The organism is Rhizobium sp. SG570 (assembly GCF_012275345.1).
Taxonomy (GTDB): domain Bacteria; phylum Pseudomonadota; class Alphaproteobacteria; order Rhizobiales; family Rhizobiaceae; genus Rhizobium; species Rhizobium lusitanum.
Window position 1 is genome coordinate 1 of record NZ_JAAZQI010000006.1, and the last position, 55289, is coordinate 55289.

General features: G+C 60.7%; 56 protein-coding genes, 1 tRNA gene and 1 pseudogene (1 of these 58 running past the window's edge). 22 read left to right on the forward strand and 36 right to left on the reverse strand.

The window, feature by feature from the left end; genetic code table 11:
• Positions 1–190 precede the first annotated feature (190 nt).
• The 3 genes from FHT28_RS13765 to FHT28_RS13775 all read right to left on the reverse strand — a co-directional run bounded on the left by FHT28_RS13765 (position 191) and on the right by FHT28_RS13775 (position 2678).
• A complete protein-coding gene (locus tag FHT28_RS13765; protein ID WP_037203086.1) occupies positions 191–1117 on the reverse strand; it encodes a carbohydrate kinase in 927 nt (308 codons plus the stop codon).
• Between the two features lie 77 nt (positions 1118–1194).
• Positions 1195–1893, reverse strand: a complete 699-nt coding sequence (locus FHT28_RS13770) for an orotate phosphoribosyltransferase (protein WP_047556146.1) — start codon at positions 1891–1893, stop codon at positions 1195–1197.
• Positions 1894–2027: 134 nt separating this feature from the next.
• Complete coding sequence (locus FHT28_RS13775; RefSeq protein ID WP_168596526.1) at positions 2028–2678, reverse strand: TetR/AcrR family transcriptional regulator; 651 nt, start codon at positions 2676–2678, stop codon at positions 2028–2030.
• Between the two features lie 367 nt (positions 2679–3045).
• Between FHT28_RS13775 and FHT28_RS13780 the strand changes: the two genes are divergently transcribed.
• Positions 3046–3525, forward strand: coding sequence for an anthrone oxygenase family protein (locus tag FHT28_RS13780; RefSeq protein ID WP_168596527.1), 480 nt, complete (start codon positions 3046–3048; stop codon positions 3523–3525).
• 40 nt (positions 3526–3565) lie between these two features.
• On the opposite strand, the gene FHT28_RS13785 is transcribed toward FHT28_RS13780, so the two are convergent.
• The 6 genes from FHT28_RS13785 to FHT28_RS13810 all read right to left on the reverse strand — a co-directional run bounded on the left by FHT28_RS13785 (position 3566) and on the right by FHT28_RS13810 (position 9787).
• Complete coding sequence (locus FHT28_RS13785) at positions 3566–4717, reverse strand: GGDEF domain-containing protein (protein WP_168596528.1); 1152 nt, start codon at positions 4715–4717, stop codon at positions 3566–3568.
• A 203-nt stretch (positions 4718–4920) separates the two neighbouring features.
• Positions 4921–5961, reverse strand: a complete 1041-nt coding sequence (gene pyrC / locus FHT28_RS13790; RefSeq protein WP_037203331.1) for a dihydroorotase — start codon at positions 5959–5961, stop codon at positions 4921–4923.
• A gap of 143 nt (positions 5962–6104) precedes the next feature.
• Positions 6105–6737: a nucleoside triphosphate hydrolase gene (locus FHT28_RS13795; protein WP_168596529.1), complete on the reverse strand. Its 633-nt coding sequence runs from the start codon at positions 6735–6737 to the stop codon at positions 6105–6107.
• The gene (locus FHT28_RS13800) at positions 6734–7543 is read right to left on the reverse strand and encodes an ATP-binding cassette domain-containing protein (protein WP_173410348.1); all 810 of its coding nucleotides are present in this window, start codon (positions 7541–7543) and stop codon (positions 6734–6736) included. The genes FHT28_RS13795 and FHT28_RS13800 overlap by 4 nt, the downstream gene beginning before the upstream one ends.
• Positions 7519–8583 (reverse strand): ABC transporter permease, encoded by a 1065-nt coding sequence (locus FHT28_RS13805; protein ID WP_037203076.1) that lies wholly within the window; start codon positions 8581–8583, stop codon positions 7519–7521. The genes FHT28_RS13800 and FHT28_RS13805 overlap by 25 nt, the downstream gene beginning before the upstream one ends.
• Before the next feature lie 178 nt (positions 8584–8761).
• Positions 8762–9787 (reverse strand): sugar ABC transporter substrate-binding protein, encoded by a 1026-nt coding sequence (locus FHT28_RS13810; protein WP_037203075.1) that lies wholly within the window; start codon positions 9785–9787, stop codon positions 8762–8764.
• Between the two features lie 252 nt (positions 9788–10039).
• Here FHT28_RS13810 and FHT28_RS13815 point away from each other — a divergent pair, with 252 nt between their 5' ends.
• Both FHT28_RS13815 and FHT28_RS13820 read left to right on the forward strand, forming a co-directional pair.
• Positions 10040–11287 (forward strand): ROK family transcriptional regulator, encoded by a 1248-nt coding sequence (locus FHT28_RS13815; protein ID WP_037203074.1) that lies wholly within the window; start codon positions 10040–10042, stop codon positions 11285–11287.
• Positions 11271–11705 (forward strand): RbsD/FucU family protein, encoded by a 435-nt coding sequence (locus FHT28_RS13820; protein WP_047556392.1) that lies wholly within the window; start codon positions 11271–11273, stop codon positions 11703–11705. Before FHT28_RS13815 ends, FHT28_RS13820 begins: the two co-directional genes overlap by 17 nt.
• 314 nt (positions 11706–12019) lie before the next feature.
• On the opposite strand, the gene FHT28_RS13825 is transcribed toward FHT28_RS13820, so the two are convergent.
• From FHT28_RS13825 to FHT28_RS13850, 6 genes are all read right to left on the reverse strand, one after another.
• Entirely contained in the window at positions 12020–13057 is a 1038-nt protein-coding gene (locus FHT28_RS13825) for a 4-hydroxyproline epimerase (RefSeq protein WP_037203072.1), read from the reverse strand.
• A gap of 33 nt (positions 13058–13090) precedes the next feature.
• Positions 13091–14338, reverse strand: a complete 1248-nt coding sequence (locus tag FHT28_RS13830) for an FAD-dependent oxidoreductase (protein ID WP_037203071.1) — start codon at positions 14336–14338, stop codon at positions 13091–13093.
• Positions 14339–14463: 125 nt separating this feature from the next.
• A complete protein-coding gene (locus FHT28_RS13835) occupies positions 14464–15768 on the reverse strand; it encodes an alpha/beta hydrolase (RefSeq protein WP_052212113.1) in 1305 nt (434 codons plus the stop codon).
• A gap of 584 nt (positions 15769–16352) precedes the next feature.
• Positions 16353–17234 carry an aldo/keto reductase gene (locus tag FHT28_RS13840; protein ID WP_037203070.1) on the reverse strand — a complete coding sequence of 294 codons (882 nt, stop codon included), beginning with the start codon at positions 17232–17234 and terminating at the stop codon, positions 16353–16355.
• Between the two features lie 245 nt (positions 17235–17479).
• On the reverse strand, positions 17480–18127 hold the full coding sequence (locus tag FHT28_RS13845) for a TetR family transcriptional regulator (protein WP_092574396.1): 648 nt from the start codon (positions 18125–18127) through the stop codon (positions 17480–17482).
• Positions 18128–18138: 11 nt separating this feature from the next.
• Complete coding sequence (locus FHT28_RS13850; protein ID WP_168596530.1) at positions 18139–18798, reverse strand: methyltransferase domain-containing protein; 660 nt, start codon at positions 18796–18798, stop codon at positions 18139–18141.
• 170 nt (positions 18799–18968) lie between these two features.
• Between FHT28_RS13850 and FHT28_RS36165 the strand changes: the two are divergent.
• Both FHT28_RS36165 and FHT28_RS36170 read left to right on the forward strand, forming a co-directional pair.
• Positions 18969–19175 (forward strand): annotated as a pseudogene (locus FHT28_RS36165) (hypothetical protein); the annotation flags it as partial.
• 203 nt (positions 19176–19378) lie between these two features.
• Positions 19379–19558 carry a hypothetical protein gene (locus FHT28_RS36170; protein WP_246704866.1) on the forward strand — a complete coding sequence of 60 codons (180 nt, stop codon included), beginning with the start codon at positions 19379–19381 and terminating at the stop codon, positions 19556–19558.
• A 58-nt stretch (positions 19559–19616) separates the two neighbouring features.
• Here the strand turns inward: FHT28_RS36170 and FHT28_RS13860 are convergent, their stop codons facing one another.
• Positions 19617–20081, reverse strand: coding sequence for a BA14K family protein (locus tag FHT28_RS13860; RefSeq protein ID WP_051964462.1), 465 nt, complete (start codon positions 20079–20081; stop codon positions 19617–19619).
• A 145-nt stretch (positions 20082–20226) separates the two neighbouring features.
• Here FHT28_RS13860 and FHT28_RS13865 point away from each other — a divergent pair, with 145 nt between their 5' ends.
• The gene (locus FHT28_RS13865; protein WP_047556162.1) at positions 20227–20676 is read left to right on the forward strand and encodes a MarR family transcriptional regulator; all 450 of its coding nucleotides are present in this window, start codon (positions 20227–20229) and stop codon (positions 20674–20676) included.
• Positions 20673–22229: an MDR family MFS transporter gene (locus FHT28_RS13870; RefSeq protein WP_168596531.1), complete on the forward strand. Its 1557-nt coding sequence runs from the start codon at positions 20673–20675 to the stop codon at positions 22227–22229. Before FHT28_RS13865 ends, FHT28_RS13870 begins: the two co-directional genes overlap by 4 nt.
• Before the next feature lie 125 nt (positions 22230–22354).
• Here FHT28_RS13870 and FHT28_RS13875 read toward each other — a convergent pair.
• The 3 genes from FHT28_RS13875 to FHT28_RS13885 all read right to left on the reverse strand — a co-directional run bounded on the left by FHT28_RS13875 (position 22355) and on the right by FHT28_RS13885 (position 26257).
• A tRNA-Arg gene (locus tag FHT28_RS13875) sits at positions 22355–22431 on the reverse strand.
• 125 nt (positions 22432–22556) lie between these two features.
• Positions 22557–24077, reverse strand: a complete 1521-nt coding sequence (locus FHT28_RS13880) for a HAMP domain-containing sensor histidine kinase (protein ID WP_092574404.1) — start codon at positions 24075–24077, stop codon at positions 22557–22559.
• A 170-nt stretch (positions 24078–24247) separates the two neighbouring features.
• The gene (locus FHT28_RS13885) at positions 24248–26257 is read right to left on the reverse strand and encodes a methyl-accepting chemotaxis protein (protein ID WP_168596532.1); all 2010 of its coding nucleotides are present in this window, start codon (positions 26255–26257) and stop codon (positions 24248–24250) included.
• A 414-nt stretch (positions 26258–26671) separates the two neighbouring features.
• Between FHT28_RS13885 and rpmH the strand changes: the two genes are divergently transcribed.
• Genes rpmH through yidC form a run of 3 tightly spaced genes read left to right on the forward strand, consistent with a single transcriptional unit; the run spans position 26672 to position 29041 of the window.
• The gene (gene rpmH, locus FHT28_RS13890; protein WP_034488840.1) at positions 26672–26806 is read left to right on the forward strand and encodes a 50S ribosomal protein L34; all 135 of its coding nucleotides are present in this window, start codon (positions 26672–26674) and stop codon (positions 26804–26806) included.
• A gap of 25 nt (positions 26807–26831) precedes the next feature.
• Positions 26832–27233 carry a ribonuclease P protein component gene (gene rnpA, locus FHT28_RS13895; RefSeq protein ID WP_113118236.1) on the forward strand — a complete coding sequence of 134 codons (402 nt, stop codon included), beginning with the start codon at positions 26832–26834 and terminating at the stop codon, positions 27231–27233.
• A complete protein-coding gene (yidC, locus tag FHT28_RS13900) occupies positions 27233–29041 on the forward strand; it encodes a membrane protein insertase YidC (protein ID WP_037203065.1) in 1809 nt (602 codons plus the stop codon). The genes rnpA and yidC overlap by 1 nt, the downstream gene beginning before the upstream one ends.
• Positions 29042–29148: 107 nt before the next feature.
• On the opposite strand, the gene FHT28_RS13905 is transcribed toward yidC, so the two are convergent.
• Both FHT28_RS13905 and FHT28_RS13910 read right to left on the reverse strand, forming a co-directional pair.
• The gene (locus FHT28_RS13905) at positions 29149–30123 is read right to left on the reverse strand and encodes a dienelactone hydrolase (protein WP_168596533.1); all 975 of its coding nucleotides are present in this window, start codon (positions 30121–30123) and stop codon (positions 29149–29151) included.
• Between the two features lie 44 nt (positions 30124–30167).
• Entirely contained in the window at positions 30168–30995 is an 828-nt protein-coding gene (locus FHT28_RS13910; protein WP_168596534.1) for an AraC family transcriptional regulator, read from the reverse strand.
• A 177-nt stretch (positions 30996–31172) separates the two neighbouring features.
• Here FHT28_RS13910 and yihA point away from each other — a divergent pair, with 177 nt between their 5' ends.
• Complete coding sequence (gene yihA / locus FHT28_RS13915) at positions 31173–31832, forward strand: ribosome biogenesis GTP-binding protein YihA/YsxC (protein ID WP_037203063.1); 660 nt, start codon at positions 31173–31175, stop codon at positions 31830–31832.
• A gap of 71 nt (positions 31833–31903) precedes the next feature.
• On the opposite strand, the gene FHT28_RS13920 is transcribed toward yihA, so the two are convergent.
• The 3 genes from FHT28_RS13920 to FHT28_RS13930 form a co-directional block, all read right to left on the reverse strand.
• A complete protein-coding gene (locus tag FHT28_RS13920) occupies positions 31904–32461 on the reverse strand; it encodes a fasciclin domain-containing protein (RefSeq protein ID WP_168596535.1) in 558 nt (185 codons plus the stop codon).
• A gap of 108 nt (positions 32462–32569) precedes the next feature.
• Entirely contained in the window at positions 32570–33283 is a 714-nt protein-coding gene (locus FHT28_RS13925) for an anti-sigma factor (protein WP_037203060.1), read from the reverse strand.
• Positions 33280–33819, reverse strand: a complete 540-nt coding sequence (locus FHT28_RS13930; RefSeq protein ID WP_168596657.1) for a sigma-70 family RNA polymerase sigma factor — start codon at positions 33817–33819, stop codon at positions 33280–33282. The genes FHT28_RS13925 and FHT28_RS13930 overlap by 4 nt, the downstream gene beginning before the upstream one ends.
• Before the next feature lie 180 nt (positions 33820–33999).
• On the opposite strand from FHT28_RS13930, the gene argB reads away from it, so the two are divergent.
• Positions 34000–34887 carry an acetylglutamate kinase gene (argB, locus tag FHT28_RS13935; protein ID WP_037203058.1) on the forward strand — a complete coding sequence of 296 codons (888 nt, stop codon included), beginning with the start codon at positions 34000–34002 and terminating at the stop codon, positions 34885–34887.
• A gap of 34 nt (positions 34888–34921) precedes the next feature.
• Here the strand turns inward: argB and FHT28_RS13940 are convergent, their stop codons facing one another.
• Positions 34922–35692, reverse strand: coding sequence for an isocitrate lyase/phosphoenolpyruvate mutase family protein (locus tag FHT28_RS13940; protein ID WP_047556173.1), 771 nt, complete (start codon positions 35690–35692; stop codon positions 34922–34924).
• A gap of 219 nt (positions 35693–35911) precedes the next feature.
• Between FHT28_RS13940 and FHT28_RS13945 the strand changes: the two genes are divergently transcribed.
• Entirely contained in the window at positions 35912–36616 is a 705-nt protein-coding gene (locus FHT28_RS13945; protein ID WP_047556175.1) for a pyrimidine 5'-nucleotidase, read from the forward strand.
• A 113-nt stretch (positions 36617–36729) separates the two neighbouring features.
• Positions 36730–37362, forward strand: coding sequence for a calcium-binding protein (locus FHT28_RS13950; RefSeq protein ID WP_168596536.1), 633 nt, complete (start codon positions 36730–36732; stop codon positions 37360–37362).
• A 117-nt stretch (positions 37363–37479) separates the two neighbouring features.
• Here FHT28_RS13950 and FHT28_RS13955 read toward each other — a convergent pair whose 3' ends face one another.
• Positions 37480–38352, reverse strand: a complete 873-nt coding sequence (locus tag FHT28_RS13955) for an LOG family protein (RefSeq protein ID WP_037203054.1) — start codon at positions 38350–38352, stop codon at positions 37480–37482.
• 212 nt (positions 38353–38564) lie between these two features.
• On the opposite strand from FHT28_RS13955, the gene dapD reads away from it, so the two are divergent.
• The 3 genes from dapD (at position 38565) to FHT28_RS13970 (ending at position 41357) form a co-directional block, all read left to right on the forward strand.
• Positions 38565–39422, forward strand: coding sequence for a 2,3,4,5-tetrahydropyridine-2,6-dicarboxylate N-succinyltransferase (gene dapD, locus FHT28_RS13960; RefSeq protein ID WP_037203053.1), 858 nt, complete (start codon positions 38565–38567; stop codon positions 39420–39422).
• A gap of 155 nt (positions 39423–39577) precedes the next feature.
• Complete coding sequence (gene dapE / locus FHT28_RS13965) at positions 39578–40771, forward strand: succinyl-diaminopimelate desuccinylase (protein ID WP_047556179.1); 1194 nt, start codon at positions 39578–39580, stop codon at positions 40769–40771.
• Positions 40758–41357, forward strand: coding sequence for a hypothetical protein (locus FHT28_RS13970; RefSeq protein WP_047556181.1), 600 nt, complete (start codon positions 40758–40760; stop codon positions 41355–41357). Before dapE ends, FHT28_RS13970 begins: the two co-directional genes overlap by 14 nt.
• Before the next feature lie 29 nt (positions 41358–41386).
• Here the strand turns inward: FHT28_RS13970 and truA are convergent, their stop codons facing one another.
• The 5 genes from truA to def form a co-directional block, all read right to left on the reverse strand.
• The gene (truA, locus tag FHT28_RS13975; protein ID WP_047556186.1) at positions 41387–42175 is read right to left on the reverse strand and encodes a tRNA pseudouridine(38-40) synthase TruA; all 789 of its coding nucleotides are present in this window, start codon (positions 42173–42175) and stop codon (positions 41387–41389) included.
• Positions 42175–43122, reverse strand: a complete 948-nt coding sequence (fmt, locus tag FHT28_RS13980; protein WP_168596537.1) for a methionyl-tRNA formyltransferase — start codon at positions 43120–43122, stop codon at positions 42175–42177. The genes truA and fmt overlap by 1 nt, the downstream gene beginning before the upstream one ends.
• A 76-nt stretch (positions 43123–43198) precedes the next feature.
• Positions 43199–43618 (reverse strand): type II toxin-antitoxin system VapC family toxin, encoded by a 420-nt coding sequence (locus FHT28_RS13985; protein ID WP_047556188.1) that lies wholly within the window; start codon positions 43616–43618, stop codon positions 43199–43201.
• Between the two features lie 21 nt (positions 43619–43639).
• Positions 43640–43900, reverse strand: coding sequence for a plasmid stabilization protein (locus FHT28_RS13990; protein ID WP_080760509.1), 261 nt, complete (start codon positions 43898–43900; stop codon positions 43640–43642).
• Positions 43901–43965: 65 nt separating this feature from the next.
• Entirely contained in the window at positions 43966–44481 is a 516-nt protein-coding gene (gene def / locus FHT28_RS13995; RefSeq protein ID WP_037203047.1) for a peptide deformylase, read from the reverse strand.
• A 186-nt stretch (positions 44482–44667) separates the two neighbouring features.
• Between def and FHT28_RS14000 the strand changes: the two genes are divergently transcribed.
• The 3 genes from FHT28_RS14000 to FHT28_RS14010 all read left to right on the forward strand — a co-directional run bounded on the left by FHT28_RS14000 (position 44668) and on the right by FHT28_RS14010 (position 49385).
• Complete coding sequence (locus FHT28_RS14000; RefSeq protein ID WP_092574416.1) at positions 44668–45846, forward strand: DNA recombination protein RmuC; 1179 nt, start codon at positions 44668–44670, stop codon at positions 45844–45846.
• Between the two features lie 103 nt (positions 45847–45949).
• Positions 45950–46849, forward strand: coding sequence for a ribokinase (locus FHT28_RS14005; RefSeq protein ID WP_092574418.1), 900 nt, complete (start codon positions 45950–45952; stop codon positions 46847–46849).
• Positions 46850–47042: 193 nt separating this feature from the next.
• Complete coding sequence (locus tag FHT28_RS14010; protein ID WP_168596538.1) at positions 47043–49385, forward strand: methyl-accepting chemotaxis protein; 2343 nt, start codon at positions 47043–47045, stop codon at positions 49383–49385.
• A gap of 68 nt (positions 49386–49453) precedes the next feature.
• Here FHT28_RS14010 and FHT28_RS14015 read toward each other — a convergent pair whose 3' ends face one another.
• Positions 49454–50398, reverse strand: a complete 945-nt coding sequence (locus FHT28_RS14015) for a nucleoside hydrolase (protein ID WP_037203044.1) — start codon at positions 50396–50398, stop codon at positions 49454–49456.
• Positions 50399–50627: 229 nt separating this feature from the next.
• Between FHT28_RS14015 and FHT28_RS14020 the strand changes: the two genes are divergently transcribed.
• Together FHT28_RS14020 and FHT28_RS14025 are read left to right on the forward strand one after the other, a co-directional pair.
• Positions 50628–51059 carry an Hsp20 family protein gene (locus FHT28_RS14020; protein ID WP_037203043.1) on the forward strand — a complete coding sequence of 144 codons (432 nt, stop codon included), beginning with the start codon at positions 50628–50630 and terminating at the stop codon, positions 51057–51059.
• A 45-nt stretch (positions 51060–51104) separates the two neighbouring features.
• Positions 51105–51362, forward strand: a complete 258-nt coding sequence (locus tag FHT28_RS14025) for a DUF1150 family protein (protein WP_037203042.1) — start codon at positions 51105–51107, stop codon at positions 51360–51362.
• A gap of 174 nt (positions 51363–51536) precedes the next feature.
• On the opposite strand, the gene FHT28_RS14030 is transcribed toward FHT28_RS14025, so the two are convergent.
• The 4 genes from FHT28_RS14030 to lnt all read right to left on the reverse strand — a co-directional run.
• On the reverse strand, positions 51537–52238 hold the full coding sequence (locus FHT28_RS14030) for a tRNA (guanosine(46)-N(7))-methyltransferase TrmB (RefSeq protein WP_168596539.1): 702 nt from the start codon (positions 52236–52238) through the stop codon (positions 51537–51539).
• Entirely contained in the window at positions 52235–53488 is a 1254-nt protein-coding gene (gene metK / locus FHT28_RS14035) for a methionine adenosyltransferase (RefSeq protein WP_037203038.1), read from the reverse strand. Before metK ends, FHT28_RS14030 begins: the two co-directional genes overlap by 4 nt.
• Positions 53489–53675: 187 nt before the next feature.
• A complete protein-coding gene (locus FHT28_RS14040; protein ID WP_037203317.1) occupies positions 53676–54095 on the reverse strand; it encodes a helix-turn-helix domain-containing protein in 420 nt (139 codons plus the stop codon).
• Positions 54096–54248: 153 nt separating this feature from the next.
• A protein-coding gene (gene lnt / locus FHT28_RS14045; RefSeq protein ID WP_037203036.1) for an apolipoprotein N-acyltransferase crosses the window boundary here: on the reverse strand, positions 54249–55289 show its 3' portion. It continues 561 nt past the right edge of the window; only the last 1041 of its 1602 coding nucleotides appear in the window; its start codon lies beyond the right edge, outside the window; its stop codon occupies positions 54249–54251.

A 55289-nucleotide genomic window follows, 5' to 3' on the forward strand; every position in this document is an offset into this window, starting at 1 on the left:
AGATGCTGGCCTCCACTCCAGCCAACATCTTGAATCACAAATCAACCAAAAACGGAATCCCTTCCGATTCAGCTAAAAGCAGAAACGCTCTAGCGAGCCGCGCGAAGTAGTATTCTCCATCGTAAACGAAAGAGCCCGCCTGAAACATCAGGCGGGCTCTTTTATTGGAAGCCTTGAAATTTGAGCGAGCTCAGAGCCCGATCTCATGCGCCCAAGGCGGGTTTGCGCCGGCGCGCGATACGGTAACTGCCGCAGCCTTGGCGCCCAAAGCCAGGGCATGCTGCAATGCCTTCTCATCGAGCGCGGCAACCTGCGCCTTGGTCAGCAGGCCATTCATCTTCAGCGACGCCAGGATGCCTGCGTCGAAGGTGTCGCCTGCCCCGACCGTATCAACGACGGTGACGCGCTCGCTCGGCACGGAAACCTTCAGCGACTTCGTGTAGCCCGTCGCGCCCTCGGCACCCTTGGTGACGACGACCAGCTTGGCGCCCTGGTTCAGCCAATGCGCAGCCAGCTCATCGTGATTGCCAGCAATGCCGAACCATTCCAGGTCCTCGTCAGAGAATTTCAGGATATCGGACATGGCGGCCATGCGGCTGATGCGGCCCATATGCGCCTGCTTGTCCTTGATGAACCCCGGGCGGATGTTCGGATCGAGCGAGATGACCCGGCTTTGATATTCGCGCTTCATCAGCGCCTCGTAGGTCTCGCCGCATGGGTTGGGGATCAGGCTGATTGCACCGAAATGCAGGGCTTCGCAATCATCGCCGAGGGTCGGCAGGTCGGCTTCGGTGATCATGCGGCCGGCAGAGCCCTCATCGTAGAAGGCATAGGTAGCCTGGCCGTTGACGAGCTTGACGAAAGCGATCGTGCTCGGACGGGGAGCGATGGCGCAATAGCTGTAGTCCACCTTGGCGGCCGCAAGTGTCTCGCGCAGGATATCGCCCATCATGTCGTCGGCGATGCCGGTGAAGAAACCCGTGGGAACGCCGAGGCGGCCGAGCGCAATCGCGGTGTTGAAGATCGCGCCGCCGGCATAGGGGGCAAAGCCCTTTTCGCCCTGCGTCGTCTCCCGCGGCAGCATGTCGATCAAAGCTTCGCCACAGCACAATATCATTCCGGCCTCCCAAAGAGCGCGTCTGTCATGTCCAGTCTCAAAAATCGATTAGATAAATTCATGGCAAAAGCAAAGCATCACTTTTTGGGAAGCTCCGAAACGCCGCCATTCCGTCCCGACCAGGCAAGCGGCGCGTTGAGAAAGGCTTCGACTTCCTCGAGCGTCTTGTCGTCGAACAGGCTCTGTTCCCTGGCGACAGCAAGCACATCCCGCCAGGTGGCGATATGATGCAGGCGGACCTTGCCGTTGGCAAACCGCTCCTCGGCTTCGGGGAAGATATCATAATAGAACAGCGCCATGCCGTGCTCGACGATGCCGCCGGCGGCACGGATGGCATCGATGAAGGTGAACATGCTGCCGCCGGCCGTCGTCAGGTCCTCGATGACGAGCACGCGGGCGCCGTCGGGCATATGGCCTTCGATCTGCGAATTACGGCCATGGCCCTTCGGCTGCTTGCGGACATAGATCATCGGCAGGTTCAGCCGCTCGGCCAGGAAGGCAGCGAAGGGAATGCCAGCGGTCTCGCCGCCGGCGACGCAATCGAACTGCTCGAAGCCGGCATTGCGGACGATGAGGCTGGCGGCGAAATCCATGACCGTCGAGCGGATGCGCGGATAGGAGATCAGCTTGCGGCAATCGATATAGACCGGGCTCGCCATGCCGGAAGCCAGCCTGTAGGGCTTGTCAGCGCTGAAATGCACCGCCTTGATCTCCCAAAGCATCCTGGCCACCAACTCAGCCATGACGGCGCGATCGGAAAAAGTCATCTGGGTCATGCGGGCCTCCTTCGCAGCTGGAATGTTTCAGCGGCAATAGCAGCTAGCGGCAGCGGTTTCCAGACGAATAGACGGTTTTGCGTGCATCCGCCATCGGCATGGCCGGATTGCCAACATGCGACAGTTTGGAGCGTCTAGCGGACTGCGCCGAGATCGGCAGGCAGCATCGCCTTGAACAGCGCAATCGCCCTGTCGCCCTCTTCCCTCTCGATCGAGATCGCATAGCGAACCGCGGCTGCGACCAGCTGCATGGTCAATCGAGCGATCCGTGCGAGTTCCATATGATCGCGCTCCGGCCAGAGACGTTGAAGGACGGCAAGAAAGGCCTGCGAATGCCACTCCATGTCCTCGGCATCGACCTGCTGCAGCAGCTTGTCCGCCTGGGTGGCGTGCCAGATATCGCGCATCACGGGCTCGCCGAGAAACATGGCGTAGTAGCCGTCGATAATGCGGCCAAGCCCGGCCTGTAGATCGCCGCCGCTTTTTATCGCCACCAGCTCGTCCTCGACGCATTGGCGTCCCTGTTCGTTGAAGCGTTCAGCCAGGACGCGGATGATCGCTGTTTTATCGGGGAAATATTGATAGAGCGAGCCGAAGGACACATCCCCCTTCTCGACGATTTCTCCCATGCGCAGCGCATCGCTGCCATTCCTAGCGATCAGCTCCGTCGCCACGGCCAATATGCGCTCGACGCGTTCGCGGCCACGCTGCTGGCTGGGGATGCGACGCGGCGTTCCTGCCTCGTCCTTGCTGCGCCTGCGTCTCGCAACCGGTTCCTGCACCATCTCATTCCTCGTTCGTCACTGTTGACAGACAATATAAGAGAGTTTATCACATTTCACAAATGAGAGAATTTATCACATTTTGAACTGGAGGAGCTCGATATGCAGATCTCAACTGTCGCCATCATCGGCGGATTGGGAAAAACCGGCGGCCGCGTCGCCGACTGCCTGAGCCCCTTCCCGCTGAGATGACCGCCTTTGGGTTGCCACGAGAAACGACCGATCTCCCTCATGAACTCTTCACGCAGGTTCTGGACGGGCGCAATTCGCACGTTGCGGATGGCGTCAGACAGATCCCTGGGAGGCAGCCGAAGGGTTTTTCCGTTTATGCCCGCGAAACCGCCGCAACCGGCATCTGGAGTATCCAGTCATGACCTTTCCGATCACCAATATCGCCCTTATCGTCGCGGCGCTCAGCAGCGGCCTCCTCGCCGGCGTTTACTTCGCCTTCTCGACATTCATCATGCAGGCCTTTGCCCGCCTTCCCGCCGACCAGGGGGTCGCTGCCATGCAATCGATCAACACGACGATCGTGCGCTCGCCCTTCATCGTGCTGTTTCTGCTGACGGCCGCGCTGTCGGTGTTCGTTGCTATCATGGCGATCCTCTATTGGCGTGATGGTATCAGCATGCTGATGCTGACAGGCGCGGTGCTCTATATCGTCGCGAGCTTTCTTTCGACCATACTGTTCAACGTGCCGTTGAACGACGCACTGGACAAGGTCGATGGCCATACGGCGGAGGGCGCGCAACTATGGTCGACCTATCTCAGCGATTGGACGCGATGGAACCATGTGCGCGCGGTGGCATCGCTACTTGCAGCTTGCGCCTTCGTGCGAGCCCTGTTCTGATCAGTCGCGGTATGACAGGGCTTTTTATCGAAATGATCGATTAAACTGCGTGCAGATAGGCCGCGACCTCGACACGGTTGCGGCCGTTGCGCTTCGCCTCGTAGAGCGCCTTGTCGGCTGCGCGAAGGACATCATCGAAACCGACCCCTTCGACCGTGCCGGTCGCGACACCCGCGCTGACCGTGCAGGTCAAGTATTTGTCGTCAATGCTGATTGTTCGTGCCGCAAAAGCATCGCGCACCCGTTCGGCGACCTGCTCGGCGCGGCCGGGCAGCGTATTGTCGAGCACAAGCGCAAACTCCTCGCCGCCGAGCCGAGCCACCGTGTCCGAAGCGCGCAAGCCCGCGGATAGGTCCTGACCGAAAAATTTGAGCACGAGATCGCCGGCCGCGTGCCCATGCTGATCGTTGATCGTCTTGAAGCGATCGATGTCGAAGACGATGACAGCCATCGACGGACCGAAGGAGCGGCCCCCATGGAGATCGAAAAGCGCGCGGCGGTTTAGCAGTCCGGTCAGCGCATCGGTGATCGCCTCCTGCCGGTGCAGCGCGGCCTGACGCCATTGATGCAGAGCAAGCGACAGCGCGCCGATCCCGGTCATTCCGGCAATGCAGACGGCAAGGCTGAAATCCTCCGCCCAATTATCAGGCGCATGGCCAAGCACGAGCTTACCGTCCGCGATCAACATAGCCGCGCAAAGTGCAAAGGAGATCGCGGTCAATGTGTAAAGCGCGGTAATGCCATAGAGCGGCGTGGGTGCCTCATGGCGGCTCAGCCAATATTCACGCGCCGTCAACAGCAAGAGCAGGCTGATGACGACGTTCTCACCGATGAAAGCCAGACCGTCATAACCGACAAGCATGGCAGACACCGACACCGCGATACCGGGGAGGCAACCAAACAAGAAGCGAATTTTCGAAAGGCGGCGGGTGCGAAACTGGTGACCGGCCACCCAGACCGTCGCGAAACCGATGAAAAGCAACACAAAAGTCAGAACGGCGAAAATCGGCCGCGGCCTGTCGACATAGGCGCCATATATGAAAATGCCACCCACGATAGGCACCAGGCCGGCAGAGCACGTCAGCAGAAAAGTATCAGGCCGGCGAGAAAACCAGCTTCCCACCAATGTGACCGCGAGGCAGGTCGCGGAGACGCCGAGGGCGAGAAGGAGGGAATTGTAATCGACCAGCATCGTGCTCTTTCGACGGTCTCATCATTACCGTGGAGGGATCAATGACACGCTAGCCCTCAAGGGGTATCGAATTGGTTACGGCAAATAATAAAGAAAATACATTTCAATAAAATATACGTCTCATTTAGTGGCAAGACACGAATACTTTGCCGCCAATATTGCTCGTGAAATTCATTTATTGCTTATATTCACCGAACCTAAAATTAGGATTCAACGTCCCAATGTAACGGGAACATCGGGTCAAAAACAGTGACCGGACCGGCCCCGGTCTCGATCTTCGACGGGAATGTCACGGCATCGGGCCGGCGCACCAAGGTGATGCTGTCTTCATTGACAGGCAGTCCATACCAGGCCGGCCCGTTCAGCGAGGCAAAGGCCTCCAGCCTGTCCAGCGCATTCTCCTGCTCGAAGACATGCGCGAGGCAACTCATCGTGTTGATCGAAGTATAGATGCCGGCGCAGCCGCAGGCGCATTCCTTCAGCGGATCGACATGCGGCGCCGAATCCGTGCCGAGGAAGAACCTGATGTCGCCGCTCGTGGCGGCCGCGCGCAGCGCCAGGCGGTGGCTTTCCCGCTTGGCGACGGGCAGGCAATAGTAATGCGGACGAATGCCGCCGACGAGGATGGCGTTGCGGTTGATGATCAGATGATGCGTCGTGATGGAGCCGGCGAGATTGGCCTTTGCCGATTTGATGTAATTCACGCCGTCCGATGTCGTCACATGCTCCATCGTCACCTTCAACTCCGGCAGGCGCTTTCGCAACGGATCGAGCACGGTCTCGATGAACACGGCCTCGCGGTCGAAAATATCCACCTCCGGCGTCGTCACCTCGCCATGGACGCAGAGCGGCAGGCCGACCTTCGCCATGCGCTCCAATACCGGCATTGCATTGTCGAGATTGCGCACGCCGCCATGGGAATTGGTCGTAGCACCTGCTGGATAAAGCTTGACGGCCGTAATCAGGCCACTCGTCTTGCCCTCTTCGACATCGTCAGGGCTGGTATGTTCTGTGAGATAGAGCGTCATCAGCGGCTGGAAGCGGTCGCCGGCCGGCAAAGCCTTGAGTATGCGTTCACGATAGGCGGTCGCATCCGCCGTGGTCACGACCGGCGGCACGAGATTGGGCATGATGATGGCGCGGGCAAAATGCCTGGAGGTATCGCCGATCACGCCTTCGAGCATCGCTCCATCTCGCAGATGCAGATGCCAGTCATCGGGACGGCGGATGGAGAGCTTTTGCATGGACGCGACCTCTGGAAATGTAAGCACGATCTCGTCCGAAAACGCTTCACATTTTTCGGGATCATGCTTTGGGCTATCGCGCTTCGATAGCACCAACCGCCACCGCAAAACAATCCGCGACGGCGGTTAAATGACGGCGAGGTTCAGTCCTGCACGATGTCGATGGTGACATCGGCCGGGCGGCGGCTCTCCAGGATCAGCCGGCCGTTCGGCAGATCGTTGCCATAGACCTTGGCGCGGGCGGCCTCGTCGTCGAGATCATAGCCCTTCCAACGCTCCCAGAGCCGCTGCTCCAGAACCTCCATCGGCGGCGCCAGCATGATCGAATAGTCGAACATGCCCTCCAGCTCGGCCCATTTTCCCTGACTGAACAGCAGATAGTTTCCCTCGATCACGATGAACCGGTGATCCGGCGAAACGACGCGGGCCGATGCGATGGCAATCTCGCGTGAGCGGTCGAAGACCGGCACGAGCACCTCCTGATCGGCAGCCCGCACGGCCCTGACGATATCAAGAAAGGCGCGCACGTCGAAGCTCTCTGGCACGCCCTTCCGCTTCAAAAGCCCCTTTTCGATCAGGACGGCATTGTCCATGTGGAAGCCGTCCATCGGCAGAACCTCGGCGCTTTCGCCTTTGGCCTTCAACGCCTTGACGACGTTATCCGCCAATGTCGATTTGCCGGCGCCGGGTGGGCCGGCAATCGCCACCAGGATGCGTTTTGCGTCGCCGGCGCGCGCAATGATGTCGCCGGCAACGTCTTCGAGCGCAACACTCATGCAGCGACAGTCTCCGCCGGCGGAGCCTTGGCCCCGGTCATGAAGGCAACCGCATCCGACATAGTATAGTCCTTGGGATTGATGACGGTCAGACGGCGTCCGAGGCGATGGATATGGATGCGGTCCGCCACCTCGAAGACGTGAGGCATATTGTGCGAGATCAGCACGATCGGCAAGCCGCGAGCCCGCACGTCGAGGATGAGTTCGAGCACCTTGCGGCTTTCCTTGACGCCGAGTGCCGCCGTCGGTTCGTCCATGATGACGACCTTCGAGCCGAAGGCGGCGGCACGCGCCACGGCCACGCCCTGACGCTGGCCGCCGGAGAGCGTTTCCACCGCCTGATTGATGTTCTGAATCGTCATCAGGCCAAGCTCGGTGAGCTTGTCGCGGGCGCGCTTTTCCATCGCCGGCCGGTCGAGCATGCGGAACCAGGAGCCGAGGATGCCGGGCTTGCGGATTTCGCGACCGAGGAACATGTTGTCCGCAATCGAGAGCGCCGGCGACAGCGCCAGGTTCTGATAGACCGTTTCGATGCCGGCCTCGCGCGCTTCCATCGGCGACCTGAAATGGACAGGCTTGCCTTCCAGCCTGATCTCACCTTCATCGGGCGTGACCGCGCCGGAAATCGCCTTGATCAGCGAGGATTTTCCGGCGCCGTTGTCGCCGATGACGGCAAGAATTTCGCCGGGATAGAGATCGAAATCGGCATTGTCGAGCGCGGTCACGCGTCCATAGCGCTTGACGAGGCCACGCGCGGTGAGAAGGGGTTCGCCAGTCGTGGTCATGCCGATACCTTTCTGATCCATTGATCGATCGCGACGGCGCCGATGATCAGCACGCCCGTCAGGAGGACCTTCCACTGCGGATCGGCTCCGAGCATGTTGAGGCCCATGGAGACCACGCCGACGATCATCGCGCCGAACAGCGTGCCGAGGATCGAGCCACGGCCACCGAAGAGCGAGATGCCGCCGATCACGGTCGCGGTAATTGCCTGAAGATTGAAATCCGTCACAGCCGAAGAAGGCGAGACCGAGCCGTTACGGCCAATCGAAACCCAGGCGGCAAAGGCCGCGATCAGCCCCGAAACGCCGTAGACAGCGAGCAGCACCTTCTTGGTCTGGATGCCCGACAATTTCGCCGCCTCCGGATCATCGCCGACAGCATAGACATGCCGGCCCCAGGCGGTGTGATTGAGAATATACCATAGGCCCAGCACCAGGAGCACCATGGCTATGACACCGAGGGTCAGCACCGCACCACCGAGCCGGAAGCTGATGGCAAAGAAATGCAGCAGCGGCGCCTGTTCATCGACATCGGTATCGCGGATGGTTTCATTGGCCGAATAGATGAAATTCGTCGCCATGACGATATTCCACGTACCGAGCGTCACGATGAACGGCGGCAGCTTCATGTTGGCGACAAGGAAACCGTTGAGCAATCCACAGAGACCGCCCACGATCATGCCTGCCAAGATGGCGACAGGCGTCGGCAGGCCATAAGTGACGGCGACGTTGCCCATGACGACGGAGGAAATGACCATGATGACGCCGATCGACAGATCGATGCCGGCAGTCAGGATAACCAGCGTCTGCGCAGCGCCGAGAATGCCGACAATGGCGATCTGCTGCAGGATCAGCGTCAATGTGTAGGCGGAGAAGAAACGCCCGCCGATGGCAAAGCCGAAGATGATGATTGCCATCACCAATACGATCAACGGCACGGCGGCCGGTGTCGAATGCAAGAAATGCTGCATGCGTTTGAGAAGAGAGACATCCTGGTGCTCGAACGAGGCAACATTCTTGTCGCTGCCGTCGAGAACACGCTCGAATTCCTGTGCTCCGGTCATTGTATTCCTCCGCTGCCGCGCCGAATTATACGCGGAAACCGCCGGCTGTTGAAACCGGCCGAAGCGAGAGCCCGGCCGGCGTTGATGTCAGGAAGGTATGATCGCAAATCCAAGGACCGCTTCAGCGAAAAGTGTGAAGCCGTTTTCGGATAAGATCACGCCAAGTTCAGGATGAGGCTTAGCCCCAGCACTTGGCGGTGCCTTCCTTGGTGTCGATCGACTTCAGGCCAGGGACCGGCCTGTCCGTTACCAGCGAAACGCCGGTATCGAAGAAGGACTTGCCTTCGGTCGGCTTCGGCTTTGCGCCGGTGTCAGCGAACTTCTTGATCGCCTCGACGCCGAGGGCTGCCATCATCAGCGGATATTGCTGCGACGTCGCGCCGATCACGCCTTCCTTGACGGACTTGACGCCCGGGCAACCGCCGTCAACGGACACGATCAGAACCTGCTTTTCCAAGCCGACGGCCTTCAGGGCCTGGTAGGCGCCGACTGCAGCCGGTTCGTTGATGGTGTGGATGACGTTGATGCTCGAATTCTTCTGCAGGAGGTTTTCCATGGCCTTGCGGCCGCCTTCCTCATTGCCGTTGGTGACGTCATGGCCGACGATACGCGGATCGGTTTCGTCGCCGATCTTGTTCGGATCCTTCGGGTCGATGCCGAAGCCGATCATGAAGCCCTGGTCGCGCAGCACGTCGACGGAAGGCTGCGACGGCGTCAGATCCAGGAAGCCGACCTTGGCGTCCTTCACCTTGTCGCCCAGCGTTTCCTTCGCCCACTGACCGATGAGCTTGCCAGCAAGAAGATTGTCGGTTGCGAAGGTCGCGTCGGCGGCGTCAGCCGGCTCCAGCGGCGTGTCTAGCGCGATGACCAGCAGGCCGGCATCGCGTGCCTTCTTGACCGAGGAAACGATACCCTTGGTATCGGAGGCGGCGATCAGAATGCCCTTCGCGCCATCGGCGATGCAGCTTTCGATCGCGGCGACCTGGCTTTCGCTGTCACCATCGATCTTGCCGGCATAGGACTTCAGCGTCACGCCGAGTTCCTTCGCCTTGGCGGTCGCGCCTTCCTTCATCTTGACGAAGAAAGGGTTGGTGTCGGTCTTGGTGATGAGGCAGGCGGATACGCCAGCGGCCTTGGCCGGCACTGCAAAGGCGACGCCGATCGCCAGAGCGGCGAGCGCGGCGGAGATAACAGATTTTTTCATTCAATCCTCCCGATGTTTGAAAAGCCGGACCCTCCGGCAGTCACAGGCTCAGTCCGAACCCGATTTAAAGATGCGCCATGCCTGTCAGATTGTTTCCGGTGGACCTCCTCCAAGGTCATATGCACATCCTCGACGGCCCATATCTGAGCCTAAAGATTTCTCCCTGTCAATAAATAAATCGGATTGAATTATTAATTGGATGTGGCATTCTGCCGAAAAATAAGGCATGGCCATGGTGGAAGGAGCAGCCCCATGTCTCTCGTGCACGACCCGGAGGACACACCCACAGCACCTGTGATTCTCGACCCCAGCGGGGGCGCGAACCAGATTGGTGTGCGCGCCCATAACGAGCGGCTCGTGCTGTCGCTGGTGCGTCGCCATGGGGCGCTGTCGAAAGCGGATATCGCCCGACGCAGCGGCCTTTCGGCGCAGACCGTTTCCGTCATCATGCGGGAACTGGAGAAGGATGGGCTGCTCTCACGAGACGCGCCGGTGCGCGGCCGCGTCGGACAGCCATCCATCCCCATGCGGCTCAATCCCGATGCGGTGCTCTCCTTCGGCGTCAAGATCGGCCGCCGCAGTGCCGATCTGGTGCTGATGGATTTCGTCGGTAGCATCAGGATGCAACTTCATCAGATCTACCCTTATCCGTTGCCGCAGGACATCCTCTCCTTCGTCACGGCCAGCATCCAGGAGCTCGAGGGGCGGCTCAGCAACGAAGAGCGGCGGAAAATTGCCGGGATCGGCATTGCCGCGCCGTTCGAATTGTGGAACTGGGCGGAACAGGTGGGTGCACCGGCCGGAGCGATGGACGTATGGCGCGGCTTCAACCTGCAGACAGAGATCGCCTCGCGCGTTGCCTACCCCGTCTTCCTGCAGAACGACGCCACCAGCGCTTGCGGCGCCGAACTCGTCTTCGGTGTCGGCTCGCATTATCCGGACTTCGTCTATTTCTTCATCGGCTCCTTCCTCGGCGGCGGCATTGTCCTCAATTCCTCGATTTTCGTCGGGCGAACAGGCACAGCCGGCGCGCTCGGCCCGCTACCCGTGCGTGGCCGCAACGGCGAGAACCGCCAGCTTCTGGAAATCGCCTCGATCTTCGTGCTCGAAAACCTGTTGAAGGATCACGGCTTCGACCCGCGTCCGCTCTGGTACTCGGCCAACGACTGGGTCGATTTCGGCGAGCCTTTGGAAATCTGGATTCAGGACACGGCCAAGGCGCTGGCGCAGGCGATCGTCGCATGCGCCTCGGTCATCGATTTCAGCGCCGCCGTCATCGACGGCGGCTTTCCACATTGGGTGCGGGAACGCGTGGTGCGCGCAACCATCAAGGCCGCTTCGGAGCTGGACTTGCAGGGCGTCGTCATGCCCGACATTATCGAAGGCGCGGTCGGGCCGCAGGCACGTGCCATCGGCGGCGCCAGCCTGCCGATCTTCGCCCGCTACCTCATCGACCAGAACGTCCTCTTCAAGGAGATAGAGCATGCTGAAGGGCATTGACCCGCTGTTGAGCCCCGAGCTTTTGGCGACCCTACGCGCCATGGGCCACGGCGACGAGATAGCCCTCGTGGACGGCAATTATCCCGGCCTCGAACACGGGCGCCGCCTCATCCGCCTCGACGGCCACGGCGTCATTCGCGTGCTTGACGCCGTGCTCAGCGTCCTGCCGATCGACGATTTCGTGCCGCAGGCGATCTTCCGGGCGACCGTCCGCCAGGATCGCGACGCAGTCGATCCCGTCCATGCCGAAATGATCGAGTGCTGCGCGCGGCACGTGCCCGACATCAAGGTCGTGCCATTGCTGCCGGCGGAGTTCTACGAGCGCGTCAAACAGGCGCACGCGCTGATACAGACCAGTGAGCCCAGGCTCTATGGCAATATCATCCTGCGCAAGGGCGTAATTTATCCGAAGGGATAGCGAGGCCCCCTCGCCCAAAGCCCCTCATCTGGCCCATCGGCCACCTTCTCCCCGCACGCGGGGCGAAGGAGATGGGCGCACCCACAGCCTTCTTTCCGGCCAATTGCTCTGACGAGACTTAGAGCAATTCCAGGAAAAGTGCGTAGCGGTTTTCCGTCCGGAATTGCGTAAAAACAATAGCATAGAGCGGTCAGGCGATTCCGTGAAACGCGTAACCGCTCTAGAAGTAGTCCCCTCTCCCCGTCGAGACGGGGAGAGGGTTAGGGTGAGGGGCAAAACTCTCTATGCGAACGGAACCGATTCCTTGTCCGCCCTTAAATATCGCCCGCCGAGGGCCCCCAGACATCCGTCATCGCAAAGCCCTCTGCCATCGGATCGAAGGGATCGAGCGCGACCTGGCTCAAGCCGAAGGTGAAGCCCCGGCCGGTGATGGTGGGGATGATGGCCGGTTTGCCGGCAACTTCGGTCACCGCCTGCAGGCCCACCTCGAACTCCGAACCGATGATCGAGCGGGACTTGAAGACATCGCCGACCTTGGCCTTGCCGCGCGCATGCAGCGTCGCCAGATTGGCGGAATTGCCGGTGCCGCAGGGCGAGCGATCGGCGCGGCCGGGCCACATGGTCGTGCATGTGCGGATGGCGCCATCGGCATCGATGTCGCGGAACATCACATAGGCAACGCCGGAGATCGCCGGGATTTCCGGATGGACGACCAACATGGTGCGGTTGATCAAGTCCTTGAGGATCATGCCCGCCTGAACGAGCGATGCGGCATTGGCCTTCTCGATCGTCAGGCCGATCTGGCCGACATCGACGAGCCCATAGAAAATACCGCCGTAGCAGAGGTCGAGCTTGATCCTGCCCCATTGCGGCGTGTCGATCTCGACATCCAGCTCATGCACGAAGGAGGGCACCATGGTCAACCGCACCTTCTCGCAGCGGCCGTCGCGGCAGGTGGCGGTTGCCCTGACCAGACCGGCGGCGGTTTCGAGCGTCACCACCGTTTCCGGCTCCTTCATCTCGACGATGCCGGATTCAAGCAGTGCCGTGGTCACGCAGATGGAATTGGAGCCGGAGCTTGCATGCGCCTGATCGGGCTGCAGGATGATGAAGGCGGCATCGGCATCGGGATGCTTGGCCGGCAGCAGCAGGTTGACGGAACCGATCGGCGCGCCGCGCGGCTCCAGCACCAGGAAGCGACGCAACTCCTCGCCCTTCGGATCGGAGTTCAGCCAATGCAATTGCTCGGCAATGCTGTTGCCGGGAATCTTCGGCACGCCGCCGATGGCAACCCGGCCGATCTCGCCCTCGCAATGAACGTCCAGCAACTGGATCGTGCGTTTCCATCTCATATCGTTTGCTCCAATCCGGACATCGGTCTTGTCCTAGTAGCGGTTGATGCGGAACGGCGTCATATCGACAGCAGGGGCGATGCCGGTCATCATATCGGCCATCAGCCGTGCTGTCGTCGCCGAAAAGGTCAGCCCGAGATGACCGTGGCCGGTCGCGTACCAGACACCCGGGACACGCGACGAAGGCGAGATGATCGGGATCGTATCCGGCAATGCCGGGCGATGACCCATCCAATCCTTGGCATCTTCCACCTGCAATCCGGGCAACGCTCTTTGGGCGTGACGAACGAGAATGCGGGGACGGCGATAATCCGGCGGCGCATCGAGGCCAGCCAGCTCGACGTTACCGCCGACGCGGATGCCGCCGGCCGTGGGCGTCACCATGAAGGCGCGACGCGGCCAGATGATGGAATAGCGCATGGCGATGCCGGGCTTCATGATCTGTGTGTGATAGCCTCTTTCGGTCTCCAGCGGGATCGGCTCGCCGAGGGCCGAGGCGATGAAGCGCGTGCGCACGCCGGCGGCCAGCACGACATCATTGGCTTGAAGCCGGGTTCCATTCTCGAACAGCACAGCCACGTCGCCGTCCGACTGACGCTCTACGGTTCGCACCGCGCCGGAGACGAAGGTCGCACCAAGAGCCTTTGCCGCCTCCATCAGCGTGAGCACCAGCTTATACGGATCGCGGATGGATTTGTTATCCGGCAGCAGCACGGCCTTGGCGATGGAGGGAGATAAAGCCGGTTCGTGATCGCGGATTTCCGCGCCGGCGAGAACCTTGTATTCCATGCCATAGCGCTGCATCAGCTCGAGGTGCGCGCGGTCGCCGGCAAATTCCGCTTCGGTCTCGTAAATCGAGAGGCACCCCTCCTCTGTCATCAGGTCAGGCGCGCCAGCGGCGGCGAGCATCGCCCTGAAATCGGAAAGGGCATGACGCGAGAGGCTCATGCCGGCATCCTCGATTTCGCGGAGCCGCGACGGGCGACCGGCGGCGACGAAACGCAGAAACCACGGCAGCATTCTCAGAGCGTAGGAGGGCCTGAGCCACACAGGCCCTTCCGGATCCAGCAGCCAGCCCGGAATCTTCGACCAGGTGGAGGGGCCGGAACCGGCGGCAAAATCGAGCGCGATGCTTGCCATATTGCCGAAGGAGGTGCCCTCCCCCGGCCCCGCCTTGTCCACCAATGTCACCTGCCGGCCACGCCGCTGCAATTCCAACGCGATCGCCGCGCCGATGACGCCGGCGCCGACAATGATGACCGTACGCTTGTTTTCGCCCATGCCGAAATCCTACCCACAAAGTGCCGCCATGTCCGATATGGCGCGACTCTGTGATATATCAGATCAAGCAGACTGGCTATGGAGTTTCGAAAGGCGCTCGAAGTCTCTGGCGTGTGGCTGGGGCTTTACTGCCCCAATGCCTCTCCGACATTGCTGCCCGTCGCTTGCACGCTATCGCCGACGGAACCGATGGTATTGCCGGCGGAGGCACCGACGCGGCGCAATTGCTCACCATAGTTCGCGCGCGTTCGGGGGTCGAAGATGGCGATCGGGGCGCTGACGGCAGCGCCAGCCACGCTGCCGACGGTCTGGGCGGCACCCATGGCAACCGCGCCGACGGCATCGCCGATACCAACATCGGAATCAGTGATCGTCTGGCCAGCGATCAGCCGGGCGCCGATCAGCTTCACCACTTCGGGGCTCTCGGCGAACTTGCCGTGATTCAAGCTGTCGCCGGTCTTGAGCTTGGTGAGATCGAGCACGGTGATCCCCTGCTTTTCCAGCTCGCTGCGATAGGGCTCGGCCGCGGGATCGATCTGGCCCAAGCGATCGATACTGCCGGAAATGCGCCGTGACAGCGATAGTGCCCGGTCATCACGCGAGACGAACAGCGTGAAATGCGGCCTGTCCTTGCCAAGTGCTGCAAACTGCCGGCCGAAGACATCGACGTCGAGATCGGGCGAAGCGAGAATGACATTCTTGATCTTCGGCGCGACGCGACCGTTGCGGATCGCCATTTGCCTGAGGGATTCGACCGCAAGCCAGCTGCCCATCGAATGCGCCATGACCGTGATGTCGCCAACGGAAGGATCCGCGGCGACGCGGCGCAGCAGCTCCTCCAGAGAGTCACGGGAATAGTTGGTGCTTTCCTTGTCATAGGCATAGTCGAAAATGCTGGCTCGCGACGGCCAGGTGAAAACGATCGGGGCGACTTCGGCGTGCGAATCGTGGACGATCTGGGCGAAACGATAGACCGCGTCCTCATAGCGGTTGTTGAAACCATGCACGAAGATCAGCACCCGCTTGTCCTTCGGCAGTTCCCCATGCAGCCAGGCTCGCCCGTCCGCTTCGGTCGGTATCGGCTTGACGGCGGTCGTCACGAAATTCTTGAGGGGATTGCCTGGCAGGCGGCTCGGCCATTGCACCTGGCCGACCTTGCGATTGGCTTCCGGCGGGATCGAGACGCTGACCGCATCCACCTTCAGCCCCGGACCGCGTTCGCCCGAAAACAGGATTGCCGGATCCTTGTCCGGCAAGCGCGTGGTGGCGACCAAAAGGTCGACCCTTGATGTCCCCGGAACACTTTCACTGATCGGTTGCATGACCCCGATCGGACGACCACAGGCCGCGAGTGACAGCGTCACGGCGACGGCGACAGTCCGGAGAAGCACGCTTCCCCATCGGCCCGAACCTGCCACGCGCTGCATCATGCAACCTCTTCCTATGCCTGAATGTCGCGCCACTCTACGCATCGATGCCTTCGGCGCAAGCGACTCAGGCCGTTCTTGGCCATATGATGCGACGCTAATTCGCGCAGCATTGCAAAGGCGCAACGCCATGATCGAGACCGGCATGTCACTGATGACAGAAGAAAAAAAGAGCCCGACGCGGGAGGAGGATGCATCGGGCTCTTGATCCGGATTGGCAACTGGGAGGAGGAGGAGTGTTGCCAATCAATGAAGGAGCGCTGGGAGGAGGAGGTGCGCTGCCTTCGATGAAATAAATAAAACGCCGGCGGGGACCTGAACAGATTGGCTTTCGCAATGCAGCAATGCACCAAGTGCATTGCTTTTGTTCACATATGCCGAAAATGCCGCATAGCACTGATAATCAGGGTATTTGCCGCCTATTTTACAGCCGCCGAACGGCCGAGGACCGCGATTCACATGATCGTGATCATACATTTCGACATGCCATTCGAGGAAACTCTGTCCTGAAGCGGCGGAGATATCTCCGCCGCTTCACCTGCTTTCGATTCGCGGCCTCGGCCTTGTTCGCCGAAGCTGGGAGGGTCTCAAGCCGTCTTGAATGCTTTCCGGCCCTCGGCGTCCAGAGCCGCGAATTCCTCGTCGGAGAGGACAATGTTGACGGCGGCGGTATTTTCTTCCAGGTGCTTGACCTTGCCCGTGCCGGGGATCGGCAGCATCACAGGGCTGCGCTTCAAAACCCAGGCAAGCGCAATCTGGCTCGGCGCGGCGCCATGCTTCTTGGCGATAGTGTCGAGAAGCGAGCCTTCCTTGGCGAGATCGCCCGCGGCAAGCGGGAACCAGGGGATGAAGCCGATATTGTGCTTCTCGCAATAATCGAGCACGTCTTCGCTGGTGCGATCGACGAGATTGTAGCGGTTCTGCACCGTCACCACCTTGAAATGCTTCGATGCGGCTTCGATGTCGGCGACGGAGACTTCGCTGAGGCCCGCATGGCGGACGATCCCGGCGTCGAGCAGAGATTTCACGGCGTCGAACTGTTCGGCCGCCGGCACCTTGGGATCGATGCGGTGAAGCTGCCAGAGATCGATCCGGTCGACACCGAGATTGCGCAGGCTCTTATGCGCCTGCTGGATCAGATATTCCGGGCGGCCGACGGGCACCCAGACGTCGGGGCCGGTTCGGGTCAATCCGGCCTTGGTGGCGACGACAAGGCCGTTGCCGTAGGGATGCAGTGCCTCCTTGATGAGACGTTCGGAAACGTCCGGGCCATAGGAATCAGCCGTGTCGATGAAGTTTATGCCGAGTTCCGGCAGGCGCTTCAGGGTGCGGATAGCTTCGTCATGGTTCTCCGGCTCGCCCCAGATACCGGACCCGGTAATGCGCATGGCACCGAAGCCGAGACGATGGACGGAGAGGTCGCCGCCGATCTTGAATTGACCGGACTTGGCTGCGTCGAAATCTGACATGGTTATAGTCCTTTTTGCTGGTCTGGAATGTATCTGGCTTTTTTTGGCATCCGAGCGGGCCGAGGCTTCTCGGGCAGGTCGAGCTTTTCGCGAGAGGGGAATAGGGTCGCGACCTGGAAAAGATGGGGCAGCAGGTTGGCATATGCAATGCGCACCCGCGTAACGAATTCATCCTTGCGCCATGCGGGCATCGACGCCGACCATTTCGGCGCAGCTGCCGGGCGGGCCGCTCGCGCGCAGCGGGATTACTGCGCGGGCACGTGTCGGCGCGCTTGCGTACCCAGATCGGCAAGAGCTGTCCAAAGCTCGTCGAACATGCTGCGGGCGAATTCTTCAAGCGACATATCCCGCAGCCCCGCGCCCCAGCGTTCACCGCCGATGCGCAGCATGCTGACGACGGCTGACGACAGCAGGCTGAGGCGGAACCGCTCCTCATCGCCGCCACGGCAACGGGCATGCAGCGCATCCGCCAGCTTCCTCTCAAGCTTGGCATATTTCAATTGATCGCGGGCGCGAAGAGTGGGGGTATCGCGGATCAAGGCGGCAATGGCGAGATACTGCGGATCCGAGATAGCGTCGAGCAGCGCCGCATTGACAGCCGCCTCGATGACATCGACGATGGCCGCATCCTTGGGCTGAGCGGCGACCGCCTCGATCAACTCACCAGAGAAACCATCCTGCCAGGCAGCGACCACATCTTCCTTGCTCGGGAAATAATCGAAGAAGCTGCGCTTGGACACATCGGCCGCCTCGGTGATGTCCTCGATCGTGGTGCCGTCAAAGCCGCGCTCCAGGAAAAGCCTCAGGGCGGCGGCTTCGATGCGCTCGCGAGTCTGGCGGCGCTTGCGCTCGCGCCGGCCCTCCTTCACGACGACATCAGGCATATCCGCCATCTTACCCCCCGTCATGCACTTGCTTCGGGCCACCTCATATCGGCCTTGCCGGCTTCGGGCGCGTAAGAGCCGCCGATCGAGATCTCCAGCGGATTCTGCCGTGATATCCTGTAGACACCGGCCGGCGGAATATTGCGCACCGTGCCGCCGATGCGTGTCCCCTTCAGGCCGAGGCTTTCGAGGATTGGCCTGGGAATGGGGCAACGGGGACCGTAGGTGAATTGATAGAAGGCTCCACCCGGCTTCATTGTCTCGAAGGCTCCGCCGACAATGGCCACGATCTTGGCGGGCGGCATGGACAATAGCGGCAGGCCGCTGATCACAGCGCCGAAAGGCACATCCTCAAAGAGGCCGCACTGGCCAAGCTGCGCAGCATCCATCTGCACCACACGGGCCTCGGGAAAACGGCCGCGCAGCCGAACGGCAAACTCCTCGCCGAACTCGACAAGCGTCAGCGCGCTTTCCGGAATCCCGCGAGCCAGCAACGCGCGGGTGAAAACACCCGTGCCGGGGCCGAGTTCGAGGATCGGGCCGTCGAGCGGCTCGATCTCCTGAGTCATCAACCTGGCCAGGCGTTCACCCGAGGGCGCCACCGCCGCGACACGCATGGGATTGCTTACCCAGGAGCGGAAAAACCGCACAAAATCAGAGCATGAGGTCTTTGTCGTCATTCCGCGAATCCAATCTCCGGCTACGATAGCAAATATGGCGCGATCAGGGCCGAGCAGCATGGCATTTCGAAGGCACCCCACATCATTTGGCCATCGAGAACCGTTGATATGCAAGCACAATCCCGGATTTCTATTGCTGCATATTTTTAACAGATACAAACTTGCATCTAGTGCAATATACAAACAGATACAATAGGCGATGCCAAATCCCTCCACAGGCGTCCCGCAATGCCCGGCCGGACAGTGAGAGACATTCCCCCAAGTCAGGCCGAATTGCAGTTATCACCGTTGCCAATAGCGGTATCGGCTACGAAGCCGCCAAGGCGCTGGCCGGCGCTGGCGTAAAGGTCATCATCGCCTCACCCAACGAGAGAAAGGGCGCCGAGGCGCTCGCCAAAATCCGCTCGGCAACATCCGGCGCAGACATTGCCTTCGAGATGCAGATGGGCGCCAACTATATCGGTCACTTCGCCTGGACGATGCGACTGCTGCCCACGGTTTTCGATGCCGACAACCACCGTGCGGTCACCGTCAGCAGCTTGGCGCACCGCGGCGGCAGGATCAATTTCGAAGATCTGCAATGGCGGAAAAATTATGGGCTCGGCGTGCCTATTGCCAGTCGAAGCTGGCGACGCTGTTGTTCAGCCTGGAACTCGACCGCATCGCCGCCCATGCCCGCGATCCCGCCATCTGGCGGCGGCTTTGGGATGTCTCGGAGCAATTGACGGGATTGAAGATGCCTATCCCCGCAACCGCCTGAAAGATGTGCCTCTCCGCAAGAGCGGAGAGGGACTTCGCGCATTCAATTCACCGGCAACTCACTGGCTGACGCACTGCCGACGCGGACCATTGGTCGGCTGATAGGTATTGTCAGAAGCGCGATAGGTCTTGTACCGGCTCGCGCACCAGCGAACATGGGCGCTGCCGTGGGGCGGACGTGCGACGGCGCCGCCAACAATTGCGCCGGCGGTGAAGGCGGCCAGCGGATACCAGAAACCATCGTTATAGCGGCGATATCCCGGGCGGGCGTAGCGATAGCCGCGATGGCCATGCCAGTAGCCGCCGCGATAGTGCGGACGGTAATGTGGGCGATAGTGCGGGCGATAATGGGGACGGTGACGACGATATTGCACGTCGGTCACGCCGGCAGCCTGGCCGGTCGTCTGCAGGATTGCCGGCTGCACCATCGGCTGAATCGGCGCCGCAACGGCGGGATCAAATGATGTAACAGCAAGCAGGGCACTTAAGGCGGTCACTGTCACGGTCGTCAGGAATCGTTTCACAGCTCTTCTCCTCTAGAGACGTAATCGGAACGAACAACGCGCAATGATTGAAAATGAATCATAATATTACCGCTTGCGCAAGTAAAAGACATTCAATAGTCATATAGATAGGAAGCCTACCTATCTACTGTTCGATTGAGACTCCATGACCAAACCCGACCGTCATCATGTGCTTGAAGAAGCACATGCGCTCGCCGAGGCGTTGCGCCCTGCTCTCCATCGCCTGTACCGGCAATTGCGGCGCGAGAGCGACGATCCCGGCCTTTCACCCCTGCATGCCCTGCTGCTCCTCGCCATCATGCGCGAACCGGGCATCGGCGTCGCCGAACTGGCCCGGATGGAGAAGCTGCGCGGACCAACGATATCCGGACATGTGAAGACGATGGAGCGGGACGGTCTCATCACTCGCTCGGAGCCCGACCCGAGCGATCGGCGCCGCAATGGCCTGATCGCGACCGACAAAGGAAAAGAGCTGATACAGAGCATGAAACAAAAACGGACCGATTGGCTTGCGTCCGAACTGGCCAAACTTTCGCCAGACGAGCGCGCTGCCATTCGCGCGGCGGTCGGGCCACTCGGGGAGATCGGGCAATGAGCGGCGAGCGTCTGAATGCAATTCCGCCATCGGCGCCGGCCGCGAGCGATCCGCCCGATCGTCGCGAGATCCGCGCCGTCATTCTCGGCCTGATGATCGTTCTCGGCCTTGGCGCCATCGACCAAAGCATCGTGGCGACGGCCTTGCCGCGCATCGTCAGCGATCTCGGCGGGCTGACGCATCTGTCGTGGGTCGTCAGCGCCTATGTGCTGGCGTCGACCAGCACCATGCCGCTCTATGGCAAGCTCAGCGACCAGTACGGCCGCAAGCCGATGATCTACGCGGCGATCCTGATCTTCCTGCTCGGCTCCGTACTGAGCGGCATGGCGCAGACGCTGATGCAACTCATCGTCTTCCGGGCCATCCAGGGCATCGGCGCGGGTGGATTGCTGCCGCTTGCGCAGATCATCATCGGCGATATCGTGCCGCCGGCAAGACGTGGGCGCAATCAGGGCTCGATCGCCGCCGTCTTCGCCGTGTGCAGCGTCATCGGTCCGATCGCCGGCGGCGTCATCACCGACCTCTTGTCGTGGCACTGGATCTTCTACGTCAACCTGCCGATCGGCGCCGTTGCCCTCGTCATGATCGGCCGAGCACTCAAGAGGCCGCATCAGGCGCGCAGCCGCCGCATCGACTATCTCGGCGCTGTCTTGCTGACGGCCTGCACGACCAGCTTCCTGCTGGTGCTGGCGCTCGGCGGCAACGAATGGGCCTGGGATTCGCCTGAGATTTTCGGACTGTCCGCGGCTGCCCTCATTCTCGCCGTTTGCTTCGTTCTCCATATCCGGCGGGAGCGAGAGCCGGTGCTGCCGCCGGATCTCTTCCGCAACCGGCTGTTCGTCGTCGCCTGCCTCGTGCTGGCATTGACCTTCATGGGCATGCTCGGGGCCAGCCTCTTCTTCCCGCTGTTCTTCCAGATGGTCATGGGTGTCAGCCCCTCGCATTCCGGCCTGCTGACCGGCCCGCTGATGGTCGGCGTCGTCATCTCGTCCATGGTCAATGGCCGCGTGCTGCTGCATCGCTTCGGACGCTACAAGCCGGCCCAGCTATTCGGTCTGAGCCTTGCGACGGTCGCCTTCGCTACCCTCGCCTGGGCGGCCGCCACCAGCCAGGGCTTCATGGTGATCGAGCCATCCGTCTTCGCCCTCGGCCTCGGACTTGGACTTGTCATGCCCACCATGACGATCGCGGTGCAGAATGCCCTGCCCTTTGCGCACCGCGGCGTCGGCACGGCGACGCTCGCCTTCTTCCGCTCGCTCGGCGGCCTCATCGGCGTCACCGGCTCCGGCGCCATCCTCGCCTATCGCGTACAGAACGCCGGCGCCGCCCTGGACGGTCTTCATATGTCGTCATTGACGGAGGCCGGCATGAAGCAACTTGCCACCACCTCCCCCGAAGCCCATGCCGCGGCCATAGCGCTCTACCGCCACGCCATTGCCATGACCTTTGCGACGGGAACGGCCATCGTCGCATTGGCGCTGGTCGCACTGCTGTTCCTGCCGGAATTGCCGTTGGCGACGGAGCATGGAGAGGAAACGGCGCGCCGGGGCTGAGCAGCACGAAAAAATCACAGCCGCCGGGCGGCAAGCACGATCGCCTGTCGCCCGGCGCGGGATACGCGCAAGCATTCGTGCCTGCGGCGCAGGCAGTCAGATCATAAATTTATATAGAGATGAAATGGCGCACCCGAAGAGATTCGAACTCCTGACCCCCAGATTCGTAGTCTGGTGCTCTATCCAGCTGAGCTACGGGTGCGTGGCCGAAACGGAAGAAACCGTTGGCGTGGGCGGTTCTCTAAAGCCTCCTTTGGGGGAATGCAAGTGGATTTCTGAAAAAGATCGCGATTTTCGTGCATGTCGGCGCGAAGAGGCTGAAAAACCTCAGCTTTCGCGGAAGCTCCGGCTGCGATAATCATCGAGGGATACGGGGCGATCGGGGATCTCGATACGAAACTGCGTTCCCGCGGATGGTTTTTCCACGAGCGCTATGGTGCCGCCATGAGCAAGCACAAGTTCGCGGGCGATTGCCAGGCCGAGGCCGGTACCGCCGGAACGTGCAGAGCCACGGAATGCCGTGAAGAGATTTTCCCGCGCTTTCTGCGGCATGCCCGGCCCGGTGTCATCGACGGTGATGCTGACGACGCTGCCGATGCGATGCGCCGAAACCGTGATGCGCCTGATACCGTCGGGTGTCGTCTCGCCGAAAGCGACCAATGCCTGATGGGCGTTGCGGCACAGATTATGGATGATGCGGAACAGCTGCTCGCTGTCGGCATCGACCTCGAGCTCGGGGCCGAGCTGCTCGACGAATTCGATACCGGTTTCAGGATCGATCGCCAGGATATCACGAACCTCGCCGATGAGCTCGACAAGACGGATCTTGCGCCGGCGCGGCGCCGATTCGGACGTCTGGCCATAGGAAAGGACCTCGGTCGTATAACCGACGGCGCGGTCGATCGTGCGCAGCAGCTTCGGCGCGAAACGCTTGACCATCGGATCGTCGACATCGACCAATCGGTCGGACATCAATTGCGCCGCCGACAGGATGTTGCGCATGTCGTGATTGATCTTCGAGACGGCGAGGCCGAGCGCCGCCAGATTTTTCTGCTGCTTCAGCGTCTTCTGCAGCTGCGATTGCATGGAGGCGAGATGGCGGCCGGCGACTGCAAGCTCATCGCGCCCCATCTCGGGCACGAGAATACGGCCCGGATCCTCCGGGTCGTCCGAATAGGCCTGCATGCTATCGGTGAGCCGCCGGATCGGGCGGATCATCATGCGGTTGATCGCAAAGAAGATCAGTGTCGCTGTGAACAATGAAATCAGGATGGAAACGAAGAAGACGCTGACCGAATAGGCAAGCATCGCATTGCGCAACCGGGTGTCCTTCAACACCACTTCGATGCCGGTGCCGACATCGCCGCCGGCCGGGCCGAAAACGCGGATGATACGGTTGCCGCCGAAGAGCAGAGTGTCGAGTGCGTCCTTGATGGCGGTCAGCTGGGACACATTGCTCAGATCATACATATCATCGACCGAGGCCGGCATCTCGGCCGTCGCAAGCAGGCGCGACGTGCCGTCCTTGCGCAGGACGATGGCCCGCGTGCCGGTGGCCATCAGCGTTTCCTTCTGCAGCGCGCGAGGTAGCTCGGCAGGCTGCAGGCCGTCGATGACGATCGCGGCTGCAGCGGCCGTATTGAGCCGGTCCTCCAGCCAACGCAGCCTCATATTGGCAACGGAGGGTACGAAGATCAGCACTTCGGCCAGGAGAATGAAGCCCACGGTGAGGATGAGAAGCTTGCCGGAAAGCCCGCCGAAGATCCCTGTGGGCCTACAAAATTGGGACAGGCGGCCCTTATCGGCTTTGCCGCTTTTTGCGGCCCTCCTGTCCTGCCCACTATCCATTTCAATTGTCCCGCTTCGCTGCAAAGCGACATGATGGCGAAGTATCGAAACCAGATAATAGGTGATTGTAGGCTTTTTTCCAATCTCTTCCCGGCTTTAACGGCGAGAACGGTCTGGAGAGGGACGACGACGGCGCGCAGGCGCGGCCGCGTTGTCCCTCTCCGACGGGATCAAAACTCTTCCCAACCCTTCGTCGCGACGGCCGGCGAGAGAGCGTTTGCGCCGCCGAAGGCAGTCGCGACCTTATCGATCATCCGCCGTGCCGGCGATGCCGCCGGGCGGTGCGTCTCGGCGCGTGCAGGCACCGGAGCGGGCATGCTGCCGGCATCGACCTTGAAGCGGGATACCAGGCGGACGAGGCCATCGGCTTCGCCTGCAAGACGATGGGTCGCGGCCGAGGTCTCCTCGACCATGGCGGCATTGCGCTGCGTGACTTCATCCATCTGGTTGACGGCCTTGTTGACCTCGGACAGGCCTGTTGCCTGTTCGCGCGCCGCCGTCGCGATGGAATGAATGTGGTCGTTGATCTTGAGCACGCGGGCTTCGATGGTCGACAGCGCCTCGCCGGTGGCCTGCACCAGCTTGACGCCGACCTGCACCTGATCGCCTGATTTGCTGATCAGCACCTTGATGTCCTTGGCGGCGGTGGCGGAGCGCTGGGCGAGTTCACGCACTTCCTGGGCAACGACGGCAAAGCCCTTGCCCGCGTCGCCTGCTCGCGCAGCCTCGACGCCGGCATTGAGTGCCAGCAGATTCGTCTGGAAGGCGATATCGTCGATCACTCCGATGATCTGGCTGATCGCGCCGGATGCCTGTTCAATGCCGCCCATGGCGTCGATCGCATTGCGAACCACCTTGCCGGAGCGAGCGGCGTCTTCCTTGGCCTCGGTCACCATGATGCTCGCTTCGCGCGCCCGTTCCGTCGAATTCTGGACGACGGAGGTGATCTCGTCGAGCGCCGCCGAGGTTTGCTCGAGGGCGGCGGCCTGTTGTTCGGTACGCTTGGAGAGGTCGTCGCTGGCGTGGCGCAACTCGTTGGTGTTGGTGTTGATCGAGCCCGTCGTCTCCCGCACCTCGCGCATGGTGCTCTTGAGGGTCGCGAGCGTGGCATTGACGTTCTGCTGCAGTTCGGCAAAGGCGCCCTGGAATTCGCCCTTCATGGCCTGCGTCAGATCGCCATCAGCGAGGCTTGCGATTACGCGACGCACCTCGCCGATACCCGTATCGACGCTCACCAGCAGCTCGTTCACATTCCCGGCAAAGCGATTGAGGTTGGCATCGCCGTAATCCTTCTCGATGCGACGGCTGAAATCGCCGGCAGCGGCGGCCGAGACGGCCAGAGACATGCTGGACTGAAGTTCGTCGCTCCTGGCGCGCAGGGCCGTTTCCTCGGCATTCATGCGGCGCACGGCCTTGCCGTTCTCCTTGAAAACATCGACGGCAGCGGCCATCTCGCCGATTTCGTCGCGGCGACCGGCAAACGGGACCTCGATATCGAATTGACCGTCGGCAACCTTGTTGATGGCTTCCGTCACCTTGCGGATCGGACGGCTCAGATGAACGGTGCCAATATAGGAGCCCAGGCCGACGCCGGCGCTGATGCCCGCCACCGTGATGCAAAGGACGGCCCACAAGATAGCGTTATGAAAAGTCGCGATGCTGGTTTCGGCTGCTGCAAGTTCTGCCTTATCGGTTTTAACCACAGCATCGATCTCGGCCTGGAAAGCCTTGCGATTGGCACGGTTGGCTTCATTGTTGCCTTGCTTGCTGGCGGCATCCGGACCATCCGTCACGCCAAGACGGGCCGTTTCGGTGCGGAAGACGCGAAACTCCTGAGAGCCGGCCTGCAGTTTGGAGAATTCTGCCTTCTGCGCATCCGGAACCATAGGCGCCCAGGCCGCGAGCACTTTGTCGATCTCGTCGAGGTCGCCCATCAACCCATCGGCGAAGCTCTTGGCGTCCTTTGCGGAAGCGGCAGCATAGATGCCGCGCGATTCCATGACCACCGCCGTCACATAACGGTTGAGGCGCTCGCCCATGTAGGCGCGCCCGGCGGTCTGATCGTAGCTCTGTAATTTCTGGTCATACTGATGCAGCGCATAAAGGGCGGTAGCGCCGATCAAAAGCGCTGCGCCAGCCATGACGAATACAAGCAGGTTTATTTTGCCGCGAATCTTCACGATACCCTCCGAGGCCGGTCTCCTCCCCATAAATCGATGGGTTTTTCCAGCATGTACCTAGATATCGGCTAAATTCATTAATGATATATTGCGGTATTTATATATGAGAGATGCGACGTCGCTGCTATTTCTGCTGTATATTTCAGTATTTACTGAATTATATTGTTGGCCATGCAATCAATCGGCCGAATGCTATGGCTGGCGGCAACGGCCGCCGATCGACCGGCTGGAACCCCGGACTTCAAGGAATTTGCGCCGATATAATTGACTCTATGGGTCTTCATCCTTATAAGCCCGCGCACGTCCGGTCCCGGAGCCTGCTTTTGCGGGCGAAGTCCGTTCGCCATAATCAACAACGCTGCTTGCTTTTGAAGCAAAGCTCAAGAAGGGCCGCACTCCGCGGTGTTTAAATAAATGAAGCGTACCTATCAACCATCCAAGCTTGTCCGCAAGCGTCGCCACGGCTTCCGTTCCCGTATGGCCACCAAGGGCGGTCGCGCGGTTCTTTCCGCTCGCCGTAGCCGCGGCCGCAAGCGTCTTTCGGCCTAACGGCCGAAATGCCCGATAGTCGAGGATGGCGGGCAAATTGACGAATGAACGACCCAAAAAGACTGTCGGGCGGCTGAAGAGCCGGCCGCAGTTTCTTGCAGTCCGCGAAGGCGAGAAGCGCAGAGGCAGCTTCTTCCTCCTAGAGATGCTGGACCGCAAGCTTTCCGACGCCGACCCCCGCGTTGGTTTTACCGTCACCAAAAAACATGGCAACGCAGTGGAGCGCAACCGCATGCGGCGCAGGCTGAAAGAAGCCGTGCGGCTTCATGCCGGGTTTGCAATGCAGCCCGGACACGACTATGTGGTTGTCGCGCGGCGCGATGTGCTGACCGCACCTTTCGAAAAACTGGTGAGTGAACTCGTCCAGCGTATCGAAACCAGGCCGAAACACCGGCGACCGGAAACGGACCGCTCCAGGAACACATGATGCAAAACAACCGCAATTACTTCATAGCGATTGCCCTGTCGGTGCTGATCGTCCTCGCTTGGCAGTTTTTCTATATGAACCCGCGCCTCGAAGCGCAGCGGCAGGCCGAACAGGCCGCCAAGCTGCAGCAGCAGTCGCAGCAGGCCCAGACGACGCAGGCACCCGCCGCGGGCGCAGGCGCTGCGGTCAACGGCTCGCTGCCGGCAGGCGGCCAGACTGCGCCGACGGTCCTGACACGCGACCAATCGGTCGCCAAGACCTCTTCTTCGCGCGTTGTCATCGATACGCCTGCGCTTGCCGGCTCCATCAACCTGGAAGGCGCGCGCCTCGACGACCTCAGGCTCAAGACCTATCACGAGACCGTCGACAAGAGCAGCCCGATCATTACGCTGTTCAGCCCGGCCGATACCAAGGACGGCTACTTCACCGAACTCGGCTATGTCGGCAGCGACGCGACCGGTGCGGTCCCCGGCCCTTCGACCATGTGGACGCTCTCGAGCGGCGACAAGCTGACCGACAAGACGCCGGTGACGCTTTCCTACACCAATGACAAGGGCATCACCTTCTCGCGCACGATTTCCGTCGACGATCGCTACATGTTCACGATCACCGACAAGATCGCCAATAGCGGCCAGGCACCGGTTTCCCTCTCGAGCTACGGCCGCGTCACCCGCTACAATAAACCCGAGACGCCGTCCGCCTACGTTCTGCACGAAGGCTTCATCGGTGTCATCGGCGATGACGGCCTGATCGAGACCAAGTATGCGGCAACCGAGAAGGAAGCCACGACGCCCGCCAAGTCGACCGGCGGCTGGCTCGGCATGACAGACAAGTACTGGGCCGCAACCATGGTGCCGCCGCAGTCGACGGCCTATGATGCCCGCTTCTCGCACTTCAGCGACGGCACGCCGCGCTATCAGGCCGATTACAAGCAAGATGCCGTCACGGTCGCTCCCAGCCAGTCGATCGAGTTGAAGAACCTCGTCTTCGCCGGCGCGAAAGAAGTACCGGTCATCGACCGCTACGAGACCAGCTACTCGATCCCGCGCTTCGACCGCCTGATCGACTGGGGCTGGTTCTATTTCATCACCAAGCCGATGTTCAAGCTGATGGATTTCTTCTTCCGCTACTTCGGCAATTTCGGTGTCGCCATCCTCTGCACCACCATCGTGGTCAAGGCGTTGTTCTTCCCGCTCGCCAGCAAGCAGTATGCTTCGATGGCGAACATGAAGCGCATGCAGCCGAAGATGGAGGAACTGAAGGCCAAGTTCGGCGACGACCGAATGGCGCTGCAACAGGCGACGATGCAGCTCTACAAGGAAGAGAAGATCAATCCGATCGCGGGCTGCTGGCCGGTGCTCCTGCAGATTCCGATCTTCTTCTCGCTCTACAAGGTGATCTACATCACCATCGAGATGCGCCATGCGCCGTTCTTCGGCTGGATCCAGGACCTTTCCGCTCCGGACCCGACCTCGATCGTCAATCTCTTCGGCCTGTTGCCGTTTGCAGCGCCTACCATCCTGCATCTCGGTGTCTGGCCGATGATCATGGGCGTCACCATGTTCCTGCAGATGCGTATGAACCCGACGCCGCCGGACCCGACCCAGGCGATGATCTTCACCTGGATGCCGCTGGTGTTCATGTTCATGCTGGCAAGCTTCCCGGCCGGCCTCGTCATCTACTGGGCCTGGAACAACACGCTCTCGGTCATCCAGCAGTCGATCATCATGAGGCGCCACGGCGTGAAGGTGGAACTCTTCGACAATCTCAAGGGCCTGTTCAAACGAAAACCGGCGCCATCGAAATAAGCAGCAAAGCCCCGCTTCGGCGGGGCTTTTCTTTTGTGGGATATCGCGTGCGCGAGGTTATCCGTTTTCCTCGTGATCGCGATAGCCTTGAAAGCCGGGCCGACCGGTCAGGGCTTGCCCGCTTCGATCAGATGCCGCCGGAAGAATGACAGAACGTCCGCATCGAACGACTTGTGAAAGGCGACCCTGTCAAAGCCGTTGGCATCCTTGCAAATTTCCGGCTGCGACTGGGCGAGCGCCGGCGAGCAAGGTGCGAGAAAGGCGAAGTGCGCCGCGTTGGAGACGACATGAAATTCGGGCTTTGCCGGCAAGTCATCCGTTAGAGCTGCGACGTTTTCCGGCAGCACGCCATCGCCGCCATATTGCGAGCCCCAGAGCTGAACGGGCGCCTTGACATTCTTCAGGCTGTCCTTGGTCGAAAAGAAACTGAACGGATCGGCAATGACCAAAGCCTTGATGCGCGCATCCTGGGTCAGCGGCTGCGTCGGAAGCTCGTTGCGGCGGATCTGTCCGCAAATCGGCGCCGGTTCCGGGCATGAGACATGCGGATCGTGAAAATCCGGGATCGCTCCGGCAAGAACCAGGCCGGTATAACCGCCGCGCGAGAAGCCGAAGAAGCCGATGCGGCTCGGATCGATGTGTGCCGCTTCCGGAGAGGCGTTCAGCATGAAATCGATGAGACGTTTGATATCTGTCGGTCGCTCGACGAAGACGGATATATCCCCCGATTGGCTCATGTCGGAAAAATTGTCGCGCGGATGGTTCAAGGCGACGACGACGAAGCCGGCATCCGCCAGGGTTTCCGCCGTATCGTGATGGCCGAGAGAACTGCCGGCATGACCATGCGAAATGACGACCAACGGCAGATTAGCGCCCACGATCGGGCAATTCCGGACACCAGAAACGACGATCGATCCAAGCGTAATGTCCGCCGGCGCAACCGTGCAGGGCGACCAGATGAAGGCGCGGAGAGCGGGACCGCTTGCGTCCGCCGGGACTTCAAACGATTTCAGGCCCGCTGCGTGAGCCCACGTTGCGGTCAAGCTGACGGCAATGAAGCATAGAGTCTTTGCGAAACGCATTTTCTTTTCCCAAAATGAAAATCGAACGGGGTTGGTGCAATGCATCACTCGGCTGCGTCGCGAAGCGGAATCAGCAGATCGGTGGCGAGTTCGCTGTCGGCTACGTGCCTTGGGTGATTGAGATAGATTTCGAGCGCCGGGCGATCGTCAGGCTCGAGGCCGCTTTGCGGTAGCCATCCGCCGAAGAGCGTCTGAAACGTCGGAGAAATGAGCGCATAGGGGCCGATCAGCCGGTGCCGGGCATAGCGCCCGCCCGGCACGTCACATCGTTCAAGCCCGTCCGTCGCCAGCTCATCGTTCGACAGGATCAGCCCGGCAAAATATCGAAAGCCGTCACCTTGATCCGGATCGCCATGGCAGACGCCGATACGAGCAACGTCGTTCCATGCTATCCCACGCTCCGACGACCATTGCCGCAAATGCCGATAGCTATGAGGAATCGTTGTGAACGGCCCATCGTGACGCACACCAAATACAGTCACCGGCTGCCGATCAACGATCATCACCGGAGGAAGGCTCATCGTGATCGACTGTTGCTGCATCTGGAAATCGGTCGGACTAAGCCCGGTCAGATTGCGAAAGGCGCGCGCGAAGCTTTGCGAGCTGTCGTAGCCTGCATCTAATGCCGTTTCAGTAACCGAGACGGTGCGGCCGGCCAGTCGATGCGCCGCCTGGGCAAGCCGAACCCGGCGTGTCGTGGCGGCAATGCTTTCGCCGGTCAGCGCGCGATAGAGCCGATGGAAATGGAATGGCGAGAAATGAGCGATGGCAGCAAGGCTCTCGATCGAATGAGGCGCTGACGGATCGACCATAATCGCTTCGATGACGCGGGCGATGCGCCGACGATAATTTTCTTCTGTGCTGGTCTTCATGAGGCCAAAGAGTAGCATGGCCTTTACGGACGCGCGGCGCAGCAATTGCGGATTTTTGCGAGTGCCGGTCAGAATGCATCGCCAAAAGACCGTCGACGGGCACACCGATCAAAACTTGACTTTCGCCGGCAAAACCTCGAAGCCAGTCAACAATCGAACCGGAAGACCTGAAGCAGCATGGCAGAACAGACCATAAAAGACGACAAGCCGCTTTTCGGCCGCCCGTGGATTTTCATCCGCGGCGTGCCAGCGATGAAATTCCTGCCGCCGGAGGGGCCTTTGGAAGTGGCCTTTGCCGGGCGCTCGAATGTCGGCAAGTCGTCGCTGATCAATGCGCTGGTCGGCCATAAGGGTTTGGCGCGCACTTCGAACACGCCGGGGCGGACGCAGGAGCTCAACTATTTCGTTCCCGATGGCTTTTCCGGCGAGGGTGGCGACCTGCCGCCAATGGCGCTGGTGGACATGCCGGGCTACGGCTATGCGGAAGCGCCGAAGGAACAGGTGGATGCCTGGACGAAGCTGGTCTTCGACTATCTGCGCGGACGCACGACGCTGAAGCGCGTCTATGTGCTGATCGATAGCCGCCACGGCATCAAGAAGAACGACGACGAGGTCCTCGGCCTGCTCGACAAGGCCGCCGTTTCCTATCAGATCGTGCTGACCAAGACCGACAAGATCAAGGAGGCGGGCCTGCCGAAGCTTTTGGCCGATACCGCCGAAAAAATCCGCAAGCGCCCTGCCGCCTATCCCGGCATTCTCGCCACCTCATCGGAGAAGGGTGTGGGTCTCGAGGAGTTGCGCCAGGCGATTGGCCTGACAGTGGGAATTCCGGTCTGAACATCAGGTCAGCCGGATGAGGCCGCCGCCCTGCGCCCCGCGGGGAGCGGCGGCCCTGTCGCCGTCGAGGATTACATCTTCGGCAACAACACCTTGTCGACAACGTGGATCACGCCGTTCGACTGTTTGACATCGGCGATGGTGATATGAGCGGTGCCGCCGGCCTCGTCGGTCAGCGTCAGCTTGCCGCCCTTGTCCATCGCCTTGATCGTGCAGCCACCGACCGTCTTCAGATCGTATTCGCCGCCCTTGCTCGTCGCCCATTTCTTGATGGCGGCCGCCATATCGTCACCGGCGACGACATGGCAGGTCAGGATCTTGGTTAGGGTTGCCTTGTTCTCGGGCTTCAGCAGGGTTTCGACCGTACCGGGCGGAAGCTTGCCAAAGGCTTCATTCGTCGGCGCAAAGACGGTGAAGGGGCCTTTGCCTTCGAGCGTGTCCACAAGGCCGGCAGCCTTGACGGCAGCGACCAAAGTCGTGTGGTCCTTCGAATTCACGGCGTTCTGCACGATATTCTTGCTGGCGTACATCGCCGCGCCCCCCACCATGGGGTCCTTTGCGTAGGCGAGGCTGGTTGCGGCGGCAAGCGTTGCGGCCACAGCGACGAGGTGAATCACGGTCTTGATCATAGCTTTTCCTCTTCCTGTTCTTGCCCCGATCATGTGGGGTCACAGGAAGATACGGAGGGCCATAGAGAAGAGTTTCAGCGGCGATTGTCTTTCGAAGGAAATAAATTCTCAGGGGAAACGGATGGTGCCGGATGCAACGACATCGCCCGTGGGCTTGCCGGTCGGAGAACCGCCGAAAGGCTCGATACTGACGGCGATGATTGCGCCTTCGGTCAGCTTGCCGTGAAGTTCCTGCGGCAGGACGATTTCGCCTTCGCCGGTCTGCGGCAGCACGCCGAGCGCCTCGGCAGGATCGCTGCCGCGAATGAGCCAGAGCTCCAGCGATTTCTCCTCCGGCTTTCCGGCTGCAACGGGCGTCACCTTCAGCCGCCCGCTGCTGGCGTCATAATCGGCCAGGAGATTGATGGCGCTGTTCTGGCCGGCAAGGGAAGCCGTCAGCTGCTTGCCCGGTACGGACCGGGATATGCCGTTGTTTGTGATGGTGAAAACCACCACGCCGGCGGCAAGGAACAATGAACCGAGGGCAACGACGCGCCAGACCAGCAGCGAATTCCAGAGATGAGCGCCCAACGCCGCATCTCCGAAGATACGTCTTTCTATCTTCGGAAAGACCGACTTCGCCGGCGTCACCATTTCGTATTCTTCATTGAACTCCGAAAGGTTCTGCTCCCATCGGCTGACGATCGCGGCAAATTGACGATCGCTGCGCATGCGCCGCTCGACCTTCTGCCGATCCTCCAGCGAGAGTACGCCAAGTACATATTCCCCGGCCAGAACTTCGTCGCGGGAGCGGCCTCCCTTGCTTTGATCGGGTGTACTCATCGGTCCATGCACTCTCTTAATCTGATCAGGCTTCGGCGCAGCCAGGTGCGCATGGTATTCAAAGGCACCGAGTGTTGATCGGCGAGTTCCTGGTAGCTCAAGCCTTCGATATAGGCGCTGCGAACCGCCCGCGCGCGATCAGCTTCCAACTCTTCCATGCACCTGTCAATCCGCCTACCCTCTCCCTTCACGATTGCTTGCTCTTCGGGGCCGGGTTCGGTGTCGGCAAGATCGTGTGCGGCGTCGATTTCATCGGCCACAGGCTTGCGGGCACGGACGAAATCGATGGATCGATTGCGGGCGATCGCCGTCAGCCACGGCATTGCAGGGCCTTCGGTTGCGGCGAACTGCTCGGCCCGCTGCCAGATCTTCACGTAAACTTCCTGCAATACCTCTTCGGCATCCGTCCTGTTGCCAATAATACGCAGGCATACGCCATAGAGTTTCGGGCTGGTACGTTTATAAAGCGTGGTAAAAGCCTTCTGGTCACGCATGGCGACGCGGCCGATAAGCGCTTCCGTCTCCTCGTTCGCCATCCGACCCCCGCTTGCTCCACCAAGACCAATCTTTAAGAGAAAAGTCCCGGCTGGCAAGCGCGGTGGCGAAATCAATTTCGTCACCGCCAGTGTGACACCGAGCAAACTAATCCGGACATCATTATTCCCTCTGTCAGAAACTTGAGATAAAAGGCCGCAAACAATCTCACGGGGTGCACCATGTCCGAATCCCAAAGCGAGCTTCAAGCCAGCCTGCTGGCGCAGGCCCTGCCCTACATGCAACGCTATGAAAACAAGACCATCGTGGTGAAATACGGTGGCCATGCCATGGGCAATGCCGAACTCGGCAAGGCATTTGCCGCCGACATCGCGCTTCTGAAGCAATCGGGCGTCAACCCGATTGTCGTCCACGGCGGCGGGCCGCAGATCGGCGCCATGCTGACGAAGATGGGCATCGAATCGAAATTCGAGGGCGGCCTGCGCGTCACCGATCAAAAGACGGTCGAGATCGTCGAAATGGTGCTGGCTGGCTCGATCAACAAGGAAATCGTCGCGCTGATCAACCAGACGGGCGAATGGGCGATCGGTCTTTGCGGCAAGGACGGCAACATGGTCTTCGCCGAAAAGGCGCACAAGACCATCAAGGATCCGGATTCCAATATCGAGCGCGTGCTCGATCTCGGCTTCGTCGGTGAAGTGGTCGAAGTCGACCGCACGCTGCTCGACCTGCTTGCGAAGTCTGAGATGATCCCCGTCATCGCACCGGTTGCTCCCGGCCGCGACGGCGCGACCTATAACATCAATGCCGACACTTTTGCCGGCGCCATCGCCGGCGCGCTCAGCGCCACGCGCCTGCTCTTCCTGACGGATGTTCCGGGCGTGCTCGACAAGCAGGGCCAGCTCATCAAGGAGCTTTCGGTTTCGCAGGCGCGTGAACTTATGGCCGACGGCACGATTTCCGGCGGCATGATCCCCAAGGTCGAGACCTGCATCGACGCCATCAAGGCCGGTGTTCAGGGCGTCGTCATCCTCAACGGCAAGACGGCTCATTCGGTGCTGCTCGAGATCTTCACCGAGCACGGCGCCGGTACGCTGATCGTCCCCTGAGGAGGGCGACCGCCTCAGAGGACTTCAATTTCGCTCAAGCCGGCCGATAAATTGCTTCGGCCTCGCTTTTCAACATTCCCATGACAGAGCGGTAGGGAGCTGGGCCATAGCTGATGCGGCTGACGCCGAGGCCGGCCATAGTCTCGTTGTCGGGCGTCGTCGGACGCACCATGATATTGACCGGCAAGGGAGAGCGTTCGCAGAGGGCTCCGATCAGTTCCGGGTCGACAAGGCCGGGCGCGAAGAAACCGCTGGCGCCCGCCTCGGCGAAAGCATCGACGCGGCTATAGGCTTCATCGAGCAGGATCTGGTGGTGCGCCGTATCGCTCTCCTGAAGGAAAAGATCGGTGCGGGCATTGATGAACAATGGTATTTCCCGCCGGTCGGCCATCTCCCGGATCGCGCGGATGCGCGCCGCCTGCAGCTCGATCGGATGGACGCCTTGGCCGCCGATCACCTGGTCCTCGAAATTGATACCGATGGCGCCGTGATCCATGATCTTTTCGACATTGGCCGCAACCGCCTCGGGCTCCACCGCATAGCCGCCTTCGAAATCGACTGACAGAGGCAGCGGGCTCGTGACCGAAATCAACCGCGCCGTCACCGCAAGCAGCGACAGCGGTATCGCCTCGCCGTCACCAAAGCCGTTGGCGGCGGCGACAGACCAGCTGCCCGTGGCCAGTGCCTTCGCACCCGCCTCTGTGACCGCCTTGGCCGAACCGGCATCCCAAATGTTGAAAAGGATGAGCGGCTCACCCTTTTTGTGCAGCCGCGCGAATTCCTGCGCCTTTTCCACCTGACTCATCGTATCCCCTCCGAAAAGCCCGGTCGGGCGACTTTCCTCTTCACAACCCCGAAAGAGCGTAAGCTCCCCCTCACTTTGCAAATAGAGCAAAGCCCCGGAATTCAATGGTAAAATCATAACCGGCATTGGATCGGTCGGCAATGTCGGCGGTATCCCCCATATGGCGTAGCATGAATATTTTCCTTTTCCTCCGATAAGGCGGCATGCCATAAGACGGCCATGAGCCAGACAAAGACGCTATCCGAACCTTCAGATTTTGCCGATATCCGCGAGTGGGTGTTCGATCTCGACAACACGCTCTATCCGCACCATGTCGATCTCTTCGCGCAGATCGACAAGAACATGACGGCCTATGTCTCGGCTCTCCTGCAGATGGAGCGCGAGGAAGCGCGCAAGCTGCAGAAGCAATATTATCTCGATCACGGCACGACCCTGCAGGGATTGATGCTCCATCACGGCATCGATCCCAACGATTTCCTGGAGAAGGCGCATGCGATCGACTATTCGGCGCTGATGCCGCAGCCGGAGCTGGCCGCCGCCATCAAGGCGCTGCCGGGACGTAAGTTCATCTTCACCAACGGAAGCGTCAAGCACGCCCAGGCGACCGCCGGCGCGCTCGGCATTCTCGACAATTTCGACGACATCTTCGATATCGTGGCGGCAGACTATGTGCCGAAGCCAGCCGGCAGCACCTACGACAAGTTCATGAGCCTCAATCGAGTGGATACGAAGAGGGCCGCGATGTTCGAGGACCTGCCGCGCAACCTCACCGTGCCCAAGGCGCTCGGCATGAAGACAGTGCTGCTCGTGCCCCAGAATCTCGAGACGACCGTCGTCGAATGGTGGGAACGGACGACCGGCGAGGACGATCACATCGACTATGTGACCGACGATCTCACAGCTTTCCTCAAGGCATTGGTTTAACCTTTCTTTAAGACGGGGTTACGAAAGTTTCATCCGCCTTACAGAGGTTTAATTGGTCGTTTTCGGCCGCCCGCCGTATCGTTTGACCATTCCTCGACACGAAAGGAAAAACGATGAACGGGAAAAAAATTCTTCTTGCGGGACTTTCCGCAGCCCTTCTGGTGGGCGCTGGCGCTCAGGCAACCTTCGCGGCACAAGGCGATGAGGCAAGGGGTGGTCACGGCGGTCGCTGGCATGGACCGCACTTTTCGCCGGAAATCGTCTATGTGCGCATGCTGAAGCAATTCGGCCAGCCTGGCGACACCAAGGTCACCAAGGATGAGGTCAAGGCCGGCGTCGACAAGATCTTCGATCAGATCGACACCAACCATGACGGCGAGCTCACGCCCGGCGAGGTGCGCGCCTATCGTCAGGAACGCATCAAGGAATGGAAGGCCGCACACGCCAAGGCCAACGACGATCAGGGCAACAACCAGGCCCAAAACGACCAGGCCAAGGGCGATCAGGCCCAGAACGACAACAAGGGTGACAATGGCCCGCGCCATCACGGACCGCACGGCCGCTTCATGCATAAGGCAGGTCTCATGCGCGGCATGATGCTGTTCCATCGCATCGACAAGGACGAAAACGGCCAGATCAGCAAGCAGGAGGCCGAAGACGCCGCCAGCAAGTTCTTCGACCGCATGGATCGCAACCATGACGGCGTGATCTCGCTGGACGACATGCCGGACCGCCCGCTGCTTTAAGCCGATCGATCGGGCACGACCCTCCACGAAGCACCGTCACGCTTCATGGATCGCGCCCTAAGCGGTACCCCTACGACCGAAGCCCGCCATCGCCATGCGACGGCGGGCTTTCGCTGTTCAATGGCCGTTATCGTGCTCGTAAAAATCCGCGACGATCTTCCAGGCCTCGTCGGCGGTGTCGACGAAGCTGATCAGATTGACGTCATCGGGCGCGATGGTGCCGAATTCGGCGAGTGCCTCGAAATTGATGATGTTGCGCCAGAACTTCTCGCCGAAGAGGATGAGCGGCAGGCGCTCCATGCGGCCGGTCTGGATGAGCGTCAGGCATTCGAACAGTTCGTCAAGTGTGCCGAAACCGCCCGGAAACACCGCGATCGCCTTGGCGCGCACCATGAAGTGCATCTTGCGGATCGCGAAATAATGAAAGTTGAAGCTGAGCTCGGGCGTGACGTAGACGTTCGGCGCCTGCTCGTGCGGCAGGACGATGTTGAGGCCGATCGAAGGAGCGCCCTCTTCGGACGCGCCGCGATTGCCCGCCTCCATTACGCCCGGACCGCCGCCGGTCACCACGACATATTCATGGAAATCGAAGCTCGCCGAATAACGCGAGCAAAGCCGGGCGAACTTGCGCGCTTCCTCATAGTAAACCGATGCGGTCTCGAGGTTGGCACGCTGCACATCGTTGCGCGCGGCCCATGCGTTTGCACCCGGTGCGGGAATGCGCGCGCCGCCGAACATGACGACGGTCGATTTGATGCCGCGTTCGGTCAGATACATTTCGGTCTTCAGCAATTCCAGCTGCAGGCGGATCGGCCGTAACTCCTCACGGCAAAGGAAATCCTCGTCCGCATAGGCGAGCCTGTAGGAAGGCGACATCGACTGCGGCGTACGCGGCACGGATTCGGCTCGCTTCTTGTCCGCCGAGCTCGTCTTCAAGGGATCCCATACCCCGTCCTTGCGCCTCAGCCTGCCGTTCTTCGCCTTGCTCATTGACCATGCCTTTCAAATAGATCATGCCGAGCCGCCCTGTCCGTAGGCAGCAACGGCCGAGCTCAGCATATGCCCCTACAACGCCCCGAATCCAAGCTCAATCGGCGCGGAAAAGACATTCCATTTTTCAAGCCCATGCTGTAGGACCAATCGACCATATCCGGACCTCTATCCGAAAACCACGACAGCTACAGACGTTTTAAGGAATTCCCATGAGCGCTACCGATCTCGCCTCTCTCGAAAAGACCATCGAGGCCGCCTTCGACAATCGCGACAATGTGAACACGTCGACGCGGGGTGAAGTCCGCGACGCCGTGGAGATGGCGCTGAACCTGCTCGACAGCGGCAAGGTCCGCGTGGCCGAACGCGGTGCGGACGGCATCTGGACGGTCAACCAGTGGCTTAAGAAAGCGGTGCTCCTTTCCTTCCGCCTGAACGACATGAAGATCGTCGAAGGCGGCTCGGGCGGCGCGACCTGGTGGGATAAGGTTCCCTCGAAATTCGAAGGCTGGGGCGAGAACCGCTTCCGCGAAGCCGGCTTCCGCGCGGTGCCGAACGCCGTTGTGCGCCACTCCGCCTATATCGCCCCGAACGCCATCCTGATGCCGTCCTTCGTCAATCTCGGCGCCTATGTCGGCGAAGGCACCATGGTCGACACCTGGGCGACCGTCGGTTCCTGCGCGCAGATCGGCAAGCATGTGCATCTGTCCGGCGGCGTCGGCATCGGCGGTGTATTGGAGCCGATGCAGGCCGGCCCGACCATCATCGAGGACAATTGCTTCATCGGCGCACGCTCCGAAGTGGTCGAGGGCTGCATCATCCGCGAAGGATCGGTGCTCGGCATGGGCGTCTTCATCGGCAAGTCGACCAAGATCGTCGACCGCGCCACCGGCGAGATCACCTATGGCGAAGTGCCGCCCTACTCGGTTGTCGTCGCGGGCGCGCTGCCGAGCGGCAACACCATGGCGAACGGCCAGCCGGCCCCCAGCCTCTATTGCGCCGTCATCGTCAAGCGCGTCGATGAAAGGACCCGCTCGAAGACCGGTATCAACGAGCTTCTGCGCGACTGATTGTAAATTCGGGAGCGCGGTCGCCATATCGCGCTCCTCTCACGCTTGCCGGGTAAGCTTGCCCGTGCGATTGCTGGAATCGCGGCAAGGATTTTCGGCCTATCGCCGACCCTTTGCCATCGCTTTGCCATTTCCCGCCGGATAAGTTGCCTCCGATGACTGTTACCGATCCCGTTGCCAACCTGCAAACCCTGATCCGCTGTGCCTCCGTGACGCCGGCCGAGGGCGGCGCGCTGACAGCGCTTGCCGACATGCTGCTGCCGCTCGGCTTCAAAGTCGAGCGCATGACGGCCCGCGAGCCGGGAACGCCCGACATCGAGAATCTTTATGCCCGGCTCGGCACGGAAGGTCCGCATCTGATGTTTGCCGGCCATACGGATGTCGTTCCGGTGGGCGATGCCGCATCCTGGAGCCGTCCACCCTTCGCCGCGGAAATCGCCGATGGCGAGCTCTTCGGCCGCGGCGCCGTCGACATGAAGGGCGGCATTGCCTGCTTCGCGGCGGCCGTGGCGCGCCATATCGAGAAGCACGGGCCACCTGCGGGCTCGATCTCCTTCCTGATCACCGGCGACGAAGAAGGCCCGGCGATCAATGGCACGGTCAAGCTGCTGCAATGGGCGGCCGAGCGCGGCGAGCAATGGGATGCGTCCCTCGTCGGCGAGCCGACCAATCCGGACCAGCTTGGCGACATGATCAAGATCGGCCGGCGCGGCTCGATTTCCGGCTTCATTACCGTTCACGGCGTTCAAGGCCATGCCGCCTATCCGCATCTCGCCGATAACCCGGTGCGCAGTATCCTCAAGCTGACCGAAGCGCTGCTTGACCCGCCTTTCGACGCCGGCACGGACAATTTCCAGCCGTCGAACCTCGAGGTGACGAGCATCGATGTCGGCAATGCCGCCACCAACGTCATCGCCGCCAAGGCAACCGCAGCCTTCAACATCCGCTTCAACGATACCTGGACGGTCGATACGCTGAAGGCGGAAATCCTTGCGCGCCTGGATGCGGCCGCGGCCGACCAGACGCTGCGCCCCGGACGTCCGCCAGCCAGATACGACATCACCTGGTCCGAGCGTCCGAGCCAGGTCTTCCTGACGCGCAACAATGCGCTGATCGCTTCGCTCTCTTCGGCGGTCGAAAACGTCACCGGCCTGAGGCCGGCGCTCTCGACGACCGGCGGCACCTCGGATGCCCGCTATATCAAGGACTATTGCCCCGTCGTCGAATTCGGCCTGGTCGGTCAGACCATGCACATGGTCGACGAGCGCGTGGCGCTATCGGATCTCGAAACGCTGACCGAGATCTATGAGACCTTCATCCAGCGCTGGTTCGAGAATGCCGACCTTTAAGGAAGTCCAATATTATCTGTCCGGCCTCTGGCTGCTGATCCGGATGGATGCGCGCGGCTTCCAGTATCTCGACATATCGGATCGCGGCATGCTGCGCTCCTTCTGGGCCGTCTTCTGGAGCCTGCCGTCGATCGGCATTTCCTGGCTCTGGTGGCAGCAGGCCTACCTGACGGCCATGCCGCCCGAAACATCGACCGGCATCGCGTTCTTCCTGCGGCTGGCGCTGGTCGAAGCGGCGAACTGGCTGATACCACCCATTCTCGCCGGCGTGCTGCTTCTGGTCTTCCGCTTCGGCGACAAGTTTGCGCCGATCGTCGTTACCGTGAATTGGCTTTTCGTACCGGCAAACTATCTGAACGCGCTGCTCCTCGCATTGATCGTCTTTGTCCCCGGCTCGAAGGGTCTGGCAGCACTTCTATCGCTGGTGCTGACAATGGCAATCATCTTTGCGCTGGCGCGCATCCTCAGAATGATCTGCGGCACTCACCCGCTCTTCATCGGCACGCTGACGCTGGTGTTGCTGATCCCGAGCATGCTACTGACGGATTTCCTGCAACGCTTCCTCGGCGTCTATCCGCCGGTGTGAAGCTGGTCGTGATCGAACCGCCGCAGTCGTCAGGAATCGTCATCCGGCAACGGCATCGCAGGCGCCCCATCATCCCGATAATCCACCTGCATGAAATAGAGCCCGTCCGGCGGGGCAACGGGGCCGCATGCCTTGCGGTCTCGCGCCTCAAGAGCGCCACGCACATCGTCGGGCGTCCACTTGCCCTCGCCCGCAAGCTTCAACGTTCCGGCAAAGGAGCGGATCTGATTGTGGAGGAAGCTCTGCGCCGTAGCGCGGATCTCGATCAGCTCGCCATGGCGCGTGACATCAAGCCGGTCGAGCGTACGCACCGGGCTGTTTGCCTGGCAATGCACGGAACGAAAGGTCGTGAAGTCGTGCCGGCCGACCAAAGTCTGCGCCGCGGCATGCATGACCTCGTGATCCATGTCCTTCGCCACCCACCAGGCGCGCCCGGCCTCCAGCGCCAAGGGCGCGCGGCGCGTGATGATGCGATAGAGATAATGTCGGCGGATGGCCGAGAAGCGCGCATCGAAGCGGGCGTCGACCTCCGCGATATCGAGAATGGCGACACGTTCGCCCGCCTGCCTCAGATGGGCATTCAGCGCATTGCGCAGGGTATAGGGCTTCCACTCCTTGGTCAGGTCGGCATGCATGACCTGGCCCATGGCATGGACGCCGGAATCGGTACGCCCGGCGCCGCGGATGGAGACCGTCTCCGCCGTCAGTGACAGGATGGCGCCTTCGATCGCCCCTTGCACGGAGGGACCGTTGTCCTGACGCTGCCAGCCGACATAGGGGGTGCCGTCATATTCGACGGTCATTCTGTAGCGCGGCATCAGGTCCGCTCCGCGGCGAGCACGGTGCCTGGCGCGATCGGCGTACCACGCAGGAAATCGGCCGATGCCAGAGGCTTGCCGCCGGCCTTCTGCAGCTTCGTCAGCCGCACGGCACCGGAGGCGCAAGCAATGACAAGATCATCGGTCAAGACGCTGCCGGGCGCTCCGCTTCCCTCGGCCAGTTCCGAGCCGAGCACCTTTATCCGCTCCGGCCGACCGGCAATCTTGGCCTCGAACCAGGCGCCGGGGAAAGGCGAGAGGCCCCGAATATGATTGTGCACCTCCACCGAGGATTTGTCGAAATCGATGCGCGTTTCACCCTTGTCAATCTTGGCGGCATAGAGGACGCCTTCATCCGGCTGGGCGGTCAGCGGTAGTTCGTCATGCTCCAGCTTGTTCATGGCCTCTGCCATCGCCTTCGCGCCGACCAGCATCAGCCTGTCGTGGAGTTCGCCTGATGTCATGGTCGCGCCGATCTCGACTTCGCGCGTCAGGGCAACAGGGCCGGTGTCGAGGCCCTTGTCCATCTTCATCACCATCATGCCGGTCTTGCTATCACCAGCCATGATCGCACGCTGGATAGGCGCCGCTCCACGCCAGCGCGGCAGCAGCGAAGCATGGCCATTGTAGCAGCCGAGCCGCGTGCCGGTCAGAATGGCTTCCGGCAGCAGCAGGCCATAGGCCACGACCACAGCAACATCGGCATCCAAATCGCGAAACCGCTGGCGCTCGTCAGGATCCCTAAAGTTGACGGGCGTAAAGACAGGCAGGCCCAGCAATTCCGCAGCCTGATGCACCGGCGATTTCTGCAGGTCCAGCCCGCGCCGGCCGCCTGGGCGCGGCGGCTGCGTATACACGGCACGAATCTTGTGCCCGGCATCGATCAAGGACCGCAACGTCGGCACGGAGAATTCGGGCGTTCCCATGAAAATGATGCTGAGCGACATGCGATCCATCCGGCTAAGAAATCGAGTTTCGCGTGATCTGCCCCAAAGACGCGCCGCGCTATCGGGGGACCAAACGCTAGCCGTCTTCAAACGGGTTTATGAGCTTGAGATCAAGCCCCTCGAAGTCTTTTGTGTTGCGCGTCGCCAATGTCGCGCCGTGCGCAAGGCAGATAGCGGCGATCATGGCATCCTTTGTTTCCATTCGCCGTCCAACTTTGTGACGTCGGGCGGAAACTATTCCATACTGATGCGCCGCACTGCTGGAAAACCCGAGGACGCGGCCGGAAAACTCAGCCTCTATCGCTTCCAATTGCACAATCAATGCCGCCTTGCGCTTCCCGTCTGCCAATAGCTCCAGACCAAATCGGATCTCACCCACGGTAATGGTCGTTAGGAAAATGGTTTCGACAGCGAAACCATCGAGCCAAAGCAATATCCGATCGCTATGCAACCGCCCTTGAAGTTCGGATACGACATTGGTGTCGAGCACAATCATCCGAAGTACCTCAAGATAGAATCACTCAAATCGCGGCGGTTCACGATCTGGAGCGTGCCGAAAGGCGGCGATTGCATCGATCTCTTCTCCGCTCAGCTTCTCTCCGCCAAGAATGGTTCTCAGCCGTTGCCCTGCGGAACTGTTGGAATCCTCCTGGCGCCCAAGCGACTGGCGCAACAGATCAATCGCTTCATCGGAAAGGCTACGGCCATGCCGGTTGGCGTTTGCCTGCAATTGCTTTTTCAGCGTGTCGTCAATGCCGCGAATTAAAAGATCACTCATCCGCACCTCTGTATGATATCAATGATATCATATGTGCGTCAGCCCAATCTTTCAATAACCGCAGATCAAAGAGCCTTGGCCTTGGCGGCCTTGGTGAATTTCTTGATCACCATCTCGCGCTTGAGGCGGGAAATATAGTCGATGAACAGCACACCGTTCAGGTGGTCGATCTCGTGCTGCACGCAGGTCGCGAGCAGGCCGTGGGCCTCGGTGAGCTGCTCCTTGCCGTCGCGGTCGAGATACTTGACGGTGACGCGGGCCGGGCGTTCCACTTCCGCATAGTAGTCCGGAATGGAAAGGCAGCCCTCTTCATAAACCGAACGATCGTCCGACGAGGCGACGATTTCCGGATTTATGAAAACCAGCGGCGTCTTCTCTTCGCCCTCGCGCGACACGTCGATAACAAGCATGCGGCGCGGAACGCCGATCTGGACAGCGGCAAGGCCGATGCCCGGCGCGTCATACATGGTTTCCAACATATCGTCAGCGAGGCGCTGAGTTTCAGTATCGATGCGCTCGATAGGCTTGGAAGCCTGGCGGAGCAGCGGATCGGGTAAAATGATAAGTGGCTTGATCGTCATGACTTTTCCCATAACGCATCTTGTTGTGCGATGGAATCGCCAAGATGGCCGTATCGAGGTGTTTTTTCAACGACACCGACCCAGGCTGGAATAAGCTGGCGGAAAATCTTGTTCACGTTTTGATCTAGCTATTCACGGCGGTTTTGTTATGGTGTCGGTAAGAATTCCACAAGCATACTCGGTTCCATGTCCTTCATCATCTTCGGCCAAGCCATCTCCACGATCCAGGTTCTGACCGGTCTCGTCATCCTGCTCATGCTCGCCGTCATCATCCTGATGATGCGCGGAAGGGGGCGGTCCGAGGACGATATGCTGGAATCCGAGCACAACATGGCGACGCTTTTGCGGGCGCAGGCAGAGATGCAGGGCCGGCTCGCCACCATGGCCGAAGTATTCGGCTCGCGGCAGGCGGAGCTCAACCAGGCCATCGGCCAGCGTCTGGACGGCATGTCGCAACGCGTGACGGCGACGATCGGCGAGCAGACACGGTCGACGCACGAAAACCTGCGACGCCTGCAGGAGCGGCTCGCCGTCATCGACGCAGCCCAGACCAATATCCAAACGCTGGCAAAGGACGTGGTCGGCCTGCAGGCCATCCTCTCCAACAAGCAGACGCGCGGCGCTTTCGGCCAGGCACGCATGGAAACGATCGTCGCCGATGGATTGCCCATGGGCGCCTATTCCTTCCAGCCGACGCTGTCCAATGGCTCGCGGCCGGACTGCACTATTCGCATGCCGAATGGCTCGCCGCCGCTGGTCATCGATGCCAAGTTTCCGCTCGAAGCCTGGAACGCCATTCGCGCCGCCGCCAATCCTGAGCACGGCAAGATCGCCGGACAGCAGTTCCGCCGCGATCTGGAACTGCATATCCGCGACATCGCCGAGAAATATCTCATTCCGGGCGAGACGCAGGACACGGCCTTCCTATTCGTCCCCTCCGAATCGATCTTCGCCGAAATCCACGAGAATTTCGAGGCGATCGTGCAGAAGGCTCAGCGCGCGCGCATCGTCATCGTCTCGCCGTCGCTGCTGATGCTGTCGATCCAGGTCATCCAGGCCGTGCTGAAGGATCAGCGCATGCGCGAGCAGGCGCATGTCATCCAAAGCGAGGTGGCACATCTGATGGACGATCTCTCGCGCCTGGACGAACGGGTGCGCAAGCTCCAGGGGCACTTCGCCATGGCGCAAAAGGATGTCGACATGATCGTCACCTCGGCCGACAAGCTGGCAAGGCGCGGCGAGAGAATAGAGGCCCTGGAATTCGAGACCGCGAAAGAACCAGCAAAGACGCGTGCGGAGGACAGGCCGAAGCCGACCGACAACCGCACCAGCCAACTCAAGCTGAGGGTGGTTGACGAGGACTGATCGCTTCGGGCAGTGTCGCGCCAAATCGGCGCGTGATCCCAAAAGACTGAAGGCAGCCTTCGGGCAGGATCATGCAAAATCAACACCCAGGGCAGGATATCGCATGATCACCATTTTCGGCTCCATCAACATGGACCTCATCGCCACGACAGATCGTCTGCCGAAGCCGGGCGAAACCGTCGCCGGCAACAGTTTTTCCACCGCCGCCGGCGGCAAGGGCGCCAATCAGGCGCTGGCCGCGCGGCGCGCCGGCGCAACGGTCCGCTTGAGCGGTGCGGTCGGCAACGACGGCTTCGCAGAGCCTGCCCTCGCACTGCTTGACGCTGCCGGCACCGATCTTTCCACCACCCGGCGCGTCTCGGAACCGACCGGCACAGCCCTGATCCTCGTGGGCGGCGACGGCGAGAACATGATCGCCGTCGTGCCCGGCGCCAACGGCACGAATACGGCCGAACACGCAACAGCGGCTGTCGCCGCGCTGAACCCCGGCGATACGCTGATGCTTCAATTCGAAATCCCCGTTGCTGCGGTCGAGACAGCGTTGATTTCAGCAAAGGCCAAGGGCGTGCGCACCGTGCTCAATCTCGCTCCTCTGATCCCGGAGGCAGCGCGCCTCGGGCGGCTCGCCGATATCGTCATCGCCAACGAGACGGAATTCGAGAGACTGGCCGGCCAGGACAACATGTCGGCAGCGGAGCGCGAGACAGCGCTCGTGCGCCTGCATGCCGAAACCGGGCAAACGCTGATCGTGACGCTCGGCGGCGACGGCGTCATCGCCATCCGCGATGGCGAGGTTTCACGCGCCAAGGGTCTGGTCATCGAGCCTGTCGATACGGTCGGCGCCGGCGATACGTTCTGCGGCTATTTTGCCGCAAGCCTCGACCAAGGCATGGACTTTCACGCCAGCCTCCGCCGCGCCGCCGTCGCCGGTTCGCTCGCCTGCCTCAAGGCGGGTGCACAGCCTTCCATTCCAGTTGCCAGCGAAGTCGAAGAACGGCTCTAACGGCTGGAATTCGTAAGCATCAGGAAGCGTAATTAATTAAATTTTTGCGCTTCGGTATCATTCTCCTCTGGCCTGGCGTCCAAGCCTTCCGGTTGCGGCAGGTATTCTCACGGCGGCCCCATGACAGGGCCATCCTGCGCCGACTTTGCATCTGGATAATGCCTATCCGACGCATCGCTTTTTCGAGGAAATGATGTTCATCTTTCGTATGAAGTCGCTTGCGGCCAAGCTGATCTTGGTCACGGGGCTGGCGATAGCACTCGTCTTGCTGGTTTCCAATTTTCTGCTGATTTCCCAGACTCGCGATCGCGTCGAGACTCTGACGATGGATCAGGCCAATACCGAGGCCAAGTCCATTTCCAACGAAATTGCCGCCAATGTCGGCGAGATGGCCAGCGCCGCCCGCTCCATGGCCGCCATCATCGGCCGTGGCCACGAAGGTCATTCCTTCGACCGCAAGGGTATCATCAATATCCTCAAGGCGAATGTCGAGCAGAACGCGTTTGCCTTCGGCAGCTGGTTCTGCGAGCAGCTCGGCGCCATCGACGGCAAGACGACGGAGCTTGCCAACAACAAGGATCAAGCCGTCAACGACAAGGGCGCCTTTACGCCCTATTGGTCCAAGACCAAGGATGGCGGCATCCAGTTCTCCACTTTCGATAACGACTACACGGCACCTTGGTGGAAGCTCGCCGCCGAAAGCGGCAAGGGTGCAATCACTCCGCCCTATCTCGCCCAAGGTACCGATGTTCCGACGACCATGAGCTCGATCGCCTATCCGGTGATGTCTGGCGGCAAGCTGATCGGCGTCGCAGGCGTCGACATTTCTCTCGGCTCGCTTTCCACGAAGCTGCAGAAGATGCAGCCGTTCGGTTCCGGTCGCGTCCTGCTGGTGTCCCAGGACAACAAGTGGCTGGTCGCGCCGACTGCGGGCCTGCTGATGAAGGATTATAGCGGTGCAGGCGCGGATATCATCAAGGCGGCGCTGACTTCCTCTTCAGCGAGCATCCTGAAGAACCTGTCGGACAATGGCGGCGAGGAATTCGACCGTGTTGTCTATCCCTTCGCCGTTCCGGGCCTCAACGCCACCTGGGTCGTTCTCATCGACGTGCCGCATAGCGCGATCGCAGCGCCCGTGCGTGATCAGACCTATACGATGATCGTGGCAGGTATTCTTGTGCTCGTCGCCGTCATGCTGGCTCTCTATGCCGCCGTTCGCGGCTTTGTACAGACGCCGCTCGCCAGCCTTGTGGCCAGCGTCAAGGGCCTCAGCGCCGGCAATTACGCAGAACCGGTTGCCGGTCAGGCGCGGGCCGACGAGGTCGGTTCAGTTGCCAAGGCGCTGGAAGGTTTCCGCTTCGCGCTTGCCAACACCAAGCTTCTGGAAGGTGAAGCCAACGATCAGCGTCTGGCTGCCGAAGGCGAACGCCGCCGCTCGGAAACCGAACGCAACGAGAGCGTCGCTCTGCAGCGTCATATCGTCGGTATTCTTGGCCACAGCCTTGCGGAGCTTTCGAAGGGCAATCTCAGCCATCGGATTACCGACGATTTCCCCGGCGAATACGTCCAGCTGAAGCAGGATTTCAACGCCGCCCTCGCCAGCCTCGAAGAGACCGTGCAAACGGTCAATCTCAGCGTCGGCAACATCGGCAGCGGTACCGGCGAAATCAGCAACAGCGCATCGGACCTTGCCCGACGCACCGAGCAGCAGGCGGCAAGCCTCGAGGAAACGGCTGCGGCCCTCAACGAGCTTACCGCACAGGTCAACTCCAGCGCCGAAAACGCCCGCACGGCCGCCAGCAGCGTCAACGCCGCATCCGAGGATGCCGGACGCTCCGGCGAGATCGTGCAGAAGGCCATCGCCTCCATGCATGGTATCGAACAATCCTCGCAGGAAGTCTCGCGCATCATCGGCGTGATCGACGAGATTGCTTTCCAGACCAACCTGCTTGCCCTCAATGCCGGTGTCGAAGCCGCGCGCGCGGGCGAAGCAGGCAAGGGCTTTGCGGTCGTCGCCCAGGAAGTCCGCGAACTGGCGCAACGCTCGGCCAATGCCGCCAAGGAGATTAAGACGCTGATCAACACCTCGGCCGGACAGGTCAAGGAAGGCGTCGATCTGGTCGGCCGCGCCGGCAACGCCCTGCACAAGATCGCCGAGCAGGTGATGGAGATCAACGGCCTCATCCGCCAGATCTCCGCCTCCGCAAGCGAGCAGGCCATCGGGCTGAAGGAGATCAATTCGGCCATGAACCAGATGGACCAGGTGACGCAGCAGAACGCCGCGATGGTCGAGGAGACCACCGCCTCAAGCGTGACGCTTGCCGAGGAAGCCCAGACCCTGAAGACATTGGTCGCGCGCTTCCGCACCTCCTACGGCACCCAGGACAATGCCGGCGCATTGCGAGCGGCAGCACAGCAGATGCGGGCGCCCGTCTCTTCCCGCAGGGCCTCGCCTGCGCCCGCACCGGTACGCAAACCACGTCCGCAGACCCAGGGTGCCAATGCCCTGGCACAGGACGCATGGGAAGAATTCTAAGCCGGGGTTAACTCAGCAACCGAAAAGGCCGCCGGAGTGATCCGGCGGCCTTTTTTCTTGCTCGCGCATCAAATGCGGGCGAAGCGTTCCGTCAGCAGCGCAAAGAAGCCGTCAGCATCGACATCGCGCATGACCTTGGCATTCTGCTTGCGGTCGGTGACGCCCCACCAGTCGACCACGGTCATGCCGACGGTCAGCTCGGATGTCACCTCGATCTCGACATTGCAATCGCGGCCCTTGAACAGCTCGGGCTTTAGGAGATAGGCGATCACGGTCGGATCGTGCAGCGGGCCGCCATCCGAACCGTATTTCTCGATATCGAAGCGTTCGAAGAACTCCAGCATCTCGACCATGGCCTTGGCGGGTGGAGTCCCGATGGCGGCGATGCGAGCGACGCGATCCTTGCGCGTCAGCAGCTTGTGCGTGACGTCGAGCGGCATCATGACGATGGGCACGCCGGCGCGGAAAACGATATCCGCCGCTTCGGGATCGACGTAAATGTTGAATTCCGCCGCCGGCGTGATGTTGCCGCCCTCGAAAAAGCCGCCCCCCATCATCACCAGCTCGCGCACGCGTCCGACGATGTCGGGCGCCTTCTGGAAGGCCAGCGCGATATTGGTCAGCGGGCCGAGCGTGCAGAGCGTGACCGTACCCTCGGGCTGGCCGCGCAGCGTGTCGATGATGAAATCGACGGCATGGCCCGGCTGCAACTCCATGGTCGGCTCGGGCAGATCCGGACCGTCGAGGCCGGTCTTGCCGTGCACATGTTCGGCGGTGACCAGCTTGCGCTTGATCGGCGCGTCGGCACCGGCGAAAACCTTCACATCGCGGCGGTTGCAGAGCTCGCAGATGATGCGGCCGTTGCGGCTCGTCAGCCGCAGCGGCACATTGCCGGCGACCGTCGTTATGCCGAGCACCTCGATCTCGTCGCGGCTGCCGAAAGCAAGCAGAATCGCGGCAGCATCGTCCTGACCGGGATCGGTATCGATGATGATTTTTCTAGGTTCGGTCATGTTTGTAACTTTCCTCCGGTGCAGATCGACGGGCTTTGATGCGAGTCCGATCAGGCTTTGTCAAGACATTCGGAAGCGCGCCGAAAGCCGATATTTCGCGACGGAATTCGATCTCGCAAATGCGAAGACACGATGCCTTGCACTCATTGGCGCGTAATCCCATATTAACGGCAACCGGGTGCTGAAGATCAGGTCCGGAACAGTCGCTTGACACCAAGGACTTGAAACGATGAGCCGGACGACGCCTTTTGCCAGCCCCCTGCTTCTGGGGTTCGACACCATGGAAAAGACACTGGAGCGGATTTCCAAGGCCAGTGACGGTTATCCTCCCTACAATATCGAGCGCATGCAGGCCGACCGTCTTTCGGGCGAGCCGGAGCGTCTGCGCATCACGCTTGCAGTTGCCGGTTTTTCGGAGGACGAACTTGATGTCACAACGGAAGAGAACCAACTTCTGATCCGCGGGCGTCAGATTGAACAGGGGGAGCGCGACTATCTTTATCGCGGCATCGCGGCCCGGCAGTTCCAGCGCGTCTTCGTCCTTGCCGACGGCATGCAGGTCCTTGGCGCCGTTCTGAAGAATGGGCTTCTCTCCGTCGATCTCATTCGGCCGGAACCGGATCGCATAGTAAAGAAAATTAACATTTCGGTCTCACAGTAAGACAACGGCTCACTGCCGTTGGTCCCTCATACTGGAGGTACGAACATGCTTTTGAAAGAAGCTAACGCCCGCCTAACCGAATCCGAGCTTGCCAATATCGGCACCGGCGAAGTCGCCTACATCAGAAAGATGGATTGGAACGAAGTCTCCCGTTGCTTCCCCGAGGCGCCTGATATCGATCCCGATGTCGACCTCTGGGCTCTCTTCGGTGCCGACGGCACGCCGATCCTGCTGACGGACAATCGCTCCAGCACCTTCTATCGCGCTGCCGAGGACGAACTCAAGACGGTCAGCCTGCACTGACCGATCACGTCGCCTGACGGTGAGCTTCACCGTTCGCACAGGACTGTGCTCTACACCGGCCAACATCGTGGCGCATGTGTATTCGAGCCAGTGGCCGCATGTGGCTGTCATGGCGCAATAGCGCCTGTTTCAATCCGACACTTTTTGCCGACTTCTTACACTCAACGGCTGCAATCAGACCCTTTCGAAGGTCAGATAGGCCGAAGACCGCCCTTCGCGCCGGGCTTTTGCCTCATAGCGCGTGCTCGGCCATCCCTCGTAAGGCGTCAGCCAATCGGCGGCATTCCGCGCAGTCCATTCGAACCCGCCATGCGCATGGCAGTGCCGCAGCGTCCAATTGACATATGTGTCTATGTCGGAAGCGAAGCAGAACAACGCGCCCGGCTTCAGCACGCGATGGAAACGGGAGAGATTCACCTGCGAGACGAAGCGTCGTTTCCAATGCTTCTTCTTCGGCCAGGGATCGGGATAGAGCAGATCGATCTGGTCCAGGCAGCCGTCCGGGAGCCAGTCCAACAGCTGCGTTGCGTCATCATTGTAGACGCGGAGATTGCGGGCACCGGTCTCGTCGACACGCGCAAGCAGCTTCTGCATCGAATTGACAAATGGTTCGACGCCGATAAAGCCGGTGGCCGGCTGTTCCAGTGCCCTGTGAATTAGATGCTCGCCGCCACCAAAGCCGATCTCCAGCCGCAGACGCTCGGTCGGCACCGGGAAAAGGTCATTCAGCGGCTGCGGCGCCGGAGCGGAAAGATCGACGAGGTATCGCGGCAGCAATGCCTCCAGCTTCTCGGCCTGCTGGCCGCGCAAGGCTTTACCCTTGCGCCGGCCGAAGAATGCTTCCGTCGCCCGCGATCGGCGAGCGACGTCGATCATGCGGCTTCCCGCACCTTCACAGCTTCCTTGAGAGCCTTCACCAAATCCGTGCGCTCCCAGGAGAAGGAGCCGTCGCGGCCGGCCTTGCGGCCGAAATGGCCATAGGCCGAGGTCTTCGCATAGATCGGCTTGTTGAGGTCGAGATGCCGGCGGATGCCCGTCGGTGAAAGATCCATGCTCTTGCGGATGGCTGCTTCGACATCGTCTTCGCTGACACCCTTGCCCGTGCCGTGCAGGTCGACATAGATCGACAACGGCTGGGCGACGCCGATGGCGTAGGACAGCTGGATCGTGCAACGATCGGCAAGGCTGGCGGCCACGACGTTCTTTGCAAGGTAGCGCGCTGCATAAGCGGCGGAACGGTCGACCTTGGTGGTGTCCTTGCCGGAGAAGGCACCGCCGCCGTGCGGTGCTGCACCGCCGTAGGTGTCGACGATGATCTTGCGGCCAGTGAGGCCTGCGTCGCCGTCCGGACCGCCGATGACGAACTTGCCGGTCGGATTGATGTACCACTTGCAATCATGCGCGATCTTCAGGTCGCCAAGCGCTTCGCGGATATAGGGCTCGACGACGGCGCGAACCTTCTTCGAATCCCAGCTGTCGTCAAGATGCTGGGTGGACAGCACGATCGAGGTCACTTCAGCGGGCTTGCCGTCGACGTAGCGGACCGTCACCTGGCTCTTGGCGTCCGGGCCGAGCTTTGCCACATCGCCGTCGCCCTTCTTGCGGGCGGTGGCGAGCAGCTGCAGGATCCTGTGCGAATAGTAGATCGGCGCCGGCATGAGATCCGGCGTTTCGCGGCAGGCGTAGCCAAACATGATGCCCTGGTCGCCCGCACCTTCGTCACCCTGCTGGTCGGAGGCATTGTCAACGCCCTGGGCGATGTCGGCGGACTGCGAATGCAGGAGCACGTCGATGCGCGCCTTCTTCCAGTGGAAGCCGTCCTGCTCGTAGCCGATATCCTTGATGGCGCGGCGAGCCGCAGCCTTGAACTTCGAGGGATTGATAACGTCGTTGCCGTCCTTGTCCTTCTTCATCAGGCTCGGCGGCAGACGAACTTCGCCGGCGATGACGACGCGGTTGGTGGTGGCAAGGGTCTCGCAGGCAATGCGCACGCCCCAGGGGTTCACGCCGGTCTTTGCGGCCTCGCGGTAAACCAGATCGACGATTTCGTCGGAGATACGATCACAAACTTTATCCGGGTGACCTTCGGCAACAGACTCACTCGTAAACAGATAATTCGCGCGCATACGGGATTCCCCTCAAAGAACAAATCTCTACATTTGATAGTCGCCTCCGGCCCGAAAAACAAGTCGCACAAGGACATAAATATATCTTTATATCCCGGCTAAAGTGATAAAATTTTGCCATAAATACGGAAGAGGCGGCCAAAATGGCCGCCTCTCGACTTAACGATACCGGTGCTGGACCAAAGGTCTATTCGGCGTCCGCCTCGGCAGCGAGCGCCTTGACCAACTCGACCACTTTGCGGCGGACCTTGCCGTCCGAAATCTTCACGAAGGCGCGATTGAGCTGCAGACCCTCGGAGGAAGACAGGAAATCGACGACATAATTGGAACTGGACGCCTCGGCCATGCCGCCGGTGCTGGTGTTATGCTCGCCTGGGGCATCCTCGAAGAAGAAGGAAACCGGGACATTGAGAATGCTGGAAATATTCTGGAGACGGCTTGCCCCGACGCGGTTGGTGCCCTTCTCGTACTTCTGGATCTGCTGAAACGTAATTCCGAGGCTTTCGCCGAGCTTCTCCTGGCTCATGCCAAGCATGGTGCGGCGGAGGCGTATGCGGCTTCCGACATGAATGTCGATGGGGTTCGGCTTTTTTTTGTTCTCAATCATCATATTACCCTAACATAGGTTGAATTCAGGCCCTTGCCACCCGGTACCCTTCACCACCCCTATAACGCCACGTTGCAGCCGACGCCCCCAAGGCCTCCAGTTTACGTTCAAAAAGGCGGACACCAAGCACTATGCAATTTTAGGGTTTTTTGGTCAATTCACCCTTGAAATAAAACCCATGCGTGAAATCAGCGCGATCATGCCGCCTATACCCACAATCAACCAGAAGTATACTTTTCGTGCTCCGTCGTCGATACCCGATGGGGTTGCACCACCCAAAGTCGCGTCTATGAAGCCCTGCTGATTATAATCGATTCCGGAGAGCACACGTCCATGCGGATCGACAAAGGCCGAGATGCCGGTATTGGCGCTGCGAATCAGCGGCAGACCCTGCTCCACCGCCCTTACCCTTGCCTGCAGGAAATGCTGATAAGGCCCCGGCGTGTCGCCGAACCAGCCATCATTCGTGACGTTCAATATCGCGTCAGCCTGCCGGATTTCCGGCGTCATCTCGTTCGGGAAGATGATTTCGTAACAAATCAGTGGATAAAGCTTGATGCCATCAGGCAAAGTCAGCAACTGCCGCTTCGTGGCCGCGGAAAATCCTCCCGGCAATTCCACGACGTTCTCGATACCGAGATAGCTCAGGATACTCTCAAAGGGCACATATTCGCCGAAGGGCACGAGATGGGTCTTGTCGGATGCGCCGATGATCTGGCCGCGGCCGTCGATGACATAGATCGAATTATAATAGCGCGGCGCGGCGCCAGGGCCCATGTCCTCGACGCGAACCGCGCCGGTGATCAGGATCTGATCGTCGTCCAGCTGGTCCGCGATGCGGGCGAGCGCATCACGATTGTCGGTCAGGATGAAGGGCACGGCGGTTTCCGGCCAGACGATGATATCGGGGCGCTTGCCGCCATTGGCCGGCGGCTGCACCGAGAGAGCCAGGTGCCTGTCGAAGACGGCGGCGCGGTCCGCATCCGAGTCCATCTTGGTTTCCTGATCGATGGACGGCTGGACGATGCGCACGACGGTTGCCGCCTTGCCGCCCGCTGACGGCGCATCCGGCAGGCTCAGTGCATAGTATCCGTAGCCGAAATCGGCGGCGGCGAGGAGCACCGCCAGTGCCAACCCTGGCACCCGCCCCTGACGCGTTCCGAGCAGGGCTGGCGCGGCGAAGACGAAGACGGC

Bases quoted from the DNA above. Each gene is read 5' to 3' on its own strand.
- FHT28_RS13765 (WP_037203086.1), bottom strand. From the start codon at position 1,117: ATGATATTGTGCTGTGGCGAAGCTTTGATCGACATGCTGCCGCGGGAG.
- FHT28_RS13825 (WP_037203072.1), bottom strand. From the start codon at position 13,057: ATGAGATGGAAACGCACGATCCAGTTGCTGGACGTTCATTGCGAGGGC.
- FHT28_RS13850 (WP_168596530.1), bottom strand. From the start codon at position 18,798: ATGACGACAAAGACCTCATGCTCTGATTTTGTGCGGTTTTTCCGCTCC.
- FHT28_RS13775 (WP_168596526.1), bottom strand. From the start codon at position 2,678: ATGGTGCAGGAACCGGTTGCGAGACGCAGGCGCAGCAAGGACGAGGCA.
- FHT28_RS13990 (WP_080760509.1), bottom strand. From the start codon at position 43,900: ATGAGTGATCTTTTAATTCGCGGCATTGACGACACGCTGAAAAAGCAA.
- FHT28_RS13820 (WP_047556392.1), top strand. From the start codon at position 11,271: ATGCTGAAGGGCATTGACCCGCTGTTGAGCCCCGAGCTTTTGGCGACC.
- metK (WP_037203038.1), bottom strand. From the start codon at position 53,488: ATGCGCGCGAATTATCTGTTTACGAGTGAGTCTGTTGCCGAAGGTCAC.
- FHT28_RS14000 (WP_092574416.1), top strand. From the start codon at position 44,668: ATGTCCTTCATCATCTTCGGCCAAGCCATCTCCACGATCCAGGTTCTG.
- FHT28_RS13880 (WP_092574404.1), bottom strand. From the start codon at position 24,077: ATGGATAGTGGGCAGGACAGGAGGGCCGCAAAAAGCGGCAAAGCCGAT.
- FHT28_RS13970 (WP_047556181.1), top strand. From the start codon at position 40,758: ATGCCGACCTTTAAGGAAGTCCAATATTATCTGTCCGGCCTCTGGCTG.
- dapE (WP_047556179.1), top strand. From the start codon at position 39,578: ATGACTGTTACCGATCCCGTTGCCAACCTGCAAACCCTGATCCGCTGT.
- fmt (WP_168596537.1), bottom strand. From the start codon at position 43,122: ATGTCGCTCAGCATCATTTTCATGGGAACGCCCGAATTCTCCGTGCCG.
- FHT28_RS13940 (WP_047556173.1), bottom strand. From the start codon at position 35,692: ATGAGTCAGGTGGAAAAGGCGCAGGAATTCGCGCGGCTGCACAAAAAG.
- yidC (WP_037203065.1), top strand. From the start codon at position 27,233: ATGCAAAACAACCGCAATTACTTCATAGCGATTGCCCTGTCGGTGCTG.
- FHT28_RS13905 (WP_168596533.1), bottom strand. From the start codon at position 30,123: ATGCGTTTCGCAAAGACTCTATGCTTCATTGCCGTCAGCTTGACCGCA.
- FHT28_RS14025 (WP_037203042.1), top strand. From the start codon at position 51,105: ATGCTTTTGAAAGAAGCTAACGCCCGCCTAACCGAATCCGAGCTTGCC.
- FHT28_RS13910 (WP_168596534.1), bottom strand. From the start codon at position 30,995: ATGAAGACCAGCACAGAAGAAAATTATCGTCGGCGCATCGCCCGCGTC.
- FHT28_RS13985 (WP_047556188.1), bottom strand. From the start codon at position 43,618: ATGATTGTGCTCGACACCAATGTCGTATCCGAACTTCAAGGGCGGTTG.
- rpmH (WP_034488840.1), top strand. From the start codon at position 26,672: ATGAAGCGTACCTATCAACCATCCAAGCTTGTCCGCAAGCGTCGCCAC.
- FHT28_RS14040 (WP_037203317.1), bottom strand. From the start codon at position 54,095: ATGATTGAGAACAAAAAAAAGCCGAACCCCATCGACATTCATGTCGGA.
- FHT28_RS13870 (WP_168596531.1), top strand. From the start codon at position 20,673: ATGAGCGGCGAGCGTCTGAATGCAATTCCGCCATCGGCGCCGGCCGCG.
- argB (WP_037203058.1), top strand. From the start codon at position 34,000: ATGTCCGAATCCCAAAGCGAGCTTCAAGCCAGCCTGCTGGCGCAGGCC.
- FHT28_RS13945 (WP_047556175.1), top strand. From the start codon at position 35,912: ATGAGCCAGACAAAGACGCTATCCGAACCTTCAGATTTTGCCGATATC.
- FHT28_RS36170 (WP_246704866.1), top strand. From the start codon at position 19,379: ATGGCGGAAAAATTATGGGCTCGGCGTGCCTATTGCCAGTCGAAGCTG.
- pyrC (WP_037203331.1), bottom strand. From the start codon at position 5,961: ATGCAAAAGCTCTCCATCCGCCGTCCCGATGACTGGCATCTGCATCTG.
- FHT28_RS13920 (WP_168596535.1), bottom strand. From the start codon at position 32,461: ATGATCAAGACCGTGATTCACCTCGTCGCTGTGGCCGCAACGCTTGCC.
- FHT28_RS13785 (WP_168596528.1), bottom strand. From the start codon at position 4,717: ATGCTGGTCGATTACAATTCCCTCCTTCTCGCCCTCGGCGTCTCCGCG.
- FHT28_RS13930 (WP_168596657.1), bottom strand. From the start codon at position 33,819: ATGGCGAACGAGGAGACGGAAGCGCTTATCGGCCGCGTCGCCATGCGT.
- rnpA (WP_113118236.1), top strand. From the start codon at position 26,832: ATGGCGGGCAAATTGACGAATGAACGACCCAAAAAGACTGTCGGGCGG.
- FHT28_RS13955 (WP_037203054.1), bottom strand. From the start codon at position 38,352: ATGAGCAAGGCGAAGAACGGCAGGCTGAGGCGCAAGGACGGGGTATGG.
- FHT28_RS14015 (WP_037203044.1), bottom strand. From the start codon at position 50,398: ATGACCGAACCTAGAAAAATCATCATCGATACCGATCCCGGTCAGGAC.
- dapD (WP_037203053.1), top strand. From the start codon at position 38,565: ATGAGCGCTACCGATCTCGCCTCTCTCGAAAAGACCATCGAGGCCGCC.
- FHT28_RS13865 (WP_047556162.1), top strand. From the start codon at position 20,227: ATGACCAAACCCGACCGTCATCATGTGCTTGAAGAAGCACATGCGCTC.
- FHT28_RS13845 (WP_092574396.1), bottom strand. From the start codon at position 18,127: ATGGCGGATATGCCTGATGTCGTCGTGAAGGAGGGCCGGCGCGAGCGC.
- FHT28_RS14020 (WP_037203043.1), top strand. From the start codon at position 50,628: ATGAGCCGGACGACGCCTTTTGCCAGCCCCCTGCTTCTGGGGTTCGAC.
- FHT28_RS14030 (WP_168596539.1), bottom strand. From the start codon at position 52,238: ATGATCGACGTCGCTCGCCGATCGCGGGCGACGGAAGCATTCTTCGGC.
- yihA (WP_037203063.1), top strand. From the start codon at position 31,173: ATGGCAGAACAGACCATAAAAGACGACAAGCCGCTTTTCGGCCGCCCG.
- FHT28_RS13950 (WP_168596536.1), top strand. From the start codon at position 36,730: ATGAACGGGAAAAAAATTCTTCTTGCGGGACTTTCCGCAGCCCTTCTG.
- FHT28_RS13810 (WP_037203075.1), bottom strand. From the start codon at position 9,787: ATGAAAAAATCTGTTATCTCCGCCGCGCTCGCCGCTCTGGCGATCGGC.
- FHT28_RS13780 (WP_168596527.1), top strand. From the start codon at position 3,046: ATGACCTTTCCGATCACCAATATCGCCCTTATCGTCGCGGCGCTCAGC.
- FHT28_RS13800 (WP_173410348.1), bottom strand. From the start codon at position 7,543: ATGGATCAGAAAGGTATCGGCATGACCACGACTGGCGAACCCCTTCTC.
- FHT28_RS13795 (WP_168596529.1), bottom strand. From the start codon at position 6,737: ATGAGTGTTGCGCTCGAAGACGTTGCCGGCGACATCATTGCGCGCGCC.
- def (WP_037203047.1), bottom strand. From the start codon at position 44,481: ATGACGATCAAGCCACTTATCATTTTACCCGATCCGCTGCTCCGCCAG.
- FHT28_RS14010 (WP_168596538.1), top strand. From the start codon at position 47,043: ATGTTCATCTTTCGTATGAAGTCGCTTGCGGCCAAGCTGATCTTGGTC.
- truA (WP_047556186.1), bottom strand. From the start codon at position 42,175: ATGCCGCGCTACAGAATGACCGTCGAATATGACGGCACCCCCTATGTC.
- FHT28_RS13830 (WP_037203071.1), bottom strand. From the start codon at position 14,338: ATGGGCGAAAACAAGCGTACGGTCATCATTGTCGGCGCCGGCGTCATC.
- FHT28_RS13815 (WP_037203074.1), top strand. From the start codon at position 10,040: ATGTCTCTCGTGCACGACCCGGAGGACACACCCACAGCACCTGTGATT.
- FHT28_RS13840 (WP_037203070.1), bottom strand. From the start codon at position 17,234: ATGTCAGATTTCGACGCAGCCAAGTCCGGTCAATTCAAGATCGGCGGC.
- FHT28_RS13805 (WP_037203076.1), bottom strand. From the start codon at position 8,583: ATGACCGGAGCACAGGAATTCGAGCGTGTTCTCGACGGCAGCGACAAG.
- FHT28_RS13835 (WP_052212113.1), bottom strand. From the start codon at position 15,768: ATGATGCAGCGCGTGGCAGGTTCGGGCCGATGGGGAAGCGTGCTTCTC.
- FHT28_RS13770 (WP_047556146.1), bottom strand. From the start codon at position 1,893: ATGACCCAGATGACTTTTTCCGATCGCGCCGTCATGGCTGAGTTGGTG.
- FHT28_RS14005 (WP_092574418.1), top strand. From the start codon at position 45,950: ATGATCACCATTTTCGGCTCCATCAACATGGACCTCATCGCCACGACA.
- FHT28_RS13925 (WP_037203060.1), bottom strand. From the start codon at position 33,283: ATGAGTACACCCGATCAAAGCAAGGGAGGCCGCTCCCGCGACGAAGTT.